Annotated in this window: 42 protein-coding genes and 1 tRNA gene; 25 read left to right on the top strand and 18 right to left on the bottom strand. The window is 42.6% G+C overall.

Annotation, left to right across the window (positions count from 1 at the left end):
• Together IH598_01785 and IH598_01790 are read right to left on the bottom strand one after the other, a co-directional pair.
• Positions 1-2,997, bottom strand: a 2,997-nt coding sequence (locus tag IH598_01785) for a hypothetical protein (GenBank protein MBE0637234.1), incomplete at its 3' end; no start/stop codon positions are given.
• Positions 2,998-3,217: 220 nt separating this feature from the next.
• On the bottom strand, positions 3,218-3,883 hold the full coding sequence (locus IH598_01790; GenBank protein MBE0637235.1) for a response regulator transcription factor: 666 nt from the start codon (positions 3,881-3,883) through the stop codon (positions 3,218-3,220).
• Between the two features lie 1,198 nt (positions 3,884-5,081).
• On the opposite strand from IH598_01790, the gene IH598_01795 reads away from it, so the two are divergent.
• Both IH598_01795 and IH598_01800 read left to right on the top strand, forming a co-directional pair.
• Positions 5,082-8,111, top strand: a complete 3,030-nt coding sequence (locus tag IH598_01795; protein MBE0637236.1) for a pyruvate, phosphate dikinase — start codon at positions 5,082-5,084, stop codon at positions 8,109-8,111.
• Positions 8,112-8,885: 774 nt separating this feature from the next.
• Positions 8,886-11,480, top strand: a complete 2,595-nt coding sequence (locus IH598_01800; protein MBE0637237.1) for a T9SS type A sorting domain-containing protein — start codon at positions 8,886-8,888, stop codon at positions 11,478-11,480.
• Between the two features lie 127 nt (positions 11,481-11,607).
• Here IH598_01800 and IH598_01805 read toward each other — a convergent pair whose 3' ends face one another.
• Entirely contained in the window at positions 11,608-12,603 is a 996-nt protein-coding gene (locus tag IH598_01805; GenBank protein MBE0637238.1) for a c-type cytochrome, read from the bottom strand.
• 268 nt (positions 12,604-12,871) lie between these two features.
• Here IH598_01805 and IH598_01810 point away from each other — a divergent pair, with 268 nt between their 5' ends.
• The 3 genes from IH598_01810 to IH598_01820 all read left to right on the top strand — a co-directional run bounded on the left by IH598_01810 (position 12,872) and on the right by IH598_01820 (position 17,035).
• Positions 12,872-14,062 (top strand): amidohydrolase, encoded by a 1,191-nt coding sequence (locus tag IH598_01810; GenBank protein MBE0637239.1) that lies wholly within the window; start codon positions 12,872-12,874, stop codon positions 14,060-14,062.
• A gap of 136 nt (positions 14,063-14,198) precedes the next feature.
• On the top strand, positions 14,199-16,148 hold the full coding sequence (locus tag IH598_01815; GenBank protein ID MBE0637240.1) for a sulfatase-like hydrolase/transferase: 1,950 nt from the start codon (positions 14,199-14,201) through the stop codon (positions 16,146-16,148).
• Positions 16,148-17,035 carry a diacylglycerol kinase family lipid kinase gene (locus IH598_01820; GenBank protein MBE0637241.1) on the top strand — a complete coding sequence of 296 codons (888 nt, stop codon included), beginning with the start codon at positions 16,148-16,150 and terminating at the stop codon, positions 17,033-17,035. Before IH598_01815 ends, IH598_01820 begins: the two co-directional genes overlap by 1 nt.
• A 35-nt stretch (positions 17,036-17,070) precedes the next feature.
• On the opposite strand, the gene IH598_01825 is transcribed toward IH598_01820, so the two are convergent.
• Both IH598_01825 and IH598_01830 read right to left on the bottom strand, forming a co-directional pair.
• The gene (locus tag IH598_01825; GenBank protein ID MBE0637242.1) at positions 17,071-17,685 is read right to left on the bottom strand and encodes an HD domain-containing protein; all 615 of its coding nucleotides are present in this window, start codon (positions 17,683-17,685) and stop codon (positions 17,071-17,073) included.
• Positions 17,686-17,818: 133 nt separating this feature from the next.
• A complete protein-coding gene (locus IH598_01830; GenBank protein ID MBE0637243.1) occupies positions 17,819-18,817 on the bottom strand; it encodes a hypothetical protein in 999 nt (332 codons plus the stop codon).
• A gap of 120 nt (positions 18,818-18,937) precedes the next feature.
• Between IH598_01830 and IH598_01835 the strand changes: the two genes are divergently transcribed.
• From IH598_01835 to IH598_01885, 11 genes are all read left to right on the top strand, one after another.
• A complete protein-coding gene (locus IH598_01835) occupies positions 18,938-20,104 on the top strand; it encodes a galactokinase (GenBank protein MBE0637244.1) in 1,167 nt (388 codons plus the stop codon).
• Positions 20,105-20,124: 20 nt separating this feature from the next.
• Positions 20,125-20,949: a polyphosphate kinase 2 gene (gene ppk2 / locus IH598_01840; GenBank protein MBE0637245.1), complete on the top strand. Its 825-nt coding sequence runs from the start codon at positions 20,125-20,127 to the stop codon at positions 20,947-20,949.
• A 139-nt stretch (positions 20,950-21,088) separates the two neighbouring features.
• On the top strand, positions 21,089-23,485 hold the full coding sequence (locus IH598_01845; protein ID MBE0637246.1) for a heavy metal translocating P-type ATPase metal-binding domain-containing protein: 2,397 nt from the start codon (positions 21,089-21,091) through the stop codon (positions 23,483-23,485).
• 152 nt (positions 23,486-23,637) lie between these two features.
• Positions 23,638-23,835: a cbb3-type cytochrome oxidase assembly protein CcoS gene (ccoS, locus tag IH598_01850; protein ID MBE0637247.1), complete on the top strand. Its 198-nt coding sequence runs from the start codon at positions 23,638-23,640 to the stop codon at positions 23,833-23,835.
• Between the two features lie 7 nt (positions 23,836-23,842).
• A complete protein-coding gene (gene ccoN, locus IH598_01855; GenBank protein MBE0637248.1) occupies positions 23,843-25,990 on the top strand; it encodes a cytochrome-c oxidase, cbb3-type subunit I in 2,148 nt (715 codons plus the stop codon).
• 14 nt (positions 25,991-26,004) lie between these two features.
• Complete coding sequence (locus tag IH598_01860; protein MBE0637249.1) at positions 26,005-26,199, top strand: CcoQ/FixQ family Cbb3-type cytochrome c oxidase assembly chaperone; 195 nt, start codon at positions 26,005-26,007, stop codon at positions 26,197-26,199.
• Between the two features lie 26 nt (positions 26,200-26,225).
• Complete coding sequence (locus IH598_01865; GenBank protein MBE0637250.1) at positions 26,226-26,831, top strand: c-type cytochrome; 606 nt, start codon at positions 26,226-26,228, stop codon at positions 26,829-26,831.
• 151 nt (positions 26,832-26,982) lie between these two features.
• Positions 26,983-27,657, top strand: a complete 675-nt coding sequence (gene aqpZ / locus IH598_01870; protein MBE0637251.1) for an aquaporin Z — start codon at positions 26,983-26,985, stop codon at positions 27,655-27,657.
• 9 nt (positions 27,658-27,666) lie between these two features.
• Positions 27,667-29,097 carry a cytochrome c oxidase accessory protein CcoG gene (ccoG, locus tag IH598_01875; GenBank protein ID MBE0637252.1) on the top strand — a complete coding sequence of 477 codons (1,431 nt, stop codon included), beginning with the start codon at positions 27,667-27,669 and terminating at the stop codon, positions 29,095-29,097.
• 45 nt (positions 29,098-29,142) lie between these two features.
• Entirely contained in the window at positions 29,143-29,583 is a 441-nt protein-coding gene (locus IH598_01880) for a FixH family protein (GenBank protein MBE0637253.1), read from the top strand.
• Complete coding sequence (locus IH598_01885) at positions 29,580-30,344, top strand: sulfite exporter TauE/SafE family protein (GenBank protein MBE0637254.1); 765 nt, start codon at positions 29,580-29,582, stop codon at positions 30,342-30,344. Before IH598_01880 ends, IH598_01885 begins: the two co-directional genes overlap by 4 nt.
• Before the next feature lie 141 nt (positions 30,345-30,485).
• On the opposite strand, the gene IH598_01890 is transcribed toward IH598_01885, so the two are convergent.
• Entirely contained in the window at positions 30,486-30,881 is a 396-nt protein-coding gene (locus IH598_01890) for a hypothetical protein (GenBank protein ID MBE0637255.1), read from the bottom strand.
• 588 nt (positions 30,882-31,469) lie between these two features.
• On the opposite strand from IH598_01890, the gene IH598_01895 reads away from it, so the two are divergent.
• Complete coding sequence (locus tag IH598_01895; protein ID MBE0637256.1) at positions 31,470-32,174, top strand: hypothetical protein; 705 nt, start codon at positions 31,470-31,472, stop codon at positions 32,172-32,174.
• Between the two features lie 258 nt (positions 32,175-32,432).
• On the opposite strand, the gene IH598_01900 is transcribed toward IH598_01895, so the two are convergent.
• Positions 32,433-33,575 carry a galactose mutarotase gene (locus IH598_01900; GenBank protein MBE0637257.1) on the bottom strand — a complete coding sequence of 381 codons (1,143 nt, stop codon included), beginning with the start codon at positions 33,573-33,575 and terminating at the stop codon, positions 32,433-32,435.
• Between the two features lie 166 nt (positions 33,576-33,741).
• Here IH598_01900 and IH598_01905 point away from each other — a divergent pair, with 166 nt between their 5' ends.
• Positions 33,742-34,977: a hypothetical protein gene (locus IH598_01905; GenBank protein ID MBE0637258.1), complete on the top strand. Its 1,236-nt coding sequence runs from the start codon at positions 33,742-33,744 to the stop codon at positions 34,975-34,977.
• Between the two features lie 136 nt (positions 34,978-35,113).
• Positions 35,114-35,971: an SAM-dependent methyltransferase gene (locus IH598_01910; protein MBE0637259.1), complete on the top strand. Its 858-nt coding sequence runs from the start codon at positions 35,114-35,116 to the stop codon at positions 35,969-35,971.
• Positions 35,972-35,997: 26 nt separating this feature from the next.
• On the opposite strand, the gene IH598_01915 is transcribed toward IH598_01910, so the two are convergent.
• The 7 genes from IH598_01915 to IH598_01945 all read right to left on the bottom strand — a co-directional run bounded on the left by IH598_01915 (position 35,998) and on the right by IH598_01945 (position 46,117).
• A complete protein-coding gene (locus IH598_01915) occupies positions 35,998-36,888 on the bottom strand; it encodes a cation transporter (GenBank protein MBE0637260.1) in 891 nt (296 codons plus the stop codon).
• Positions 36,889-37,346: 458 nt separating this feature from the next.
• Entirely contained in the window at positions 37,347-38,564 is a 1,218-nt protein-coding gene (locus IH598_01920) for a hypothetical protein (protein MBE0637261.1), read from the bottom strand.
• 115 nt (positions 38,565-38,679) lie between these two features.
• Positions 38,680-39,837 (bottom strand): molybdenum cofactor guanylyltransferase, encoded by a 1,158-nt coding sequence (locus IH598_01925; protein ID MBE0637262.1) that lies wholly within the window; start codon positions 39,835-39,837, stop codon positions 38,680-38,682.
• A gap of 85 nt (positions 39,838-39,922) precedes the next feature.
• Positions 39,923-41,185 carry an OFA family MFS transporter gene (locus tag IH598_01930; protein MBE0637263.1) on the bottom strand — a complete coding sequence of 421 codons (1,263 nt, stop codon included), beginning with the start codon at positions 41,183-41,185 and terminating at the stop codon, positions 39,923-39,925.
• 28 nt (positions 41,186-41,213) lie between these two features.
• Positions 41,214-42,944 carry an NADH-quinone oxidoreductase subunit NuoF gene (nuoF, locus tag IH598_01935; GenBank protein ID MBE0637264.1) on the bottom strand — a complete coding sequence of 577 codons (1,731 nt, stop codon included), beginning with the start codon at positions 42,942-42,944 and terminating at the stop codon, positions 41,214-41,216.
• Positions 42,945-42,978: 34 nt separating this feature from the next.
• Complete coding sequence (gene fdhF / locus IH598_01940; protein MBE0637265.1) at positions 42,979-45,690, bottom strand: formate dehydrogenase subunit alpha; 2,712 nt, start codon at positions 45,688-45,690, stop codon at positions 42,979-42,981.
• A gap of 19 nt (positions 45,691-45,709) precedes the next feature.
• The gene (locus tag IH598_01945; GenBank protein ID MBE0637266.1) at positions 45,710-46,117 is read right to left on the bottom strand and encodes a hypothetical protein; all 408 of its coding nucleotides are present in this window, start codon (positions 46,115-46,117) and stop codon (positions 45,710-45,712) included.
• A gap of 294 nt (positions 46,118-46,411) precedes the next feature.
• Between IH598_01945 and IH598_01950 the strand changes: the two genes are divergently transcribed.
• The 6 genes from IH598_01950 to selD all read left to right on the top strand — a co-directional run bounded on the left by IH598_01950 (position 46,412) and on the right by selD (position 51,901).
• Positions 46,412-46,506: transfer RNA gene (locus IH598_01950), tRNA-Sec, on the top strand.
• A 286-nt stretch (positions 46,507-46,792) separates the two neighbouring features.
• Complete coding sequence (gene selB, locus IH598_01955) at positions 46,793-48,775, top strand: selenocysteine-specific translation elongation factor (protein MBE0637267.1); 1,983 nt, start codon at positions 46,793-46,795, stop codon at positions 48,773-48,775.
• Positions 48,759-49,916: an aminotransferase class V-fold PLP-dependent enzyme gene (locus tag IH598_01960; protein MBE0637268.1), complete on the top strand. Its 1,158-nt coding sequence runs from the start codon at positions 48,759-48,761 to the stop codon at positions 49,914-49,916. The genes selB and IH598_01960 overlap by 17 nt, the downstream gene beginning before the upstream one ends.
• A gap of 78 nt (positions 49,917-49,994) precedes the next feature.
• Complete coding sequence (gene yedF, locus IH598_01965; GenBank protein MBE0637269.1) at positions 49,995-50,603, top strand: sulfurtransferase-like selenium metabolism protein YedF; 609 nt, start codon at positions 49,995-49,997, stop codon at positions 50,601-50,603.
• Positions 50,604-50,627: 24 nt separating this feature from the next.
• The gene (locus IH598_01970; protein ID MBE0637270.1) at positions 50,628-50,858 is read left to right on the top strand and encodes a DUF3343 domain-containing protein; all 231 of its coding nucleotides are present in this window, start codon (positions 50,628-50,630) and stop codon (positions 50,856-50,858) included.
• The gene (selD, locus tag IH598_01975) at positions 50,855-51,901 is read left to right on the top strand and encodes a selenide, water dikinase SelD (protein ID MBE0637271.1); all 1,047 of its coding nucleotides are present in this window, start codon (positions 50,855-50,857) and stop codon (positions 51,899-51,901) included. Before IH598_01970 ends, selD begins: the two co-directional genes overlap by 4 nt.
• A gap of 117 nt (positions 51,902-52,018) precedes the next feature.
• Here selD and IH598_01980 read toward each other — a convergent pair whose 3' ends face one another.
• The 4 genes from IH598_01980 to IH598_01995 all read right to left on the bottom strand — a co-directional run bounded on the left by IH598_01980 (position 52,019) and on the right by IH598_01995 (position 56,420).
• The gene (locus tag IH598_01980) at positions 52,019-53,245 is read right to left on the bottom strand and encodes an ammonium transporter (protein ID MBE0637272.1); all 1,227 of its coding nucleotides are present in this window, start codon (positions 53,243-53,245) and stop codon (positions 52,019-52,021) included.
• A 17-nt stretch (positions 53,246-53,262) separates the two neighbouring features.
• A complete protein-coding gene (locus tag IH598_01985) occupies positions 53,263-54,087 on the bottom strand; it encodes a hypothetical protein (protein MBE0637273.1) in 825 nt (274 codons plus the stop codon).
• A 307-nt stretch (positions 54,088-54,394) separates the two neighbouring features.
• Positions 54,395-55,057, bottom strand: a complete 663-nt coding sequence (locus IH598_01990; GenBank protein ID MBE0637274.1) for a response regulator transcription factor — start codon at positions 55,055-55,057, stop codon at positions 54,395-54,397.
• Complete coding sequence (locus IH598_01995; protein ID MBE0637275.1) at positions 55,050-56,420, bottom strand: HAMP domain-containing protein; 1,371 nt, start codon at positions 56,418-56,420, stop codon at positions 55,050-55,052. The genes IH598_01990 and IH598_01995 overlap by 8 nt, the downstream gene beginning before the upstream one ends.
• Positions 56,421-56,678: the final 258 nt, after the last annotated feature.

The following is a 56,678-nucleotide window of genomic DNA, read 5'->3' on the forward strand; positions in this document are numbered from 1 at the left end:
TGCGTTCAGTGCATTCTGGTTGTCAAATTCACCGGTTCCAAGCAGGGTGAACCAGAAATAACTTTCAGCGTTTTCGACCGATCCATTAAGTTGGTAGGAACTTCCATCCTGGCAGATGCTTGCGTCATCACCTGCATCCACTGACGGGAGGGCTGTAACAGTGATGCTGAAACTGCAACTCCCGCCGCAGCCATTCATGTCCGAATAATTATAGGTGATGAGGTGAGTTCCAAGCCCGGCTACTTCAGCGTCGAAGATGCCATCAACCACACCATTTCCTGAATACACTCCCCCTTCGGGCAGTGCACCGGTGAGTTGGAATGGATCTGCATTGATACAAACCGGGAAATTTGGCGGGCAGGTCACAACAACTTCAGGATAGAAATAAAGCGTCATACAATCCACCACATCGTCGCTGCATGGAGAAATTGAGGTGGCTTGTAAGCAAAGTTCCACAGAGCCAAGAATGTAGTCTACAGGTCCCGGGGTGTAAACTGCGTTCAGTGCATTCTGGTTGTCAAATTCACCGATTCCAAGCAGGGTGAACCAGAAATAACTTTCAGCGTTTTCGACCGATCCGTTAAGTTGGTAGGAACTTCCATCCTGGCAGATGCTTGCGTCATCACCTGCATCCACTGACGGGAGCGCTGTGACAGTGATGCTGAAACTGCAACTCCCGCCGCAGCCATTTATGTCCGAATAATTATAGGTGATGAGGTGAGTTCCAAGTCCGGCTACTTCAGCGTTGAAGATTCCATCAGCAACACCATTGCCTGAATACACTCCCCCTTCGGGCAGTGCGCCGGTGAGTTGGAATGGATCTGCATTGATACAAACCGGGAAATTTGTCGGGCAGGTCACAACAACTTCAGGATAGAAATAAAGCGTCATACAATCCACCACATCATCGCTGCATGGAGAAACAGAAGTGGCTTGTAAGCACAGTTCCACAGAGCCAAGAATGTAGTCTACAGGTCCCGGGGTATAAACTGCGTTCAGTGCATTCTGGTTGTCAAATTCACCGGTTCCAAGCAGGGTGAACCAGAAATAACTTTCGGCGTTTTCGACCGATCCGTTAAGTTGGTAGGAACTTCCATCCTGGCAGATGCTTGCGTCATCACCTGCATCCACAGATGGGAGCGCTGTGACAGTGATGCTGAAACTGCAACTCCCGCCGCAGCCATTCATGTCCGAATAATTATAGGTGATGAGGTGAGTTCCAAGTCCGGCCATTTCAGCGTTGAAGATTCCATCAGCAACACCATTTCCTGAATACACTCCCCCTTCGGGCAGTGCGCCGGTGAGTTGGAATGGAGAATTATTGATACAAACTTTGAAATCTTCAGGACATGTCACTATAGGCAAAGTGTTCACAACGATGAGTCCGGTGGCTGAATTGGTGCAGTCAAATGAATTGGTGTAAACATACACCACCTCGTAGGTTCCGGCCATAACCGGATCGAACATGGTGGCTTCTACTCCGTCCACAAAGTAAGTCCCGCCTTCAGGCAATCCACCGGAGAGCGTAAAAGCTTCATCACCTTCACAATATTCGGGGAAAGCCTCCAACGTTACAACCGGCAATGCCGAAATAGTTAAAAACATACAGGAAGTGTCATTCAGACAGGGAGCTCCGGTGTATGCGACAAGGCAAAGCTCAACGCCGCCGTTGATAATATCGCCTGATCCTGGTGTATAAATAGGGTTAAGAATAGTTGTACTTGAAAAATTTCCATCCCCTTCGCTTATCCATTTCAATGATTGGTAATTTGAAGCTGAACCACCAAGGGTATATGTTTCATCTTCACAGATAGTTGCGTTACTGCCAGCATTAGCAGTTGCATTCAGACAGTCCGAAATAAAGACATGGCCATTGATTACGTTGTTGAGATAACTTGAACCATTAACACTAAACTGGGTAAAAACCAGTGGGCTTGTACCAAAATTTCCTGCTGTAAATTCTACAGTACCAATTTTTCCGCTACCTGAAAAAGTAAAAAGCGGACTCTTAGCCGTAAAGATAAATTGCACGAGATTGGGTGATAATTGATTAAACTGCCTGTTATACAATCCTGGTGTCAGGACTCCACCGGTAAAATTAAAATTTGTATAGGTGAGTACAGTCGGGTCATAGCTAAAAGTAACAGTAAGACTGGTCACCTGTTGCAATAAATTTGCATTTACGGGAACCGAAACTAAAGTCCCCGGATCGGCAAAAAGTACCGGTAAAACCGCCTGGGGAGGTGCTGCCTGAACTATGGTCAACACCATACAATCGGTATCGTCAATGCAAGGGGCAATACCATAAGCTGTAAGACAGAGATTTACACTACCATTTGCAATATCCTGAGGGCCTGGGGTGTAAAAGGGCTGAAGAATGGCCGGATTATTGAAAAACCCATCACCTTGTGTTTCCCATTGTACTCCTGAGTAATTGGATGCAGATGGCTGTAGCAGGAAAAGTTGTCCGGCTAAAATGGATGCATCCTGCCCGGCATCAGCAAATGCATTTAAACAGTCCGTAATGATTACCTCACCATTGATCGTGTTTGACAAATAAGTGGTTCCATTAACCAGAAACTCTGCAAAGATTAACGGTGAAGTACCAAAAAGACCGGTTTGATAAATAATTGAACCAACAACTCCACTTCCTGTGTACATGAAGAGAGGGCTTTTGGCGGTAAAAACAAATTGAATTTTATTATTTCCAATTTGATTTACCTGCCTGTTGTAAAGCGAACTGGTTAACACCCCTCCACTGAATGAAAAATTAACATAAGTAAGGATGGCTGGATCATAGGTAAAACTGACCGATAAGGTTTGAAGCGCAGCCATGTTATTGACTGTAACCGGCACTACAATCTCGGTATTCGGATCCACCGTGAGCTCTGGAAGAATGGCTGAAGGAGTCAACCTGTTCAAAGATTGTGCATTAAGGTTGTATCCTGATGTGAGGTAAGCACAAACCAATGACATAAACAGTAAAGATCTGATCATGATTTTTATAATTTTAAGTTAATAATTCGGATTTCACATTTAGGGGCAAAAGTAGTTGTAGGATCAATTCATTTCAGTGTAAAAAAACAAAAGTTTTCAACAATGCTACCAATTACTTTACCATCAATCAATTATACTTAAATAATTAATTATCAATTATTTATTTCAATTGATTTTTTAAAAAATGGGAATTGAATTTGCTTTGGTGTAAAAAAAAAGATCAAACTTCAATCAGGTTATTGCGGATGGCAAACTTGACCAGATCAACTGTACTTCGAAGGTTGATCTTCTTCATGATGTTGGTTTTGTGTGACTCCACGGTACGAATCGAGATGTATAGTTTGTCGGCAATTTCCTGGTTAGGCATTCCTTCACAAAATAATTTCAGCACTTCTATCTCCCTGGCTGATAGTTGCGACATATCTTCCTGTGTATTTCCATTTAACCCGGACCGGTTTAAATAACTGTTGAGAATGATGCCTGTGACCGTCTTCCCAAGATATTCATAACCATTGCGAAGCGTGTAAATAGCTTGCACAATTTCGTCGCGGGAAGTTCGGTCGGAGAGTAACCCTTTTGCCCCTGCCTTGATCGACTTTAAAATGAATAACTCATTAAAATACATGGCTATAATCAGAATCGGGATTCTGCCATATGTTTTTCTTATCCGCCGGATGTTTTCGATCTCAAGATCGTTGGGAGAGTATACATTGTAAATTAATACATGAACAAAGGTTGCGGGAAGATGCGTCATTTTTTCCAGAAAAACTTCGACATTGCTCATCGAGTCAATCACTTCAACGTCCTCTGCATCTGAAAGCAGTGATAGAAATGCCGATTTGATCACCGGATGCTCATCAATGACAACAACATTAATCTTGTTCATGCCCTTCTTGTCAGTCTATAGTTTGATAAATTGGCAGCGAAATTACTAAAATTCCGGGCATATAATTTTAACCTGATGAATTTAATCTGTCTTGCAAAGAGTGATTTTACTCTGTTTATCTTTGGCTTAATATGAAGACATTCAAGCAGCGGGTCATAAATTTCTCCGAAGGCAAACATTATGGCTCGAAAACGAACTGAACCAGCTGTTGGTTTCTAATCCAAGGATTAACTTCAGGAAAGATCGCCAATTGATATGAGAAATTTTGATAAGGTTTTAGGAATGAGAAGGGTGAATAAAAAACCAATTTGCGAATTGTTACCAAAATGCGATTTGCAGAAAAATTATTTCCTTTATGGTCATTTTCTCTGATTAAATAACCCATAATTTTATGGAAAAAAAAGTTTTAACTCCGGATGAACTCGAACGACTAAGTTTTGAAAACCGTGAACGGCTAAAGGAACTTGAAACAATAAACAAAACACGCGAAATTCTTAAAGAAGAGGGTATTTCCTGCGAGGAAGCATTGCAGAAAATTGTTGCCATATTGCCAGAAGGCTGGCAATTTCCGGAACACACTGTTGCCCGCATTATTTTTGATGACCACAAATTTCTAAGTCCATACTTCGAGGAGTCAATTTGGGTTCAGAAACAGATTTTTGAAACCCTTGATTATAAGAAAGGTTCAGTGGAGATTTTTTACCTGAAAAAATACCCGGCATCCTATGAAGGACCATTTTTGAAGGAAGAGCGGAATTTGATAAACAACATTGCTGTCCTCATTCAGGGGTACCTCAACAGCATCAAAGGCCGCGAATCGACCTGGCAAACAAGGGAACGCCTCAAAGAATTGGCATGTATCAATCAGACCACAGCCATACTCCGTCAAGGGAAAGATATCGACGAAACCTTACAACAAATTTGCCTGATCCTGCCGCGCGCCTGGCAATACCCGGAATTTGCGGTAGCCAGGATCAGGTGGGGTAACAAACAGTTTATCACCCAGGATTTCAAAGAAACCAACTGGGCAATGAAGCAATCCTTCGAAACGATTGATGCTACCGATGGGGTAATTGAGGTGTACTACACGCAATCATTTCCGAAAATGGACGAAGGGCCTTTTCTAAAGGAGGAAAGACACCTCATCGAAAACCTGGCAGCTATGATTACCGGGCATATCAACAGCGTCAGGGGGAGAATGATCATCGAAAAAACATCTCAAAAAGACAAGTCCTCCAGGCAAAAACCGGAAATCCCAACACCCGGAAGACATCTTTTACAGACATTTCTCAATAAAAATAACTATGCCCGTGATGTTTATCACGACCTAATGATGTTCAAAGTTAAAGAAATCCTGCTTGTAGCCAATCTCTATGATGCATACAGTATCGAAAAGGAAGGCAGGTTTTCAGAACATGTACTCGACGAATACAACCAGCTTAATTTGAGCTCTGTACCACGGATTACAGGAGTTTCGAGCATTGATGAAGTGATGGAAAAGCTCCATGCCAGGCATTTTGATATGGTAATCTTTATGGTGGGAACTGATCCAAAATTCCCCGTACAAACGAGCGATGTGATTAAGAAAGAATTCCCATATATTCCCATTTACCTGTTGCTGAATAATAATCGTGACCTTGAATATTTTGAAAACATCAGGGAGGAAAAAGCCTGTATTGATAAAATCTTTGCATGGAATGGCAATTCAAATATCTTCTTTGCCATGGTAAAGCACCTTGAAGATAAAATTAACCTCGACAATGACACCAGGGTCGGGTTAGTCAGGGTGATCCTGCTTGTAGAAGATGCTCCGAAATATTATTCGCGCTATTTGCCGATACTCTACAATATAGTTATGGCGCAAACCAAGCGGATCATAGATGATGTTTCGACTGACGAGTTATACAAGCTGTTACGGATGCGCGCCAGACCAAAAATCCTCCTGGCTAATTCTTACGAGGAAGCATTGGCCATATTTAATAATTACAAGGATTACCTGCTTTGCCTGATCACTGATGTGAAATTCAGACATGACGGGAAGATGGATGAAGACGCCGGTTTTAAGCTGGCTGGCCTCATCAGGGCGCAGCGAAAGGACTTGCCTATCGTAGTGCAATCCTCAGATGAGGTCAATAGCAACGTAGCTTATAAACTCCAGGCCAGTTTTATCAATAAAAACTCTGAAACACTGGAGCAGGACCTGCGAAGTTTCATCACCCATTTTCTCGGATTTGGGAATTTTATTTACCGGGATATAAAAGGATCGCAAATTGCTGTGGCCAAGTCCCTCAAGGAGTTTGAACGTTACCTTCACACCATACCGGACGAGTCGCTGCTTTACCATGCCAAGCGCGACCACTTCTCGCTATGGCTGATGGCGCGCGGCGAGATACAAACTGCCCGGATCATTAACCCGAGAAAGGTAACTGATTTTAAAAGCCCGGCCGGTTTAAGGGAATATCTCATCAGCGTCATTCAGAAATTCAGAAACGAGCAAAACAAAGGTAAGATCATCCCTTTCGAGAAAAGTGCCATCCTTGACGAAAGTAATGTTGTGTACCTCATGCCCGGATCGTTTGGAGGGAAAGGCAGGGGCCTCGCATTTGTTAATTCGTTGATCTACAATTATGACTTTGAACAACATGTCCCCAACATCAATATAAGAACTCCAAAAACATCAGTCATTGGCACCGAAGAATTTGATTACTTCATGAGTCGCAATAAGCTTTGGGAGAAAATCCGCGATGAAGCAGATGATCTTACGATCAAAAAAATGTTCCTCGAAGGCCACCTGACCGATACGCTGTTGAAAAAGCTGCGTATTGTACTTGAATTGATCACAAAACCAATTGCAATACGTTCTTCAGGGATGTTTGAGGACTCATTGATGCAACCTTTTGCCGGAATTTTTGAAACCTACATTTTACCAAACAATCACCCTCAGATTGATGTGAGGATGAAACAGGCCGCTGATGCCATCAAACTCGTGTTTGCATCGGTATTCACCAAAACAGCACGCGATTATATCAGGGCGGTGAATTACAAGATAGAAGAGGAGAAGATGGCTGTTGTAATACAGGAAGCGGTTGGTAATCAATATGGTGATGTTTTTTATCCTCATATAAGCGGTGTGGCTCAATCCTACAATTTCTATCCATTTTCACACATGAAGCCGGAAGAAGGTTTTGCTGTAATTGCCGTCGGATTGGGAAAACATGTGGTCGAAGGGGAGAAAGCCTATCGTTTTTCGCCGAAATACCCCAACGTAGAGATCAATTCGCCAAAAGATCAGTTTAAAAACTCGCAACTCGACTTTTTTGCGGTTGATTTGAAAAAGAAGGATATTGATCTGCTCGAAGGAGATACTGCCGGATTGATAAAACTGGACATTGACGAAGCTGAACGCCATGGCGCTCTTCGTCATAGTGCTTCGGTTTACAACCCGGAAAACAATACAATTTCGCCGGGGTTAAACCAGTATGGGCCGCGTATCATTAACTTTGCCAATATTCTTAAATACAATTACATACCTTTGGCAAAGACCATCGAAGTGATTCTTGATATTGTCCGGGAGGCTGTAGGATCACCGGTTGAGATTGAGTTTGCTGTAGACTTAAATAAGGACAAGGAATTCAAAGCTTCATTTTATCTTCTGCAAATCAAGCCGCTTTTGGGCGATGCCGGCGATTTCGAAGTGGATATGGATAAAATTGACCAGGAAAAAATCATTTTGTACTCTGATAAAGGAATGGGAAACGGGTTGATTGATCACCTCACCGATGTGATTTATGTTGACCTGGAATCCTTTGATAAATCCAAGACTCCGGAAATGGCCGAGGAAATTGATAAATTGAACAGCCAGATGCTGAAGGAAGGGCGTAATTACATCCTGATCGGTCCCGGACGCTGGGGTACGCGCGACCGGTGGATTGGTATCCCTGTTAACTGGCCACAGATTTCCAGAGCGAAAGTTATTGCAGAAACCAGTCTTGAAGGATTTCCACTCGATGCTTCCTCCGGTTCGCACTTTTTCCATAATGTCACTTCCATGAACGTGGGGTATTTCTCCATCCAACCCGAATACTCGAAAAGCTATATCAATTACGACATGTTCAAAGGGCAGCAGTTGGTACAAAAAACCAAATTTTTCCGGCATGTCCGGTTTGAAAAACCGCTGATGGTGAAAATGGATGGTCGGAAGAGGATTGCTGTGATTACTGCACAATAAGACGGTTCATTCAACCCACTATCTATACTCTTTTACAACTTACAAATTTTCATTAGAATGATTGATAGCATATCATGCCATTGATGGGGTCGAATTTCATTTATGTTATCTCAATTGTTGTTGGATTTCATCTAAAATTAATTCAAAATGTCACCCTTACAGGGTTTTGATGCACTATTGATAAGTTGATGGTTATAATCATACCACCCTTTCAGGGTTGATCTGCGAGAAAACAGTGCTGCTCTACCCTTCAGGCTGTTTCTCCAATATTCAAGATAGCAGAGACGGGATTTTTTTCAATCCCGAAGGGATGAAATGATTCTAACCATTGGATGACTGCTGGATTCGGTAACCCCGAAGGGGTGACATTTTTCAAACCTTGTCAGATTTAACACCCTCAAGATCCTACTTAATCGCTTTATACAACTTACAAATGTTCATTTGAATGATTGACAGCATTTCAGGCCATTGAAAGGGGTTGAATTTCTTTGATTTTATCTCAATTGTTGTTGGATTTACCCCTAAAGCAATTCAAAATGTCACCCTTTCAGGGTTTTGATGAACTATCGATGACCTGATGGTAATAAACATACCACCCTTTCAGGGTTGATCTGCGAGAAAACAATGCTGTCTTTGAATATTGTTAATCATCTAATCCGCATCCCAGTATTATTTAAAAATTCATTAAATTTACACCGAAATTGAAAAGGTTTTTTCTCCTGTCCGAGATTTTAAAGGAAATGACCTTTCAACAATCAAAAAAAAAATTGAGCTATGAAAAAAATTTCCCTCTTTTTGTTGATGCCAATGTTACTGATTATAGCATTGACAGGCTTGCAGGCACAGCAAATTACCAGTGTTCAGCGGGGCGCACCATCCATCGTGATTGACCCCATGGAGGTTACGTTTTTTTGGTCAGGTGGTCAACAGATTCTAACTAAAACGGTTTTGGTTACAAATGAAGGTTCGGAACCTTTAACCTTTGACATTTTTGCTATGCAATTGCCGGGCGCCGGCCCCGATGTGGTTGTTGATCCTGAGTTTGTTGCCGGACAATATGCCCTGCGCGCTGCTCTTCAAAGTGATCCGAATTCCGAACGTGCGCCTGGTTCTTATTTTGGAAATGAGGTAATCAATTCCGATGCTGATTATGATTTACAGTTTGAATATGCCTGCGGCGATGCTTCAGGCGAAGCCGGCATTGAAACCGACGGAAACTTTTTCTATACCACGAAATGGAACGGCAGCGGTTTCTTCAAATACCATATTGACGGAACTTTCCTTGGCGCTTTTCAGGTAGGAACGGTAAACGCTATCCGCGATCTTGCCTACGACGGAACCTATTTTTATGGTGGCGCAGCCGCTACTACTGTTTATATAATGGACTTCAACACTAACACGCTGATTGGTCAGTTCACAGCGCCTGTAGCTGTGCGCGCCATCGCTTATGATTATGGTGAGGAAGGATTCTGGGCTAACAACTGGTCAACCACACTAACCTTATTCAATCAGTCGGGTGTCGTTCTGAACACCATTCCAACCCAGGGCGAAGAGAACTTCTATGGTTTGGCTTTTGATCCGCAGGGACCTTACCTCTGGGGTTACAGCCAGCGTACAGGAACAAGTCAGAACATTCTATACAAGTATGCATTGCCAAGCGGCCAGTTCTTACTTGAATTTGACGTGTTCCCATTATTGTCACTTGTTACAACTGGCGACATAGCCGGAGGTCTGGCTTTTCACATGGGTATCGAATTGGGATTATGCTCTCTGGTGGGGCTTGTACAGAACAAGTGTATCTGGGTGCTTGAAGTTGGAGTATACTCCTATCCTCCAAGTATTGATGTTGGCGTTCAGTCAATCGTTTCTCCGACTTCCGGTGTTAGTCTTGGCAACGAACAGATCGTAATCAAAGTAAGAAATAATTCCTACCCTGCGCAATCTAATATCCCATGGTCAGTAACCTGGTCAGGCCAAGGCAGTGGTTCCATCAGCGGCATTTACACCGATACGCTTGCTCCGTGGACCGAAGTTGAAATCACAGCCGGATCAGTTAACATGTCGGCATACGGTACTTATGTATTTGAAGCTTGCACCAACATGGATGGCGACGAATTTCCACTGAATGACTGCAAAACTAAAGTAATTACCTGCCTCGAACCAGGTCTTTGCGTGGATAATCTTTACACAACCGGTTGTTCACTCGGAGACGGATTGACAAGCTGGAATCTCGGATACATTAACATTGACAACATTCCATGTGCCGGTAATCCACCCTGGTATCAAAACTACATGGATCAGATTCATGAGTTATATGTTGGCGAAACTTATGTGCTTTCAGTAACAGCTGGTTATGCAGACACCTACATCGACGTCTGGATTGATTATGATAATGACCTTGAATTCAACAACAACGAGGAGCTTGTTTTGAACGATGCTGTATGCACTTTTGCCGGGACAGCGTACACTTTTAATATTACAACTTCACCCTATGCCCCTCCCGAAACCTGTGCGATGCGGGTAAGAACAAACTATTGGACTCCGGTTACAGGTCCGTGTGAGACATACACTTATGGCAATTGTATTGATTTCAAAGCCGATTTTGGATGTCATCATAATCATTGGCTTACCGCTGAACCGCCCTATGGCACAATAGCGCCTGGCGCTTCAACAGCAATTGCGGTGACTTTTAATTCTTACTATTATTATGGGGGCGAAGGATTACTTAATTTCAACAGCAATGATCCATTAAATCCACTTGTAGAAGTTCCGGTTTATGTGCTTCCCGATCTTGGTTGTCCTTATCCTTTTCCGGAAAATCTGGACTTATCCATCATTTATGGCGACACAACGTTTGCTACTGTAACCTGGGAATTGAATGCTTTAAAGCAAATCACCCGCTCGACTGATGGCTTGAAGGGCAGGGCAACAACCCGGCATGAGAAGAGCGGCGAATTGCTGGGATTTGATATTATTAGAGATGATACCCTGATCGCCACGCTAATCCAGGAGTTTTCCTACACCGATACTATTTTACCCTACTATCTGGCTTGCTACAAAGTTGCAGCACATTACGACGATTGCACTGTAGTTTCAGAGGAGATGGTATGCATTCCTGTTTCAGTTGCCGAAACTGCAGATGAAACGGAGATCAAGGTCTACCCGAATCCAGCCAGAGACCTGTTACATATCGCTGCCACTGGCATTAAAGAAATTACAATACAAGCGATATTGGGAAAGCTGGTTTACAATCAAATGGCCGATAAGGATAACCTGCAAATCAATACCATAGCTTTCAGTAAAGGAATCTATATCATCACTGTAAGGACTGAACAAACCACCTACACAGAAAAACTGATCATACAATAAAAGCCTGTTCGGATTAGCTTTGCAGCAAATATTTACACAGTATGCAATCAGCATAAACCTGCATCTAATCTTTGTTTAAAGCGACAACTCAAAACCGACGCACATCCAACTGTTAACGCTGGTTGGGTTAAGGCTTTGGTAATTCTTCCCCGGGAGTATAAACGGTTTTCTCAATTTTATGCTCAGCAGGTTCCAACGATTGCAGATAACTATAAAGTGCTTTGAGATCATCGTCATGCATTCTCGAATAGGAACCCCATGGCATTGGGCTGCCTTTGTGAATTCTACCGTGTTTAAAACGGTTAATGAATTGTTCTTCTGTCCAGTTAGTCATTACTCCGGTGGTTGGGTGAGGGGTTAAATTTGGTGACACATAAGCATATCCTTCAGAAAAAGCATTGGGAGGAAATAAAAATCCACCGGCATAATCAGGTCCCTGCTGGTTGCCAAAATCATCCATTTGAATATGACAACCTTTACAGTTACTAATGTCCTGAGCAATGTACCTGCCATATTCCAGCACATCATCAGTAGGTACATTCGTTGGCGGAGCGGTTTTTGGCCCCCTGGGGCTGATCACCCCAAACGCAGATAGTGCCTTTGCAACAAACCCCAAATCACTGCGATCAACCTGGTTGTAAACCGGCTCCTGGCTGCGCAGGAAAGAAATGATGGCAGTAAGGTCTTCATCACTCATTCCCTGGTATTCCATAAATGGGAATAGTGTCGTTCCGTCACTTTTTACCATGTGCCTGATGCTTCTGGTAATCTCAGCATCAGTCAGTTGTCCTATGCCGGTTTCAGGACATGGGGTCAGGTTTGGCGCCCTAAAAACGCCAAAACCTGGAAAGCTTTCTTCCCAACCACCGATGAGTGGCATTTTTAAACCATTGTCCACAGCCAGCATTTTATCAGGTGGAACATGACAGGTGGCGCAATGTGATGGACCGTAAACAAGGTACTCGCCTCGTGCAATCACCGCAGAATCTATGCTCGCCTTGATGTTGGGATAAGGGGCTTCATATTTTTTGTCCCACGAAAGTTGAACAAAGCTGTAGAACCCGGCAACGATCAGAATCAGCACGATAGCGGTCCATTTCAGCAATTTAAGTAGTGTTTTCATGTTGACTGATTTGTTTGAATTGTGGTTTTTAGATTTTGTTTTCGAAAAAAATGACCCATTGTCTCTGCGAAATCTTAGCAAATAATGATGTTCAGATTCTGTAAATAAACTAAGGAGCCATTAATTTCATCACAAAGCTAAACAGTATTAAAATACTAAAATAATATTTTTTAATTATTTAACAAAAATCTAAATGATAAGGACTTAGCTCCATATGTTCAGGCAAGAAATTATTTTGTGTATGTTTGCTCAATAATTTTAACCAATCATGGAAGATATAAAAAGCAGGATTCAGAAACTCAGTACAGACTTTCTGGAGGAGGTGATTTCTTTCAGACGGGAATTGCACCGTTACCCTGAGCTTTCGATGCAGGAATTCAGAACATCGAAGTTTGTGGTAAAACAGTTGGCTTCTTTTGGGATCAGGAATTTTCAGGTTGTGGCCACAACAGGGATCATGGCTTTGATCGAAGGACGAAATCCGGGGAAAAAGACCATTGCCCTGAGGGCGGATATGGATGCATTACCCATACAGGAATTGAATGACGTGGATTACAAATCTCAGCACCCCGGAGTGATGCATGCCTGCGGACATGATGTCCATACGGCTTCTCTGCTGGGAGTGGCAAAGATCCTTCATGAACTCAGCAATCAATTTGAAGGAACGGTTAAGCTTTTCTTTCAGCCATCAGAGGAAAATTACCCTGGTGGCGCTACGATGATGATAGGAGAGGGGGTAATGGAAAATCCACGTCCGGCGCATGTTTTCGGGCAACATGTCTATCCTGAACTTGAAGTTGGAAAAATTGGCATTAAAAGCGGGAAATATATGGCCTCCACCGATGAAATTCATTTGACGGTGAAAGGGAAAGGTGGCCATGCAGCCAATCCATGGAAGAATGTTGACCCCGTGCTGATTGCTGCACACATCATCGTTGCACTCCAACAGATAGTTAGCCGCAATGCCTCCCCTGAAATCCCGACAGTCCTTTCTTTCGGCCGGATTATAGGAAATGGGCAAACCAATATTATTCCTGATGAAGTGACCCTTGCAGGAACCATCAGGACTTTTGATGAGCGCTGGAGAAAGGAAGTCCATCAAAGAATTACACTAATGGCAAGGTCAATCGCTGAAGGCATGGGAGGCAGTTGCGAGGTTCAGGTACATGCTGGTTATCCTTTTGTCTACAATGATCCTGAAATCACTGCAAAAGCATGGGATTGGGCTGTTGACTACCTGGGGCCGGAAAATGTTGTAGAGCTCCCGCTGCGCATGACCGCTGAAGATTTTTCTTATTTTGCCAACGAAGTGCCATCCTGTTTCTATCGCCTTGGAACAGCCAACTTTGAGCAAGGTACAGTCTCCGGACTGCATTCTGCTACATTTAATGTGGACGAAAAATCACTCCAAACCGGCATGGGACTTATGTCTTGGTTCGCAATGAATGCATTGAAATGATTCAATCATAGCATTTTTCCGAAAAACACAATAACCTGATAACCGGACGACCACTTCAACACACTAACACTCAACACAATTACTTTGTCTATTTTTGCCCTCTGGATTAACAACAAATCAGCTTGCATTCAAATTCATGGATGGTATCGAAAAGAGCAAAGGGTACATTAGAGGGAATTATTATACGATTGTCGTTTACCGGCTGTGTATTGCATTCCTGTTCCTGTGGTTGAGCAGGGTAATGTTTTATTTTTTTAATTTGCATTACTTTGAGCACCTTCTCACCAATGATGTGTTAAAACTCTTTTTTTTCGGAATTCGTTTCGACCTTTCCACACTTTTTACCCTCAATACGGTTTTCATCGTCATGATGACCATACCGTTGCCGTTCAGACGTTTAAGGGTCTACCGAACGGTTGCCGATCTGTTTTTTTTTATTCCGAATCTTGCGGGAATTTCGCTTAACCTCGCTGACATCGTTTACTTCCGTTTTACGCAAAAACGAATGACAGGAGACATCTTTGACTTCGTTGTAAATGATGTGCCCATGGACACCCTCCTTCCTCAGTTCATCAGGGATTTTTGGCCCTATTTCCTGATTACACTTTTTTTGGCCATTGTATGTATTGTTTTGGTGAAAATGGTTTCTTTCAGTAAAAGAAGATTTACGGACGGTTTACTCACATATTACCAGATGCAGGTGATTTCTTTCATCCTTTCATTGGCAGTAACAATCATCGGAATCAGAGGTGGGTTTCAGCTTAAACCAATTAAGGTGATTACTGCCGCTAAATATACCCAGTCGCGTAACGTACCCATTCTTCTGAATACTCCGTTTACCATCATAAAGACAATTGACCAGCAATCTGTGAATTTCGTTCAGCATTTTGATGAAAACGAAATTGATGAGATCTATTCCCCGGAGCATAATAGTGATAAATTGCATACGTTGGGAAACGATTCACTCTTTCAACAAAAAAACATCGTCTTGATTATCATGGAAAGCCTTTCGAGTGAGCACATTGGAGCATTCAATCGTCATTTAGAACATTACCAGGGTTTTACACCATTTCTTGATTCACTGATGCAGCATAGTTTGGTTTTTAATGGTTTTGCCAACGCCAAACAATCTATCGAAGGAATACCGGCTATTGTTGCCTCCTTGCCCGGACTAATGGATCGTAGTTTTATCAACTCACCTTATTCGGGAAATGCGATGAACAGCCTGGCCAGTTTACTTGGGGAAAAAGGTTATCATACCTCTTTTTACCACGGAGGAACAAATGGCACGATGGATTTTGACCGGTTTGCAGATCTTGTCGGTTTTGATAATTATTTCGGCAGGGAAGAATACAACAACGATGACGATTTTGATGGCAGGTGGGGAATCTTTGACGAACCATTTTTTCAATATTTCGCACGCCATCTTGCGAAGACCCCACAACCTTTCCTGTCCGTTTTGTTTTCATTGTCTGCTCATCATCCCTACACTATTCCTCAAGAGCATACCGGTAAATTTATGAAAGGAAACCTTGAAATACAGGAGGCCATCATGTACTCCGATTTTGCCTTAAGGCGCTTTTTTAAAACCGCTTCAAAAATGCCCTGGTTCAAAAATACATTATTTGTGATCACAGCCGATCACACCTCTGAAGCTGACCTGCCGGAATATAAAACGCGTTTCGGTATGTTCAGGATTCCAATTCTCTTTTTTGACCCAAATAAAAACCTTCCTGCAACAATCAACAAAGTAACCAGCCAGGTGGACATTATGCCCTCGTTATTGAGTTTGCTTAATTTTGATGCCCCTTTCATTTCTTTTGGCCAAAACCTTTTCGACGAAAGTCAACAATCATTTGCAGTGACTCATTTGAATGGTATTTACCAGATCATTCAGGAAGATTATGTACTTGAGTTTGATGGAGTAGAAAGCCTGGCACTTTACAATGTAAACGAGGATATTTTTATGAAAAATAACCTGCTTTTCACCGAATCAGAAAAGGTGAATACTATGGAACGCCTGCTAAAAGCGTACATTCAGCAATATTATACCCGGTTGAAGTTAAACAGGATGACTGCAGAATAATGGAACAAGTTGTCAATAAAATCCCTATCCTCTTCATTGTCAATCCCTTTTCGGGTGTTGGGCGAAAGAAACAGATCGAATATCAATTAGAGAAAAAGCTCGATTTACAAAAATTCGATTATCGCGTGAGCTACACTGAATATCCTTTGCATGCCACAAAATTAAGCGAAGAAGCTGTAAAAACCGGAGTAAAAGTTATTGTTGCCGTGGGAGGCGATGGGACAGTGAACGAAACAGCCCGACCGATGATCGGAACAGAGGTTACACTCGGGATAATCCCTTCAGGTTCAGGTAACGGATTGGCCAGACATCTGCAAATACCAGGCGACCTCGACAGAGCCATCAGAATTATAAACCTTTGCCAAACACGAAAGATTGACACAGTTGAAATCAATGACCAGGTATTTTTAAGCATTGCCGGAGTGGGGTTCGATGCCCATGTGGCGGCAAAATTTGCACAGCAGTCACAACGTGGATTTTTTGGCTATGCAAAAGTGGCTCTCCGTGAATACTTCCGGTATCGACCAAAAAAGTTTAAACTTATCATTGATGGTAAAAGGTACTACCGGGAGGCACTTTTTATCAGTTTTGCCAACTCTGACCAGTTTGGTTACAACACTTCCATTTCACCTAATGCAAGCATCGATGATGGAATGATTGATGTTTGTATTGCAAAAAAAACAGCTTTGTGGAAAACAATACTTTGGGCGCCATTTCTGGTTGCACGCAAAATCCATAGAACACCTTACGTGGAGATAATTCGAGCCCGCGAGCTGGACATTCGCCAGAAGAAGAAAACCATCAACCTTGACGGCGAACCCGTGAAGGTTGGAAAAAGGCTCCATATTCACGTGATTCCGGCTTCGCTGAACGTGATAGTGCCCTGATCAATTAATTTTCGGTGGTTAAGCTGCAGCCTGAATCATACCTCCGGACTTCTTTTACCGAACTCTATATCAACATCTTCCTCCACCCAATCGTAAACATAATAGATCCCAAACATCCCGATAAATTCATCAAAGCGCCTGATCTTATCCTCACCATACCGGATGAGGTTTTGGTAAATCCTCTTCAGTTTTTTCGGATGGGTCAGGTTTTTTCCTGATTTCGAAAAAAACTTGTCGGCGTAGCAGAGGATTTTTTCCTCGATGGTTACCGGCATCATCTCACGATTTGGAATCGGCAGGGTGTGTTTAATGATCTCTTCTACAGTAATTCCGGTTCCTGTGTGTCTTTCGCAGAAAGGAGCTATGTCGTGTAATCCTTCTGCTTCTAAGATCTCCCGGCCTAAATAGCCATGACAGATGTAGGGAAATTCACCAAAACAGCCAAGATCGGGAGCGTTGGTTTTCACAATACCGATGTCGTGAAGCATCGCAGCCTGTTCGAGAAGTTTGGTGTTCACATTAAACTGAGGATTCTTTTGTGCAATTTTGAGCGAAAGTTCTTTTACTGCACTTGAATGAAGGGTAACTACATAGAGTGCTTCACTTCCGGGTTTGAAATACTTCTCAAGTAATTGGATAGGTTTAATCATAGGAGGTGATTTTTGTGGTAAGATAGTGAACGTATCGAATTTGATGAGCGGGATAAATTATCTTTCATCCGTTAGATCATGTCTGAATATTCATTCAAAGAAAAAAATCCAAAGTTCATGCTAACCATTGTTTTTACATTTCTCCAAATAAACTGAAGATCATACGTATGTAAGTGTAGTAGCTCATACCAAAGTCTTCGTAGCCTGTAAGGTTGATCTTTTTCCAGTAAAGCTGGACACCGGGATCGATAGAAATGCTTTCTGTCAGAATAAACTTCAATCCGCCGTTAAAGAATATCCCATAACCCATTCCACCCTGGTAAACCGAATATTCTGTCTGGTTTGAGTTGGGTACATAATTCTGATTAAGATAGTTATTTACGATGCTGTACTCTTTATTCCCAATCTGAATTCTGTTTTCGAGCACTTCGGTACTGTTGAAGTGAAAGCCGGTTTCTATAAAGACACTGGTCATCTGGCCGGTTCTGTAAAATTTGCTGATGCCGAGGTCAATATTAATCCTCTCTTCTTCGCCCCTGATATAGGCCTGACGGAGTGCCGGTTCGGAAAAACCGGTGATTGAATCAATTACCAATTGAAATGCTCCACTGGTTTTGAGTTTCACATAATTTGACTGGATAAAAATTCCTGTGGTATTGTTGAAATTGTATTTCACATAAAAGCCGGGCGATATGGCAGCGTCATATTTCATACTCTCGGGATAATAAATCCACCATTGAGCAGTATCCCCTGAAGGTACATTGTAGATTGCTCTCCACTGGTCGTAAGCGCCATTCCATGAAGGAGGAACCTCGTCAAAGCCTTTGATGATGTCGCGGCTGTTGAGCTCCTGCCTGATTTCCTGGTACCAGTAATAGTTATTGAGAACCCAGGCAATATTGTTTTCATTTTGTGGCAGCCCGCTGTAAAACTGGGCTGAGCCTTTATTGGCAAAGTACATCCCCATATTGATACCAAAACGCCAACCGGTAAGATTGTACTCACTCCAGTTTTTTTCATCCTCAGTAAATTTTGGTTCCCTAACCTGGGCATTCAATGTTGATGTCGCTAAAATAAGCATGATCGCAAGAAAAGCCTTTAGCACATGCAGATCAAATTTGGGAGTTATCATCTTTTAAAGTTAATTTATGAAATCACTGACAAAAATAATCAAAACCGTTTGCAAAAAATGAAAAGAACCTGTTTGTAAAAAATAAATTAGTTTAGTGCTTTCAAAACTATGATCGACCTGATGAATTTAAATCAATTGAAAAGTGCCTTTCACGATCGCTATCCGGGTGGTGTAGATCAATTACTTATCGCATTTGCTCCCGGCAGGGTTAATTTGATTGGCGAACACACCGATTATAACGGAGGTTTTGTGTTACCGTGTGCCATCTCTTTTGGTACGTGGCTTTTGATGAGAAAGAACAATGACAATCTGCTCAGGTTGGCCTCTGGAAATTTTGACTTATCTGCCGAAATTCCTATAGAAAAAGTGAACCAAAAAAATGAAGTTAGCTGGGTAAATTATCCTTTGGGCGTCATCAATGAGCTGATAGAGTTAGGTTTAAATCTATCCGGCCTTGATTTGTTTTTTTATGGCAACATTCCTTCTGGAGCTGGATTATCATCATCAGCATCAATCGAAGTAGTAACAGCAGCTGCCTTAAATCAGCTTTATGGCCTGAATCTCAATTTGGTTGATCTGGTCGTCCTGTCGCAGCGGGCTGAAAACCGGTTTGTTGGGGTTAATTGTGGTATCATGGATCAATTTGCTGTGGGTTTGAGTAAGAAAGGTCATGCCTTATTCCTAAATTGTCATTCACTTAATTATGAATTACCCCCTCTAAATCTTGGTACTTACCGCATTGCTATAGCAAATACAGGTAAAAAGCGTCAGCTGGCTGAATCAAAATATAATGAGCGGGTTTCGGAGTGTGACAAAGCTGTTGAATATATTTCCAAGGTCAAGCCAATTGGTTCACTTGGGGAGTTAAGTTACCAGGAGTTTGTTGACCTGAGCCATATTATTCCAGATATCATTATTCGTAAAAGAGCCAAGTATGTGGTATCGGAAAACCAGCGTGTGATGGATGCTGTGAATGCCCTTGCAAAAGGAAACCTTCGCCTCTTTGGCAGCCTGATGAACGCTTCGCATAACTCACTCCGCTTTGACTATGAAGTGACAGGTGAAGAACTGGATGTCATCGTTGAAGAAGCGCGAAATGTTGAGGGGGTTTTGGGTGCTCGTATGACCGGCGCCGGATTTGGCGGATGTTCAGTCAATATTGTAGCCGGAAGTCAATTAGAAAATTTTATCAGCCAGGTTGGAGAGAATTACTTTAAAAAAACCGAACTTCACGCGGAGTTTTACATTTCGGAAACAGGTGACGGGGTTAAAATTGTTGAATATTAATCATTTCACATAAAAAACCAATGGGAAAATCAGACAAAAACAGCAAAGAAAAAGAAGAAGAAAAACCAAAGAAGCTTTCGACCGAATTTTACGAAAAAGAGCTGGGTAAACTGCAGATCGAACTGGTAAAACTGCAGGAATGGGTTAAGCTGAAAGGGCTGAAGGTAGTAGTGGTCTTCGAAGGGCGCGATGCTGCAGGAAAAGGGGGAACAATTAAAAGAATTATACAAAGCCTAAACCCCAGGATTTGTCGTGTGGCTGCTCTTGGTACGCCTACCGAACGGGAAAAAACACAATGGTATTTTCAGCGCTACGTGCCCCACCTGCCATCTGGTGGTGAAATCGTCCTGTTTGACCGGAGCTGGTACAATCGTGCTGGTGTGGAGCGTGTAATGGGATACTGCTCTGACGATGAATATTGGGAATTTCTTCGTTCGTGTCCAAACTTCGAGCGAATGTTGATCCGTTCCGGGATCATTCTTATAAAATACTGGTTCTCAGTAAGCATTGAAGAACAGGAAAGACGGTTTCAGGCACGGATATTAGATCCTACAAAACGATGGAAACTCAGCCCCATGGATTTGAAATCGAGGGAATTATGGGTTGAGTATTCAAAGGCTAAAGACGAAATGTTTGCTTACACCGACACCAAGGTATCGCCGTGGTATGTTGTTCCGTCCGATGACAAAAAACGCGCACGGCTCAATTGTATTCATCACCTGCTGCGTATGGTTCCTTACGAAGACCTGACGCCTGGAGAGTTTGAACTTCCTGAACGTCCAAACGGAAAAGGGTATGTCAGACCACCCTTCGATGAGCAGACCTTTGTTCCGGATGTTTATTAGCCGATTTGTTATTTTAATTCAATTTTCACATTTACTTGAATACTTTTCTGACTTGTATTTCCAGAAATTGAATTCAGTCAATTCCTGATTTCTGATCCCAAAACGGCACATTCAATTTGAAATAGAGCAACCCGTAAAAATGAATCAAAATGCATGTATACACTGTGGCGCCGATTGCGGAAATAGCCCTGTGGTATGGAACGAAAAAATGTTCTGCTGCCATGGCTGTAAGGCAGTTTACGAAATCCTTCACGAAAAAGAACTTGGCCAGTATTACGAAATCCAACCCATGTCTGGAATCCGGATCGAGACCCCACAGCAGCTAAAAAAATTTGAATTTCTTGATAACCCTGAGATAGCGGCAAAACTTCCGGATTTTATGGATGGAAATGCGACCAGGGTTACTTTTTTTATCCCGACAATCCATTGTGCCTCCTGCATCTGGCTGCTTGAGCATTTGAACACCCTTCACCCGGGCATTTCCTTTTCTGATGTGAATTTCCCGAAAAAAGAGGTTCATATCTCCTTCAAAAACGATCAGATCACTTTGAGGCAGTTGGCTGAGCTTCTGGCGGCCATTCACTATGTACCCGAAATCACCCTGGATCGTCTGGAACCAGGAAAAAAACCAAAAATAGACCGTAGCCTGCTGATCAGGATTGGGATCGCTTCGTTCAGTTTCCTGAATATTATGATGTACAGTTTTCCTGAGTATCTGCCGGGTGGCGATTTGCTTGAACAGGAGTTTAAACATATTTTTGGATGGCTCAGCTTTTTACTGATCCTCCCTGTGGTTTTTTACAGTGCCAGCGATTATTACCTATCAGCCTGGAAAGGGCTCAGGCACAAAATTATCAGCATCGACCTTCCGATAAGTTTGGGTATTATCGCTTTGTTTTTGCAAAGCAGCTGGGAAGTATTTAACGGAAATGGAATCGGGTACATGGATTCATTGGCCGGTCTGATCTTTTTCCTGTTAATTGGAAAATGGTACCAGGGAAAAACCTACCAGGCGCTTTCATTCGAGCGGGATTATAAGTCGTATTTTCCGGTTGCAGTAACCCAAATCATTGTTGGAAAAGAAACAATAACACCCATCAAAGACCTTAGAAAAGGAGACCGGATTTTAATTCGCAATCAGGAATTGATCCCGGCAGATGCACGCATAATCAAAGGTAAAGGCAATATTGACTACTCGTTCGTCACCGGTGAAGCGCTGCCGGTTCCAAAATCTGAAGGCGATTTTATTTATGCCGGAGGCCGCCAGATCGGCAGTTCGTTTGAGCTGATCGTAGAAAAGGAAGTGGAACAAAGTTACCTGACCCGGCTCTGGGATCAAAAAAGTACGAAAGATGAGGCTTCATCACTCAGAAACCATGTGAACAACATTAGTCACTATTTCACGATCGTAATTCTAATCATAGCTTTCACCTCGTTCTTTTACTGGTTAGGTGAAGGCATTTCGGTTGCAGTGTATGTATTCAGTTCTGTGCTAATCATCGCATGTCCCTGTGCACTGGCACTCACTGTACCTTTCACTTTTGGAAGCACTATGCGGGTTTTCGGTCGCAGAGGTTTTTATCTCAAAAAGACTGATGTTGTCGAACAGCTTTATCGCACCGATACCATTGTTTTTGATAAAACCGGCACCATAACAATCAACCGGGAAGTTGATGTTGAATTTTATGGGGAACTGATTACCAGTGAAGAAAAAAGTATGATTCGATCCCTGGTCAGGCATTCATCACATCCATTAAGTAAAACCGTTTATGACCATTTAAACTTGTTTGATACTTCCGAACCACAGACTTTTGAGGAAATTCCCGGGATGGGAATAACGGGTAGTATCCATGGAATAAGGCTGAACATTGGTTCCCGGCAATTTGTAGCCGGAACATCTGATCACTCAGAGATTAAAGAAAGCCGTGTTTATGTGAGTTTCAATAATGAACTTAAAGGTTATTTTGCCATTGGAAATGCTTACAGAAAAGGGTTGCAGGAAGTGATGACACAATTGGGCGGCAGGTATGATCTCCATTTGATTTCCGGTGATAATGAAGCGGAACGAGAAAAACTCGCTGTGATCTTTGGTAAGGATGCAACATTACTTTTTAACCAAAGTCCCGCAGATAAAAAGGAATATATTCAAAAATTGAAAAAGCAGGGTAAAAAAGTTTTGATGGTCGGAGACGGGCTAAATGATGCCGGCGCCCTCCTCGAAAGCGATACTGGTGTGACAATCGCTGATGATGTTTTCAGTTTTTCGCCTGCTTGTGATGCCATTATGACTTCCTCCAGATTTGAAATAATTGATCGTTTTATTGCTTTTACAAGGTCAAGTTTTCATGTGATCAGGGTGAGTTTTCTGATTTCACTGATTTATAATGTTATTGGGCTTTCATTTGCAGTCGCGGCTTTGCTTTCGCCTCTTGTTGCTGCCATTCTTATGCCCGCTAGTTCTATCTCTGTAGTCGCATTTGCAACACTTTCCATCAATCTGATTGCAAAATATAAACTCCCTGTTTCGGAGCGATGATTTTTTAAAATTTCAGAAAATTTTTTTAATCTTCATTCATAATCAGCGCGTTTCTATTTAGATGAATTTTAAATTAACTGATCGATGATGAAATATTATTTCATTTCATACTTTTGTCTCAGTTTTTCTCAAATAAGAACTGTTTTATTGAAATGTCAGCAATCATCTTCCTCATCATCATTGGAATAATAGTCGCAGCGGGATTTCTTGCAGCCTTTATCTGGGCAGTCAGAAGTGGGCAATATGATGATGATTATTCACCGTCGGTAAGGATGCTTTTTGACAACAAAACAAAGGTTGGTGAGGAACAAACAAAAGAGAAACAGAACAACAACATTGATAATCAATAATACGACTATGGATCTACAGAAGTTTACTTACGACAACAAGATCTCGCGTTTATTTATGAATGCAACAATACTTTGGGGTATTGTGGGTATGCTTGTTGGGTTGATCATCGCATTCGAACTTTTTTTGCCAAATCTGAGCCAGGGTATTCCCTGGTTATCATTCGGAAGGCTGCGACCTTTACATACAAATGCTGTAATTTTTGCTTTTGTTGGTAATGGTATGTTTACAGGGATTTACTATTCGACTCCCCGCCTTTTAAAAACTCCCATGTACAGTGAGCTATTGGGTAAGATTCATTTTTGGGGATGGCAGTTGATTATCGTTGCCGCAGCCATCACATTACCTTTGGGATATACGGTTGGTAAAGAGTATGCCGAGTTGGAATGGCCGATTGATATTGCAATAGCCCTTGTTTGGGTAGTTTTTGGGATTAACCTGATTATGACCACGGTTAAGCGGAGAGTAAAACATATTTATGTAGCCATTTGGTTTTATATTGCCACTTTTGTTACTGTTGCCGTGCTTCACATTGTCAACTCGGTCGCTATACCGGTTTCCCTTTTTAAAAGCTATCCGGTGTATGCAGGTATTCAGGATGCTTTGGTGCAGTGGTGGTATGGGCATAATGCGGTGGCTTTTTTCCTTACGACGCCATACCTTGGCCTGATGTACTATTTTGTGCCGAAGGCAGCCAACCGTCCGATTTATTCCTATAAGCTTTCCATTATCCACTTTTGGGCACTCATTTTCCTTTATATCTGGGCAGGTCCGCACCATTTGCTTTATTCCGCCTTACCCGACTGGGCTCAGGCACTCGGAGTGGTGTTCTCGGTCATGCTTATTGCACCATCATGGGGAGGCATGCTGAATGGATTATTGACTCTCAGAGGAGCCTGGGATAAGGTACGTGAGAGCCCCGTGTTAAAAATGTTCGTGGTTGGTGTTACAGCTTATGGTATGTCAACTTTCGAGGGTCCGATGTTATCGCTTAAAACCGTTAACGCCCTTACCCATTTTACCGATTGGACCATAGCCCACGTGCATATAGGCGCCCTGGGTTGGAACGGCATGCTTACTTTTGGTATGCTTTACTGGTTGCTGCCTAAATTGTATAATACCAAGCTGCACAGTGTTAAAATGGCCAATGCTCATTTTTGGCTGGCAACCACAGGGATGCTTTTCTTTGCTATCCCGCTCTATTTTGCCGGGGTAACGCAAAGTTTGATGTGGAAGCAATTCACTGCTGAAGGTTACCTCACCTATCCCAATTTTATCGAAACGGTTGTTCAAATTTTGCCCATGTATCATTTCCGCGCTTTTGGCGGAATCCTTTACATAACGGGAGTGATTCTGATGATTATCAACCTGGTAAAAACTGCAGGCCATGGAAATTTCAAACCTGTTGAACATGATGAGGCCCCATCACTGCATACTCACGATCTTAAAAAAGACAAAGGACACCGTGTTATTGAAGGCAAACCTGTAATATTCACTATTTTAGCCACAGTAGCCATTTTGATTGGCGGAATTGTGGAATTTGTACCCATGTTTATGGTTCAATCCAATGTTCCGACAATTGCAAATGTTCAGCCCTACACACCTCTCGAATTGCAAGGACGCGATATTTATGTCAGGGAAGGATGTTACAATTGCCACAGCCAGATGATACGACCGTTCCGTTCTGAGGTTGAACGGTATGGCGAGTACACTAAAGCGGGTGAAACAGTGTATGATCATCCCTTCCAGTTTGGGTCAAAACGGACAGGGCCGGATTTGGCGAGGGAGGGCGTCAAAGGTGGTGCGATTTACAAACCGGATTCATGGCATTTCAATCACTTCCTGGAACCACAGAAACTGGTTGCTCAATCCATTATGCCACCTTATCCCTGGCTCATTTCACGTGACCTGGATATCAGTACTACTCCAAAGAAAATAAAAGTGATGCAAACATTTGGAGTCCCTTACCCGGATGGCTATGCTGAAAAAGCAAACGATGACCTGATGAAACAGGCTGGTCAAATAGCCCAGGGGTTGCGCGATGGAGGCATTGAGGTGGCGGATAATAAAGAAGTGATTGCCCTGATTGCGTACATTCAGCGATTGGGAACGGATATTAAAAAAACAGAACCTGCTGCTAAACCCCGCAAACGTTAATATTTTTGATTCCCATGAAGATCGTTACTAATATCCTCGAAAATATTGCAGACATCCAATGGTTTCCAATCATCGGCCTGATCATCTTCTTTTTGTTCTTTTCCGTATTGTTGTTCAGGGTGTTCAGGATGAAGAGCAGTGAAGTTGATGCTGCAAGCCATCTGCCGCTTGAGGATGATGACGATGTGTCAATAGGTGACTTTAGGTAAAACATCAGCAAAAAAAAGTAAAAATTATGATTACTACAGACAATACTCCGGAAAAGAAACAGGAAGAATACGAAATTGATACACTGACCAATAAACGCCTGTTGAGCGACCATGATTATGATGGCATACGCGAACTGGATAATGATTTGCCTTCATGGTGGATTTGGCTCTTTATTATCACTATTGTTTTTTCAATCGTCTATCTGGAAAGAATTTGGATTTTCAAGGCCAAAGACCTGATTCAGGAGAAAGAATATGCCCATGAAATGGCTATCGTTCAAAAGGAAAAAGAAGCATTGGCAGAAGCAAATTTCGAAGTCGCTCTACTTACCGATCCTGCCTCGATAGCTTCAGGCAAAGAAACATGGTTAAAAATCTGTGCAGTCTGTCACCTTGCCGATGGCGGTGGTTTGGTTGGACCTAATATGACTGATAATTACTGGATTCATGGCAACACTGTTGCGGACCTTTATAAAACTGTCGAAGAGGGGGTGATTGAAAAAGGAATGATTCCTTATAAAGATCAGATGTCACCCCGTAAACGGCTTGAAGTAGTGAGTTTTATCCTAAATGAACTTGTCGGCTCAACACCGGCCAATCCAAAAGCATCAGAAGGGGAACTTTACCAATAACAGATAATTATTTTTGAACAGATTCATTGTTAGTGGTTTTCAGAGCATATTACCGAATGATACGATATAACGTGGAGTCTTGTAACCACGATAAAAACGGGGCGTAAACGAAAAGCCATACGAGTAGTAAAAATTCAAAACAATAATCATCATGAAAAAGAACATTGCTGAATTTATTGGAACATTCTGGTTAGTCCTGGGAGGCTGTGGAAGTGCCGTTTTAGCAGCCGCTTTTCCTGAAGTCGGTATTGGGCTGGTCGGAGTTTCATTTGCATTTGGTTTAACCGTGTTGACCATTGCGTATTCCTTAGGTCACATTTCAGGTGCTCACCTAAATCCTGCCGTAACTATTGGTCTCTGGGCAGGCGGCCGGGTTGGTGGTAAAGACATTCTTCCTTATGTCATCTCACAGATACTGGGTGGAATTGCGGCGGCTGCAGTTCTTTATATTATTGCAACCGGAAATGGTTCTGAAATTGGAAATTTTGCAGCCAATGGGTATGGAGAACATTCACCCGGACAATACGGCCTTCTGGCCGCATTGGTTACTGAGTTTGTCATGACTTTTATGTTTCTGATCATCATCCTGGGAGCAACAGACGAAAAAGCACCTAAGGGATTTGCCGGACTTGCCATTGGGCTGGCATTGACTTTAATTCATTTGATCAGTATCCCTGTTACGAATACCTCAGTTAATCCAGCAAGAAGTATCAGTCAGGCTGTTTTTGTCGGAGATTGGGCTATATCCCAACTCTGGCTGTTTATCCTCATTCCGGTTCTTGGTGCTATTGCTGCAGGAGCTGTGTACAAATTTCTGAAAAAATAGTTTCATCAAATGATTGAAAGCGAACAAGCATCAACAGCGGAGGAGAAAACTTTTTTCCGCGACCGCATTTCAACAATCAACGAAGAGGGTAAGCGAAGGTGGATTTACCCAAAAAGACCTAAAGGACGTTTAACAAATTTCCGGTGGCTTGTTGCCGGATTTTTGTTAACTTTCTTTTTTGCCGGACCCTGGATTTCATATAAGGGTGAGCCCTTTATGCTTTTCAATTTTTTTGAAAGGAAATTTATTCTTTTCGGACAAATTTTCTGGCCTCAGGATTTTCACCTGATTGTTCTTTCGATTATTACTTTTATTGTTTTTATCATCCTTTTTACCGTCATCTTTGGACGGCTTTTTTGCGGCTGGGCCTGTCCTCAAACGATTTTCATGGAATTTGTATTCAGGCAAATTGAATACCTGATCGAAGGCGATTTCAGCAAGCAGAAAAAGTTGGCAAGGATGCCCTGGAACGTTGAAAAAGTATCGAAAAAAACGCTGAAACACATTATCTTTTATGGTATTGCATTCCTGGTTGCAAACACTTTCCTTTCGTACATCGTTGGAATTGACCAGTTGAAGGAACTGATTTCCGAAGGCCCCTCAGCTAATATGGGAACACTCGTTGCCCTGATGATTTTTTCCGGTGCTTTTTATTTCATTTTTGCTTTCTTCCGCGAGCAGGTTTGTATCCTTGTTTGCCCATACGGCAGATTACAGGGCACTTTGCTCGATTCGCGCACTATCGTTGTTGCTTACGATTACAAACGTGGTGAACCAAAAGGTAAGCACAACCCTCTGGAAGATAGGTCATCATCAGGTAAAGGTGATTGTATCGACTGCCGGAGTTGTGTAACCGTTTGTCCCACCGGAATTGACATCAGGAATGGGACACAACTCGAGTGTATCAATTGCACAGCTTGTATTGACGCCTGCAATGCGATTATGGATAAAGTGAAACTAAAGCGGGGATTGATCCGGTATGACGCTGAAAAAGGAATATCTGACGGGAATCGAAAGATTTTCAATGCCCGGTCAATAGCTTATTCCGTTGCTTTGACCGTATTGCTGATTGTGGTAGGCAGCCTTTTTTCGTTCAGAAGCCTGGTCGAAGTAACGATAATCAGAATGCCGGGAACCATGTTCCAGGAATATGGTCCTAACCATTTTTCAAACATTTACAAAGTGCAAATGGTAAACAAAACAAGGGAGGATTTGCCCATTGAAATTAAACTGCTCGCGCCTGAGGGGGAGATTAAATTTGTAACAGGGGATATTTTTTTGAAAAAGGAAACTATGGGTGAAGCTAACTTCATGGTCATTCTTCCTGCGCAACAGCTCAATTCAAGCAATACTCCGGTTGAGTTTGGTATTTTTAGCCTTGATCAACCGATCACCCGATATAAGCTTAACTTTGTTGGACCAAATTCATTGGATAAATGATGAATAACCGGATTTTAATTGCGTTACAAATAATGATTATTAACGATGAAGTGGAATTGGGGAAGTAAACTTGCAGTAGCCATGGCAGCCTTCATGATCATGGTGATCATCTTTGGTGTGGTAATGTTCAGAGAAGGGGTCGATCTGGTCGAAAGCGACTATTATCCAAAAGGGCAGGCCCACCAGGAATTAATCAATAAGCGTAACAATGCCGCCGGGTTTGCTGACCAGATCAGCCTGAATGTTGACCAGGGTATTATCAGAATAGGATTTCCCGAGCTATTTGATCCATCAAAAATGGAAGGGACAGTGCTGTTTTATCAACGTACATCAGATCAATATGACAAATTAGTAAAACTCGCAGTTGACACAAGTCACTTTTTCAGTTTTCCAACCAAAGGCCTGACGGGACGTTACATTGTTAAAATTGACTGGACTTATGAAGGTGAAGGATTTTATCTCGAAAAAACCATGAATTTACCATGATGTTCCATATTTACACTGCGCTAACGATTGGATTAATAGGAAGCCTGCACTGCATTGGAATGTGCGGGCCTATTGCTGTCTCCCTTCCGCTTGGCAGTCGTAGTTTCGTCGATCGGGCATATGGGGGACTGCTCTATAACTTTGGCCGTACCATTACTTACGGTATCATGGGCGCTATTTTCGGGTTGCTTGGAAAAGGAATTGAAATGGCCGGTTTCCAGCAATGGGCTTCCATTTTGCTTGGCGTAGTGATGATCCTGAGTGTATTGTTTCCATTTCTTTTTAAAAACCGTTTAAATACCAATAGCTTTGGCCAGGGCGTCACCACAAAATTGGTAGCCAAATTAAAGGCTTTGTTCAGCAACCACACCAAGAACAACCTGCTCTTTATCGGGCTGTTGAATGGATTACTTCCCTGCGGGTTGGTTTATGTGGCTATTGCAGGAGCTATCAATACCAATGATGTAGTAGCCGGAATACTTTTTATGGTCGCTTTTGGATTGGGAACAATTCCCTTGCTGCTCACAGTTTCGTTGGTCGGTCATATGATAGGAAGTGCAATGAAAAGAAAGTTGAACCGGATTATTCCGGTGTTTATCATTATTCTTGGAATTATTTTCATTTTAAGGGGAATGTCGCTCGGCATTCCATTCATCAGTCCGAAAGACAAAATGCTTACACCCAACAAAGAAATGAGTGGTGGAGGTTGCTGTAGCAAAGGTGAAACAAAGTTGATGGACAGTCAATTTCAGGAAAATTAGACCAGGCTTGAGCCTTGTTAGATTTACAGCTCCCTGAGGCAATACAAAAAAAATCCGGTCATTGTTTTAGATGATGACCGGATTTTTTATGAAAATCAACCAGTTCAAATGGTATCAGTTAATTATAGATACTAAATTAATCTACTTCCCTTTATTAATCACCATCACATCATAAGACCCGATAAAAGTCTCCCCATTTGCTTTGGTTCCTTCAAGCGTAAGGGTGTTCAATTGGTTGATGTTTAAAGGTAGATTTTTAATCTCCTCAATGAGGAATTTAGCCACAAAATTTCCCTGGTTGTCAGCTTTCCAATGGTCAATGGCAATACCATTGAGAGTCACAGTGGTGGCAGCAACTGCACCATAAGCCAGATCAGTATGAACTGTTACAACCTGTCCGTTATTTTTCAGGTTCAGCACATTGGGTGCAACCTGAATTTCGATAACAGTCTGACAGAAGCCGGTCAGGGGCAATAAAGCCAACATAATCAGCATTGAAACTACCAGTGCTTGTTTGTTTTTCGAGAAAAGAATCATTTTTACCTCCTTTGTTTTAAACGATCATATGTATCAAAATTGATAGGTACAAATGTACATCCTAAACTGAGGCGGATGCAAGTAAAAACGGTTGATATAAATCAACTTTTCTCGTTGCGATTTACAAATGATTGTCGCAGTAGAAGTTATCAATATTAAGTTTTCACAGGACCATCCGTATGGTAACAAAAAAAGATGAGAATGAATAAAATACCTTTCAAGAATGATGTTAATCAGTCGCTTCAAACCGGTAAATAGTGGTTGTCTATTATTTTTTTTCTGGTCGAAGGAGGGAAGGAAGGAAAGAAGGGCTGCCACAGCACCAAAAATCAGACGTGTAGCAAATGATTGCAGGTCAGTAAGGAATGATCTCAAGGGTGATGATGAACCAAACAATGTGATGATGGCAGCGGAGGGGTACAATTTCCTCAGGTTACTCAGTAAATTCAAGGTGAAAGTTATTTTTTCTTATTTTAAAGTTAAAATTAAAGGAATTATGTTAACACCATTTCGTTTTTGAATATTTTTGCTGTCATCAACGCTTTTGACGTTGAACCGTCCATCTAGTTTAAACAAAAAATTATTTTTATGAAAAAATTTGTCTTTTTAGCACTATGCGTGCTGGCGATTGGAGCTTCCCAACAAGTTCATGCAGAAGAACCTCCGGGTATCCTTGTTTTTGATCAGTTTGAAGGTACATCGAGTGGGGGGGTGCGGTCCTACTATGCTCCTAACTACAGTCAGAACAGGCTTGCGGCAGGCGACTTCTATTTTGATCAACTGCCTGGTGATCTCTCTTTTGTAAAATGGTCGTGGACATATCCTACGAAATCTAAAGGCAAGATTTGGTCAGAGGGTTTTTATGTCAGGATTTATACCGATCAGAGTTGCTCACCGGGGAACATGGTCTATGAGACTTACATTGATGCTAAAAATGATCTTTTCCAGATCGATGAGAGCCTGGGAAATGTTGAATCGATGTGGGCATACTTAGACCCAGTTTTTAAACCAGCTATCGGTACTACCTATTGGTTAAGCATTCAATCCTGGGAAGGACAGGGTTATGGGTATGGTTCAAATTGGATTACAATTGATGATGAAAAGGGATGTCCTGAAAGCATGGAGCAATTAGACCCACCTAACGGTGACTGGACAGCATTACAACAAAACAGAGCGCCAAGATTTGCACTTTATGCTTCTGAGCCAGTTCCGGTTCCAATTCCGAACTGGGCACTGTTTTTAGCCATTGGCTTGATTGCCGGATTCTTGCTATTGAGGCTGTTTTACAGGTAAAGGCAAATTCAAATTGAGATGAGGCTCGTATTTGATGCACTAAAATGCATGATTTACGGGCTTTTTCTATTATGAATTATGCTGACATTGTTTTGCAGGAAGGCAAAGATTGATGTTGCTTATTCTTAAAAACACGCTTAGAGGTCGTCTGATTAGTGACTGCCGGAAAACTCTTAATGTTGAAAATCATATTCGGGGTGTTTTCTGGCAGTTACTAATTAAAATGTATTGCAAAGTTAATTTCATTGCCGGGGACTATTAGTCAAATACTTCAAACCGGTAAATGGTAGTAGTCTGGTATTTTTCTCCGGGTCGAAGAAGGGTAGGGGGGAAAGCAGGCTGGTTGGGGGAATCGGGAAAATGCTGCGTTTCAAGGCAAAACCCATAGTGCTGCATGTAAACTTTGCTTTCTTTACCTGTGATTGATCCATCCAGGAAATTGCCGGAGTAGAACTGCATACCCGGTTGATCTGTAAAAACCTTCATCAGGCGACCACTTTGATTTTCGATGACCCGGGCTACCTCCCGCACGTTGCCATCGAAATTATTCAGCACAAATGTATGGTCATAGCCGCCATCCACCTGATGAATACCCTTTCCAATTTCCATTGGTGCAGTAAAGTCCATCAAAGTGCCTTCTACAGGGTTTAGTTCCCCGGTTGGGATAAGGGTTTCGTCCACCGGAATGTAATGATCTGCAAAAATCTGCAACTGATGGTTGTAGATATTGCCATTTCCCTGACCTTTAAGATTAAAATAGCTATGGTGGGTCAGGTTGAGCACAGTGGGTTGATCGGTTTCTGCCTGGTAATCAATTCGTAGTTCATTGTTATTATTGAGCGTGTAAATAACTTTTGTTAACAGGTTTCCCGGGTATCCTTCTTCACCATCAGGACTATGGTAAGTTAAGACAACACCCGCACTGTCAGGGAAAATAAAATCTTCAACATCCCAGACCACTTTGTCAAATCCTTTAAGGCCACCGTGCAGGTGGTTGGTTCCATTGTTGGTAGCCAGCTGATATTCAGTTCCATCAATACTGAATTTCCCGCGTGCGATTCTGTTGGCGTATCTTCCGGCGATTGCCCCAAAATAGGGTGAATTATTATCAAGGTATTGCTGCAGGTTGTCATAACCCAGTACCACATCCTGAAGGTTTCCTTCCCTGTCGGGAACAATCAGATGCGTGACAATCCCGCCATAATTGATGATCGAAACCGACATGCTGTTGATGTTGGTGAAGGTGTACTGGTAAATCTGGTTTCCATCAGTCTCCCCGAAAAGTGTGCGTTTCATGTTCATTTTTTCTTGTGTTTTTTGTTTTTTCTGCTCAATATTGCAGCCTGTAAAAATTAAGGAGCTCAACAGAAAGATGATTGTTAATCCGGCGAATTGTCTCATTTCAATAAGTTTTGTTTGGAGCAAAAGTAAGCATTTTCATCATTTCTAAACTGTGAGGTCTGAAGATTAAGACAATGCAGATGATTAAAAACCTCGGGAAAATCCTTTTGTTTTCGGCGATAATAGTACTTTTGAACTTCGATTAACCCTTTAAATTTGACTTAAGATGAAAAAGTTGTTTTTCCTTTTACCAATGATTGCTTCATGTTTTGGCAATCCGGTGCATACTCAAACAGCCAGCATCACACTTTCTCATGTTAAATCCTGCAACAATACAACTACCCTGGTCCCCGCCAATGTGGTCAATTTTCTTAATGTCGGCGCGATGTCCCTTGATATTGCTTTCGACACGTTGGTTTGTAAATTCCAGTCATTAAAAAATATTCATCCCCAGTTTTCAGGGTTACTTTACAATGTGATTCCAGGACCGCAAACCAAACTCAGGATTTTATATTCAAACCTGGCGGGCGCTAATCTGGCAGCAGGGAAAATTTTTGATATTGAATTTCTTTATGTGGATGGACAAACGAACCTTCAGTTTCTTCTCAATGGTTGTGAACTGACCACCCCCAATTTTCAGATCATTCCAACTACATTTATCAACGGCAGCGTCAAACACCTTGTGACTATCGACCAGCAGCCTGTCAATCAATCTGTGCATCAACCCAATACTGCTACGTTTTCTGTAGTTGTCCAGGAGAATCCAACTTTTCAATGGCAGCAAAGCTTCAACAATGGTAATTCATGGGCAAATGTAACCAACTCATCTACTTTCCAGGGAGCAACCACTTCGCAATTGTCGATCTTCAATACTTCCACTTTCTTTAACGGGCGTCTTTTCCGATGCCTGGTTACAAACGAGGGTTGCCCCAAACTGTCAAACCAGGCTATCCTCACCGTCCTTCCCCCGCTTTATGATCAGACAATCAGCCTTCCTGCCGGATGGAGCAGCCTTTCAACATACCTCGACCCTTTAGAATCTGAATTGGATGATTTGTTTTCGCAAATCGATGATGAACTGGTTATCCTTATCACCGGCAGCCTGATGTATTATCCTGCCGAAGGGATCAATACAATTGGCACATTTGACCCGCAGGCCGGGTATTCAATTAAACTCTCTGAAGCAGCCGACCTGACGATCACCGGAACAATGCAAACGGATAAAACGATCGAAATTCCGGCCGGATGGAGCTACCTCCCGGTGATTAACAACTGTGAAACGTCCATCCTGACACTGTTCGGTGCAGCCATCAGCCAGGTTATGATCATCAAAGAGATTGCCGGCTCGAGTGTGTTTTGGCCGGGATTAAACATCACAACTTTGACCGACCTGATACCAGGCCGGGCCTATATGGTCAATCTAACGGCGCCCGCACAGGTCACGTTCCCAGGTTGCAAATAACCACTTCATTGACCACTTTCCAAACAATACACCAATGGGTTTGATGCAACAGTTTCCAGTCAGCCGATCAACGATATCAATTCCTTTTATCGGTAAGGTTCATAGTAAATTTTTTGAAAACACAAACCCCGGCATTATGCGGGCTGAAGAAAGCCTCATCGAAGTATTTGAACCTTACAGTGAAGGGCTACTAAAAATCGAATACAACGACTACCTTGAGGTTTATTTTTATTTTAATAAGGCCGAAACGGCAAAATTAACTACGCATAGCTACAGCGGGGAATTCAAAGGTATTTTTGCCACTCGAAGCTCCGATCGACCGTCAGCGATTGGAAGCACCATTGTAAAATTGATCGAACGCAAGGGAAATGTTTTAAAGGTACTTGGCTTAGATGCTCTTGACGGTACTCCGGTGATTGATCTCAAACCTATTCATATACCATTTACTGAAGAAAAACTGAATGAAGTTGCCATCAGCAGCCGTAAAATGAGTCCGAGAAAAGGCGTTCTTTCCAATGTATGGACAGGCAGGACTGATTTATTGCTTCTGGATGCAGCAGAACTTCACGGACATTTCTGCACCGGGCTGGCTCTGGGCATCATGATGGCAACAAAAGCAATGCAGATGATCAGGAACACATGCGAAGGGCTTGATAGCCTTTCTGTTATTGTTGAAAAAAATGACTGCAGCCTGGATGGAATTCAATTTGTTACAGGCTGTACATTTGGAAATAATAAACTGACCCTGAATGAAACCGGAAGTCTTGTCATGATCCTCACCAAAGGGAATGATAAAGCAATCAAAATATCACTTCGTCCGGATGCCATCGATTATATGAAGCAGGAAAGTCCTCAAATTAAAGAATTTATTTATAGCCCGGGTATAATGCAATCAGCGAATTCGCAATTTGCCAGGTTGAAAATTGACCAGGTTTTTGGGTTGCTAACACTCGACTTTGACCGGATTTTTGAGGTCATGGAATGGCCGGTTTAATTACCGGAACTATAAAAAAGTGGAATTCACCCTCTCTCCCTCGGCTCCACGTGTATTGTAGCTTCGATGGAGAGGGCAGAGCGGATGCTTGTCTGTATGGCGGTGACGAGGGTGTGCGAATCTTCAACGCTCATGGTGTTGGGCAGGCGGATGTGGAAGGTGATTTCCTGGTGTTCACCGTAACTGTGAACGTGTATATGATGGATTTGCATATCGTGTTCTGATTGTGTGCCGGCGATCTCTTTGATTTGCTTTACCAGTGCAGGATCGGGGGCTTCGCCAAGGAGTTTGCTGATGGTGTCTTTAAGGATTTCGTATCCGGCGTAAGCAATCATCACGGCAACAATGATTCCGAGCACTCCGTCCATCCACCAGAAATATCTTCCAAGGAAAATGCCTACAAGGATGATAAGCGAGGAGATGGCGTCGGTTCGATGATGCCATGCATCGGCTTTTAAGGAAAGGTAGCCGGTCTTTTTCCAAGCCCAGAATGCATATTGTGAAAGCGCCTCTTTGAGGACAATAGATATGATGGTTGCGATGATGGCGATTTTCCCGAAAACGACAATTTCGCGATTGTTTAGTTTCAGGATGGATTCTTTAAGAAACTCGAACGCTACGAAACCGAGGAAGGCCGCGATAAGTACAGAGGCGATCAGTTCGGCGCGGCCATGACCAAAAGGATGCTCGCGGTCGGGTGGCTTGGATGATACTTTTGCGCCTATCAGCACGATGAGCGAGCTGAGGGAGTCGGAGAGCGTGTGCCAGGCGTCTGCAATGATAGCCACAGAACCAGTTACCATTCCAGCCCAGTATTTCAGAATAAAGAGTAATGTATTTACAACAATTGAAATCCACCCTTCGTCCCGGGCTAATTTGCTTTTTGAGGTCGTTCGGGTTTTGTTATCTGATTCCATTTTTCATTTTATGTTCGGCAAAAGTACATACTCATACTTTTACCGCCAAGCCAAAGTGAAAGAATTAATTAATAATTATGTGCTTGCCAAAAAACTCTGTTGAAAATCATTGATTGCCCCAACCCTCCCGAAGTCTCGGGATAAATTCCGGGAGCAATGATATTCAACGATTTACTCCCTTTTCCCGAAGGTATCCCTGTGGGAAGGGCGGGGTAATTAAATCGTTGAAAATCAAATTCAGGGTGTTTTATGGCAATCACTATTTATATAAAAAAGGCTGCCCGTGTTGAGCAGCCTTGTGAATATTTATCGAATACCGATTGCACTTTCAATATAGTCCAATTTCGACTTCGTCTCATTGTACTATTTTCAAGTAGCATCGGCATTTACTCCCGAATATTCGGGATAAAATTATAAAATGGTTTGGACCATTTTATAATTACAATTGGTATAAGTTCTTAGAAAGTAACCCTACCGGAAAGTCCAATAACGGTCGCCTTGTTATCCTGACTTGTGGTTATTTTGTTGCTTGCGTCAACTCCTGTAACCACTGTGGTAGCAAGGTTTTCAACTTCCAGTGCAACAGAGAAACCGTGCTTTAGTGGGAAGATGAAATCGCCGTAAAGCATTGAATTCTTTTCTACTGCACCAAGATTGAAATCATCGCTGCTGTTGTTGTCCATGCCGTAACCAATCACAACGGTCATCCAGTCGGTTACCTGTGAGGTAGCATTGAGCCAGAAACCGGTGCTTTTACGATCATATTCAGTGGGTTTTCCGGCAGCATCCAGGGTATAGTAATAATTACCGGCAGCGCTGAAAAGGTTGCCATTGTTTAGGTTTGTCCCTGTATTGAACTCACCGAGCAGAGAAAAGTATTTATCAAACGGAAGATTAAAATCCAAACCAATTCCGGTTGTGTTAAAAGTGAAATCTTCAGCAAGTACATTTGGTCCTACAGTTGTGCCTTTCAACTCTTTGAATGCAGCAGTAGCAAAAGAAACCCCGACGACATATTTCTTGTCGAATTTACCGGAGAGTCTGGCCTGGATCATTGGCGACCCGGAGCGGTTGTCTTTCCCAAGGCCGGCTTCTTCTCTTGCGCCTTCACCGAATGAAACCTGGATCATTGGATCAACAAAGTCGGTTGTCGTGGTATAGCTCAATTGGATTTGCGCCCTGCGGAATCCCATATTGCCTGCAAACCACATGTTACCATTGGTATTCACGGTGTTTGCGTTGTTGGGCGAAAACAGATCCCATTGCTGGCCAAACCGTGCTTCGAAACCATCCTTGGCGATGGAAGCATAGCCTAAACGAATACGTGGTTTGAGGTTGGCGTCGCTGGGTCCATTGTAAAAATCAATTTCTACCAACCCGCCAACTTTCACTTTTTCTCCGGTTACCCCTTTAAGCCCGAGACGCGTGTGCTGAGCCGTAAAACTAATAGCTGACTCTTCCACGCCACTGGCAAACTGCGGCGTTGTAATGTAATTGTTTGCCTGGTTTCCCCAGGAATAAACACCGTCAGTAGCATAAAACATGTCGCCTTTGATAAACCCGTAGGGTGTCAGTTGCAGTTTCTTGTTTTCTTCTTTTTGTGTCTCCTGAGCGATGGATACCTGCATTGATACAAAAAGCCCCAATGCGACGAATGCTAAAACTTTACGTAACATAATGATTTTGTTTGATTTGGTTAATAAAATTCTTTGATTAAAACTTTTGCAAAACTAAATTGATTTTGTTGATGATAACTGGTTTTTGATTGAAATAGGATACTTACATTTCATTTCAGGATTTGTCAATTTCCCTATAACAGTCGCGGGTTTCAACCACTTTAATAAAATTAAGATAATCAGCTTTTTGATTCAGATTTTCGTACCAGTTGCTATTTTCAAAATTGATGAAGCGTACTTTGGCAAAATTCAACAACCCGATAATGCGGCGGCAGTTATTGTTGAGAACAGTTTCGGCACTTGGAATCACACTTTTGTTGTAAACCGCAAAGAGTGGTTCGTAATGATTTTCTTCTCCAACAGGTAATACCATATCTACATCATCAGCCAGCTGGATCATATCGCTGATCAGCTTTGTGTTCATCACAGGAATATCGCAGGCTGTAATGAAATTCACTGCATTGTTTGATGCTTGCAGGCAGGAATAAATTCCCATCAATGGGCCTTTGTCTTTCTCGACATCAGTGACGACACGCAAATTCAAAAAAGCATATTTCTCCGGCTCATTTGCCCCAATGATGATTTCATCAAACCTGTCCCTTAACTGGTCAACAATATGAGCGATGAGCGGCTTACCATTTACCGGAAGCAAACTTTTGTCTTCACCCATCCGGGAGCTTTTACCTCCGGCAAGGACAATGGCGGTTGCTTTTTCTCTGACCATCCAGGCGTTATTTTTGAGAATAACTCTTTCCGGCGGGAAGTTCCAACTCATGTTGTCAAACTCGATGATCTTGCTGGCATAGCGAATCACCCTGGCGCAATTGGGTTTGATGGTTTTATCTTTCAAATTCTTAATTACCAGGAAAATGGACGGTTCCAGAACGTTTCTAACGCCGTTGGATTCGCAAACTACTGCCACATCATCAGGAATTAGTTTCAGCAAAGCATCAATTCCTTTGTCCAGCGCTGTGGAGGAAACTTTGAGCCAGTAAACCTTTTTTGCGCCAGAAACCAACATTCGCGAAGTGTCCTTTTCCCCGTCCAGCCCTGTTTCTTCGATGATTTCAAAATCGCCGACCAGCGAACTGCAAACCCCGCATCCTTCGCCTCCGCGTGGGCATTTGCCCTCTTTTTTATTGATTGTTGTGACCTTCAACCCATAGACCTCTTGCTGTACCGACCAGGTTTTAATCAGTCGGCAGGCAAATTCTGTTTTACCGGTATTCCTTCCGGTAGAACCTATGATGATGAAGCTGGGTTTAGGAATCATTCTGCGCTTTTGAGTGTTGAAAAAAGCGAATATCCGGAGGTTCCGGACATTCGCTTTTTTATTGTGAACTATTGATGAGTAAAAATTAATCAGTAATCGGCTTGTTATTTACAAAGAATGAGAAAAGTAAACCGATCGCAAGTAAGATTGCACCAGCGATGAATGAGTATGTGGAAGCATCGGCTGAAAAATTGTCTTTCATATAAGCCACGATTTGTGGTCCAAGAACACCACCGGCTGACCATGCAGTGAGGATGGTTCCGTAAACAACCGGCATAAGACGAGGAGTGAAAACATCACCGACAAATGAAGGCATTGTACCGAAACCGCCGCCGTAGCAAAGCAGGATGTAACAAACCAATAAACCAAAGAGGTACGGATTGCCAACAAATAGCAGAATGATGAAAACGATGATTTGAGAAGCGAGAATCCATCTGAACGTTTGAACACGACCAAGCTTGTCGGACATACCACCCCAGAAGAAACGGCCAATACCGTTAAATAATGAACTGATAGCAATCAAAGTAGCACCAATGGATGCGAGTGCAACGGGATCAGTGCCGGGTTTGAATTTAGCCCAGATGTCCTGCATCAATGGCGACTGGAAACTGATAAACATGATACCGGCGGTAACATTTATAAATAAAAGCATCCACATAAAGAAAAACTTGCTGGTGCGGATTGCCTGACCGGCTGTAATCGGAACAACGGTTGTTGATGATGCTTTAACCACTGGTGGTTTGTAGCCTTCCGGTACAAAATCAGCGGGAGGAAAAACTACGAAATAGGCCGAAATGACTCCAATGACCAGAAGTGTTAGGCCGATGTACAAAAATCCACTGATCAGGTTCTGGTCTGCGATCCCCATCATAACGGGAGCTATCACTTTGGACATCAGCAATGCGCCAAATCCAAATCCCATAACAACCATACCTGTAACCAGGCCTTTCTTGTCGGGGAACCATTTTGCCGCCGAAACAACAGGGGTTACATAACCAAGGCCAAGACCGATACCGCCAATCAATCCAAACCCGATATAAAGTACAGGCAAACTGTGCATACTGAAGGCCAGAGCAGCTAACAAATAACCGATAGCATGGAGAGATACTCCAATGATAGCAAGTTTTCTCGGGCCATATTTTGGAAGGTTGATCCCTCCCCATGCGGCTGCAAAACCAATAAAGGCAATACTTAAACTAAAAGCCCAGGCTACAGCTGTATTGCTCCAGCCATACTCATTTACTATCAGTTTCTGAAAGAAACTCCATGAATAAATTGTACCCAGTACAATCATTAACAATGTGCACATGATGGCAATCAGCCATCGATTTTGTTTTTTTGTCTCCATTTGTAATTTGATTAATTTTTAATGATTACTAATTATTTATATAAAGCTCAAATTCGTTTCTGTACTTCTGAATCATGGTTTTGATAGGGTAGGAGTAGGCTTCTCCTGTTGGGCAGAGGGTATTCCCTTTAATGTTATCGCAGAACCAGATCACTTTCTCCAGGTCGCCGGGTTCACCTTGTTTGTTGGCCACTTTTTTTAGCAGGCTGGCAATCATTCCTGATCCCATCCGGCATGGTGTGCATTGGCCGCAGGATTCATGATTGTAAAACTGGATGGTGCGTGCTGCAATGTCGGGCATCGAAAATTCTTCGCCAATCACCATTACTCCGCCTGAACCGAGTGATGTCCCGTAATCGAAGCATGATTCATAATCCATTCTTAACCCGGCGCCTTTTTCTAATTCTTCTGGTTTTAAAATCGGAACGGATAAGCCACCAACAATAACCCCCTTCACTTTACCTTTATAGCCGCCGGCCATTTTGATCAGATCGGCATAGGATACACCCATTGGGCATTCATATACGCCCGGCTTGTTTACGGCGCCTGAAACGCCAAAAAGTTTGAAACCATAACCAGCCTGAGAGCCCCATTGCTTAAATGAGATACCTCCTTTATCTACAATGTAGGGGATACTTGCTAATGTTTCAACGTTGTTTACGATAGTCGGGCAACCATATAATCCTTCAATAGCCGGGAATGGCGGTTTCATGCGCGGAAGTCCTCTCTTACCTTCGAGTGATTCAATCAGGGCTGTTTCTTCTCCGCAAATGTAAGATCCTGCCCCCTGATGAACAATGATGTTTAAATCGCCAAGTTGCCCGTCCTTTTTAGCCTCTTCAATAGCTTTTTCCAAAATCTCGGCTATCCAGCTAAATTCACCCCGAATGTAAATGAATGCCAGCTTGCAACCGAGAGCATAGGCTGAGATGGCCATCCCTTCGATGAGCAGATGCGGGTCATAAGCGAGTATTTGTCTGTCCTTAAAAGTCCCGGGTTCACCTTCGTCAGCATTGCAGATCAGGTAAATGGGTTTTCCTGTATTTTTTGGAGCAAATCCCCATTTAATGCCGGTTGGGAAGCCGGCTCCTCCGCGCCCCCTCAATTCCGATGTTTTGACTTCCTGAATGATCTCCTCTGGCTTCATCTTTAAAGCTTTTTTCAAAATCTGGTAACCACCATGTTTCTTGTAAACCTCAATCGATTTTGCATTTTCAACTCCCCTGTTTTTCAGCAACACATTGCACATCGATCCCCAGTTGTATTCAACAGGCAACTCAGGTATGACGCCTTTTCTTAACGAGTCGATGAGCATGTCCACCTTCTCTTTGGTCATCAGCTCATAATACTTATCATTGACCTGGATAACAGGACAAGTACCACACGAAGCCAGGCATTCCACTTTTGAAAGGGTAAAAAGTCCGTCGGGTGTGGTTTCGCCGTGTTTGATCCCGAGCTTTTTGCTCAGATAGTCAAAAATTTCTTCAGCTCCCATAAGAGTGGCCGGTATGTTAGTGTCAACCTGAAGGTGGTATTTTCCAACCTGATGGTCCACGTTGAACATCGAATAATATGTAGCTACACCATAAGCCCTTGAATCGGTCACACCAATAATCTGAGCGACCTCCTTAACCAACTCTTTAGTCAGGTTATTTTCGTGGGCCTTTTGAACCATTGTAAGCGATGGAAGTAAGGCTGATTCCTTTTTGGGATATTTGGCCATTAATTCCTCTATTTTGTTTTTAAGTTCTATTTTCATCTAAAATCCAATTAAGTAGTAGGATTAAAAATTATCAATTCAATTTCTCAAGTTTGATGGAACAAACCTTGTATTCAGGTATTTTGGCTACTGGATCGAGCGCGTCGTTTGTTAATACGTTGGCGGCTGATTCGGCAAAGTGGAAAGGAATAAAGACCAGGCCTTCCATAATTTTAGGTGTTACCTGGGCAGCGATCTCAATTGAACCTCTTCGGGTAGAAACTTTTACCATTTCGCCATCCTGAATATTCAGCCTTTCTGCATCCATCGTATTGATTTCGATTGCGCCGTGAGGTCTGAGACCGTTCAGTACCTTCGAACGTCTTGTCATAGAGCCTGTGTGATAATGCTGCAGTAACCTTCCGGTTGTAAGTATAAATGGATATTCCTCATCGGTCATCTCATTCGGCGGACGGTAATCAATGGCTTTAAGCAATCCTTTACCGCGGGCAAATTTACCGATGTGCAGAATTGGTGTTCCCGGATGCTCTTCCGTTGGACATGGCCATCTTAAACCGGCGCCTTTTTTTAATCTCTCGTAGCTGATCCCTTTATAAGAAGGCGTCAGGTTTCTGATTTCAGCATAAAGGGTTTCGACAGTATCCGGGAAATTCTCGCATCCAAGTCGTTTGGCTATTTCGGCAATGATTTCATGATCCCATTTTGCGCCAACAGGGGGGTTTAATGCCTGCTCCGAAAGTTGAACACGACGTTCGGTATTGGTGAAGGTACCTGTCTTTTCCGCAAATGCGCAGGCAGGTAGGACAACGTCAGCAATCTGTGCAGTTTCGGTTAAAAAGATGTCCTGAACAACCACAAAATCAAATTTTTCGAACTGCTTGCGTGCATGACGCAGGTTAGGGTCGGAGATCATCGGGTTTTCACCCATAATGTATACAGCCTTGATGCTTTCACCGGCATTTTTCACCATCATAGTGATGGTCTGACCGACTTTGTCATCCATATCTTCAAGTTTCAATCCCCATGCATCAGCAAATTTCTTACGGGCATCCTCATTTACAACCGGTTGATAAGCGGTGAAAACGTTTGGTAAGCCTCCCATATCACAGGCGCCCTGTACATTGTTTTGTCCGCGCAAAGGATTTACACCTGTGCCTTCGAGTCCGTAATTTCCAAGGATCATCTGAAGGTTGGCCACAGCCATCACATTGTCAACGCCGTGTGAGTGCTGGGTTATCCCCATTGCATAGAAAAAAGCACCCCGGCCGGAAGTGGCATAAAGGCGTGCTGCTTCTGTCAATTGCTCTTTTGGGATTCCACTGATTTGTTCCACTTTTTCGGGAGTGTAAAACTCAAGGCTTTTTACATACTCGTCCCACCCTTCTGTCCGCTCTTCAATGAATTCCTTGTTGTGCCAGTTGTTTTTTATGATAATGTGCTGCATCCCCATCAGCCAGGCATTGTCTGAGCCTGGATTTTGTTTCATGTGAATGTCTGCTATACTTGCCAGACCAATATCACGCGGGTCAACAACAATCAGTTTCACCCCTTTTTGTTTAACGGCTTTCTTAATCATACCGCCAAATACCGGGTGATTCCACGTGGTATTGGTTCCTGTTACGATGATTACATCAGATTTTTCGGTTTCCTGCATGCTATTGGTCATAGCGCCTGAACCTAACGTGGTTGCCAGTCCCGCAACCGTAGAGCTGTGTCACAATCGGGCGCAGTGATCGATGTTATTGGTTCCAATAACACCTCTCGCCAGCCTCATTAATGCGTAGTTTTCCTCGTTTGATACACGGGCAGAGGTGAAAAACCCGATGGCACCGGGGCCATATTCTGCCTTTATCGATCCCAATTTTTCAGCGACCAGATCGAGCGCTTCCTCCCATGTAGCTTCTTCCAGTTGACCGTTTTTACGGATCAATGGAGTTTTTAACCTGTCGTCACGGTTTAAAAAGTCAAAACCAAAGCGGCCTTTTACGCAAAGCATTCCTTTATTGGTCTGCTCCTGCCAGTTCTCTTCGGTTCCCATTGAATATACCCACTTATTATCCTTGATATACATATCGATGGAGCAACCAACCCCGCAATACGTACAGATGGTTTTTTTCTTTTCCAGTTCCCAGAAAGGGCCTTTTCCTTTTGCGTTTTTAAACGTCAATGCGCCAACCGGGCACACCTGAACGCACTCTCCGCATTGAACGCAACTTGATTCCCCCATTGGTTTATCATCGTCGCAAATAACCCTTGTGTTTCCCGATCGCCAGCCAAAGTCAAGTACCTCGTGCATAACATTGTTATTACAGGCTACGATACACCTGCCGCATTGAATACATTTATTTGCATCCCTGAGTATGCCTTCTGATGAATCATCAATGGAAATGTGATCGTGTGCAATTGGAAATGATGGCCTTTCGATGCCAAGATGGTAGGCCATATCCTGTAATTCGCAGTGACCATTACGCTCGCAGGCTATGCAGTTATGCTCTCCGTTGGAAAGGTGCAACTCAACGATCATTTTTCGAACCTGCTTAATTGCATCAGTATTGGTTTGCACTGTCATCCCATCCTTAACCTGGAGGGCACAACTCTCCTTCAGGTTTGCAATTCCTTCAACTTTTACCAAACAGGCCCGGCATTTCCCCGCTTTTCCTGTTCTGGCGTGGTAACACAAAGTTGGGATATAAAGGCCGTTTTCACGGGCTACCTCTAAAACTGTTTTTCCAGGAACAGTTTCATAGAACTTCCCATCAATGCTTACTTTCAATGTATTTTCCATGTTCTTATAAATTTAAGAATTAATATGTTGTACCGAACTTCTCATAAAACAAATTGAGAAGTTCCTCTGAGTCATCAAAAACGATGTAATGGTTCTTACAACCAACTCGTGAGCAAATACTTACTTTTCCACCAACATTGATATGAAAACCGATCATGGGCGCTTTGCATACCTTACAAATCGCTTCCCTCATCAAGGATTCATTGCAGTGCGGACAGGTAAGTTTTACGATTTCATCTTCCTGCATCACTATAGTGCTTTTGTGCTGGTAGCAGCCGTATTTGGAACAAAGCCAAATCGTCCCTTTTTCGCGGGGTGTTTCAATATTAACCTTAATTCCGGGCTTGCCATTCACTGTATTGGTCTCATCCATAAAGGACTGATTGCAGTGTGGACATTTTAAGGATAGGGTGATAAATTTTTCCATCAGTTTATATTTTTAGTTTTGACTTATTAGTTTTTAAATAATCAACTGCTTATTTATCAATTTTTTGCATTATCAGATTCATTTCTTGTGATTGGATTCAAAACCTGTTAATTGCTTAACAGTGCAAAACTAAACTTAAATGGCAATTTGGCCAAATCCTACTGAAATTTAGAAGCATTATAAACAGATTTTCAATCATAAAGACATTTCGAACTGTATTGGCTTAATTGCGTATTAGGTACATTTGGCTACTCAAAAACAAATATTAGTTTTGCAGGATAAATTTTCATAAAAAGAGAGGACGGGACTGGTGTCTCAGTTGGTCTTCAAAACCAATAGCAGACGGATAACACCGGCTGTGGCAGGTTCGATTCCTGCTCTCTCTGCCAATTTTTATTATGGTTCACATTTTCAATAAGATATGAATTCGATATTGGAGGTTCTCAAAAACCTTCGATTTTTTTTCTGCTTTTGCCTGGAACGGCGAGGCGCCCTGCTATTGCTGGCGCTAACCGTAAGAAATCAATACTTCCGGCTTACTTACTTTTTGAACTTTTCTCACGTGTCTCATCTTATGTTCAACCTGCACTGCCCAACTTTAAATGCACTTTCTGACATAAACACGGACAAATTCTCTCCCTGTCAGTTCATTTTTTCACAAAAATTTATCCGTATATGAAGCACCTCATCCTTGGCACAGCAGGACATATTGACCACGGAAAAACGGCTTTGATCAAAGCTTTGACCAATATTGACTGCGATACACACAAAGAGGAGAAAATACGTGGAATTACAATTAACCTTGGTTTTTCCTACCTCAATCTGCCAAATGGTGAATCGCTTGGGATCATTGATGTGCCGGGACATCGGGATTTTATCAATACCATGGTGAGCGGCGCTTGTGGGATTGATCTGGTTTTGCTGGTGATTTCTGCCGACAGTGGCATCATGCCGCAAACCGTTGAACATGTGAATATCATCACTGCCTTAGGCATAAAAAAAGGAATTGTAGCCCTTGCAAAGACCGACCTTGTGGATGATGAACTGATAGAAATGGCCAGGTATGAGATTTCTGATTTTCTGGATAAAACAACGCTCAAAAACTCACCGGTTGTAGCTGTTTCAGCAATGACAGGCCGGGGACTGGATGAATTGGTAACAACGATCCAGCAAACTATGATTGATATAGAGGAACCCGAAAAAAGCAACCTCTTCAGACTATATATTGACCGACTCTTTACCGTGAAGGGATTCGGCAGCGTTGTCACCGGATCGGTGCTTGGCGGAAGTATCGAAACGGGAATGGAGGTGTACCTGCTGCCAGGCATCAATCAAAAATTCAGGGTGCGGTCAATTGAACGTCATGGTCAGCCTGTTGACAAAGTGTTTGCTGGCGACCGTGCCGCTATTAACCTGATTGGAATGAAAAGCGAGGATTTTGAGCGGGGAATGATCATTTCGGACAAGCAACTGGCTTCCACAGAAATGGTAGATGCTTGTATTACGCTGTTTCAGCATATGGCAGGGATTGCGATATGGAGCCAGGTCAGCTTTATCTCGGGAACTTTTGAATGCCAGGCGCGACTACATCTGCTTAATAAGGATGAAGTGCTGCCGGGCGAGGATGCCATCGTGCAGATTCACCTGAATAGACCTGCAGTGCTGATGAACAAGGATAAATTTATATTAAGGAACTCATCAGCTGACACCACGATTGGCGGCGGTTTTATTATTGATGCGACACCTTTGCACCACAAACGCAGAACTCCGAAACTTACAGAATACCTCACCAGGCTTTCCACCAACATACTGGGAAAAAACAGTTTGAAAGAGCTGGCGGCCATCGAGTTAAAAAAAGAATTCAGACCATTCACAACGCTTGAAATTGCAGAAAAGCTCAATATCAAGTTGATAGAGTTGCAGGATGATATGAATGAAGGCGAATTGGGATTTCAACGTTACCAGTCCGGAGAAGCTGACATTTTGTGTGATACCAGTTATGACCAGGCATTCAAAGAAAATATCCTGAAAAGTATAAAAGACTACCATGTGAAGAATTTTTTACTCCCGGGTGGTCTGGACACTGGTGAAATAGCCGGTAAACTGGGTTTTGGAAAAATGAAACCAGGTAAAGCCTATCTTGAGTTCCTGCTCTCCGAGCTGAAAGCCAACAATATCATTGAATTGCATCGGGGTACATGGATTCTTAAAGGGCATAAACCTTTGTTGGATAAACAGACCAGTGACGAAATCAGCTGGCTTGAAAACCTGATTCTGAAATGTGAGGATGAGAAGCCAGTTTTAGCGGATATTGAAGAGCAATGCACTAAACGAAAAATTCATCCTTATAAACTAAAGACTTATCTTGGGTTATTGGCAGATGAGGATAAGATACGGTTTTATCAGAGCGATTTCATTCATACCGCGGTACTGGCAAAATGCAGAAAGAAGCTGATGGCTGAATTGGTTAAATACAATGAAGGGATTGACATACAAGCATATAAAGCCATATTAGGCGGCACGAAGCGCTTTCGTTCATTGGTAGGCGACTTGCTCGAAGCTGAAAAAAGCATCACCATGCAGCGCGGCGCTGATTTTGAAACAAGAATTTTTATAACCGAAACCGGAAAACAAATTATTGATGGCGATCTATCTTGATAATTCCGCAACTTCTTGGCCTAAACCACAATCGGTCATCAAAGCGATGATTGATTATATGGAAAACTATGGTGGTAGTCCGGGAAGGTCAGGACATACATTTGCCCTGAAAGCCGCCAGAAAGGTTTTCGAAACACGGGAGTTGATCGCCCGGTTTTTCAATGTTCCCAGTTCTGACAGGGTGATTTTTACCGCAAACGGAACCCATGCCATCAATCTTGGATTGAAGGGGTTGCTCAAAAAAGGCGACCATGTGATCATCAGCCACATGGAACATAATTCGGTTTTCAGGCCGTTGAAGCATATGGAAAATTCAGGCCTCATTGATCTTTCAACCACTGATGTTGACCAAAACGGAGCTATTGATCCAAATGATATAAAAAAAGCCATCAAACCCAATACGCGGATGGTTGCAATGCTGCACGGTTCAAATGTGAGCGGCACTGTTTTTCCGATCAAAGAAATCGGCGCAATCTGCAAATCGCACGGCATTTTGTTCATGGTTGATGCTGCACAGACTGCCGGGCTTATTCCAATTGACGTACAGCGGGATAATATTGACCTGCTCGCATTTACAGGTCATAAAAAACTTAATGGGCCACCGGGAATTGGCGGATTGTGTTTAAAAGATGAACTGCATCTTGAAGGATTGGTACTGGGAGGATCGGGCAGCCGGTCAGAGATGGCAGAGCACCCTCAATTTTATCCCGATCGACTCGAAGCCGGAACCTTGAATACTGTCGGTATCATCGGCCTGAAAGCGGGAATGGAATACATCCTGGCAAAAGGAATGGACAAAATGTATCAGCACCAGATTCAGCTTACTGAATTGCTGATTAACGGGTTGAATGAAGTTGACCAGATAAAAATAATTGCTTCTGAAATCAGCAAGCAAATGTTGCCCGTTGTGCCCCTGATAATAAAAGATTTACCCTCCAGCGAAGCAGCTTTACAACTGGATCGGGAATTCGGTATCATGACCCGTGCTGGTTTGCATTGCTCTCCTCTGGCTCACAAAGCTTTGGGAACTTTTCCACAAGGAACTGTCCGACTGAGCCTCGGAAACTTTACGACTCAAAAAGAAATAGAGATTACCATTAATGCCCTTAAAAAAATTTGTCAAACCCAAACCCAAAACTAAAACACAATATAAATGTCCACCAATGCCAACAAATGCCCATCAATGCCCAAAATAATAAATCAAACAACTTAATACCACATGAAAACAATAGATGCAAAAGGGAAACTCTGCCCTACACCTTTAATCATGACTAAAAAAGCGCTAAACGAAATCGCCGGCGATGAAAGCCTCGAAGTGTTGATTGACAACGAAACTTCGATGAAAAATGTAACCCGCTTCCTTGAAGACAATGGAATGAAAGTGCTAGCGGAAAAGAAGGAAAATGTCTTTCATCTTTTCGTTAACAAAACAGGAGTTATTCCAGATAGTGCGAAGGTTGAAGACTACTGCGAAGTGGATTTGTCCAAAACCTCCAATCTTGTTATTGGCATTCAGCGCAACAGGCTTGGCGATGGCGCCGAAGAGCTGGGAACACTTTTGATTAAGGCATTCATCAACACTTTGCCGGAGACAACAGTAAAACCGAAAACACTGGTTTTTCTTAATTCAGGTATTTTTCTGGCAATAAGCGACTCCCCGGTTCTGGATTCGTTGCGAAAGTTGGAAAACACTGGAACAGAAATTCTTGTATGCGGAACCTGCCTCGATTATTACCAAAAGAAAGCCGAGCTTTCCGTTGGCAAGATTTCTAACATGTACGATATTCTCGAGCGACTTGGCCAGGCTTCGCATGTAATCTATCCTTAATTATTAAGTGCTCAGGTCAAATTCATGATGTACTACATATTGATCTTCGAATCAACGCATAAAGTGCTAAAATCGGAAATGCTCCTCCTGGCAAACGGGGTTAATTTTGACATCATTCCCACACCAAAAGAGTTGTCATCCGACTGTGGAATGTCCATCAGAATTAATCCAAAAAGAGCTGATTTTCCAAAAGTTAAGTGGATACTTGAAGCCCAGGGGATTAAATTTGTCATACACGAAAAACTTCAAAAATGAAACAGTTCGATTTATTAACCACTATTGAATATGGCGGGTGTTCGGCCAAGTTGCCTGCGAAAGAGTTGGATAAAACCCTGGCCGGACTTCCCAAAACCCCTCATTCAAACCTGCTGGTGGGAACCGAAACCCATGATGATGCAGGGGTTTTTAAAATCAGTGATGAAATTGCCCTTATTCAGACTACCGATTTTTTCCCGCCGGTATGCTCCGATCCTTACGAGTTTGGTCAGATTGCTGCAGCCAATGCTTTGAGCGATGTTTATGCGATGGGAGGCGAGGCGCTCACTGCATTGAATCTTGTTTGCTTTCCGGCTAATATTCCTTTGGAGGTATTGAAAGAAATATTGCGGGGCGGCATTGACAAAGTGAAAGAATCGGGTGGAGTGATTGCAGGCGGACACACTATAGTTGACGACACGCCGAAATATGGACTCGCAGTGACCGGAAAGGTTCATCCCGACAAGATCATTACCAATGCTGCCGCGCAGCCCGGCGATGTGCTCATTCTGACCAAGCCCATCGGCGCCGGAACCATCATGGCCGGTCATCGGATTGGTGAAGTGGATGAAAAGCGTTACCAGGCTGTGCTGGAAAGCATGATGCAACTCAATAAAAAAGGGGCTGAAATCATGCAGCAATTTGGTGTAAGGTGTGCGACAGACATCACCGGATTCGGTCTGGCCGGCCATGCACTTAAAATGGCGATGGGCAGCAAAGTAACCATCGAAATTGAAGCTGAAAAAGTTCCATTATTTGATGGAGCTTACGACCTGATTGATCTGGGTTGCATACCTGGCGCTTGTTTCCGGAATTTGGAGTATGTGGAAGATCATTGCGTTTTTAATGAATCATTGGACTACAACCTCAAAATGCTCATGCTCGACGCACAGACTTCGGGTGGTTTGCTGATTTGTTGTCAGGAAAAAAAAGCGATGAAAATGATGCACGAACTGAAACAGGTCGGTTTCAGTAAATCCGCTGTGATCGGTACTGTAAAGACAAACACGGCAACATATAATAGCACCTTGGAATTTGTATGAAAACTTTGCAATTTGAGGCTCAACGATTAGAAATTTTGGGCAGGACCTAAAAGAGTAAAAACGGCCTGCAACTTTCGGATTCGCTGCAGGCCGATTAAATCTTATTTACCTTGTTTATCAGAGCGCCCCTTCGTCGTAAGCTTTTTCACCATGGAGGCTGCCATCAAGCCCTAATGCTTCATCTTCTTGTTTAACCCTGACCGGAGTAATCATATTGATAATGACGAGCATCAGGTAAGTGAAAATAAAGGCATAAATTGATGCTCCCACAACAGCCACTATCTGTTTAAAGAAAAAAGAGGAATTTCCAAAAATGAGACCATCAGCGCCAAAACCATTAATAGCTTTACTGGCAAAAACACCAAGCAAAATTGTGCCCAGAACGCCCCCGACTCCATGCACACCCCAAACATCTAGTGCATCATCCCAACCCCGTTTGTTTTTATACTTCACTGCATAGTAGCAAACAATACCGGCAGCAGCCCCGATGATGGGAGATGCCCATAAAGGAACGAAACCGGCACAGGGAGTAATGGTGGCCAGACCGGCAATGGACCCCGTGAGTAGCCCTACAAATTTGGGTTTCTTTTCTTTCGACCATTCAAGAACAACCCAGGCGATGGTAGCAAAAGATGCAGCGATGTCAGTATTTAAAAATGCCAGGGATGTAATGAAGTCAACCTGAACTTCACTGCCGGCATTAAATCCATACCATCCAAACCATAAAAGCCCGCTTCCGATGGCTACCAGAGGGATACTGTTAGGTGTTGAATTTTTATCATTTCTTGCTCCTACATAAAATACTGACGCCAACGCTGCAAAACCGGCTGTTGCGTGGACAACAATCCCTCCTGCAAAGTCGAGCACACCCCATTGCGCCAATAATCCCCCTCCCCAAATCATGTGGACAAAAGGATAATATACAAGTATTTGCCAGAATGTAAGGAAAATGAGGTAGGCTTTGAATGAAACACGATTGACAAATGCTCCGGTTATCAATGCTGGTGTAATGATGGCAAACATCATCTGGTAGGCAATGAATACGATCTCAGGTATTTTGCCATTCGAATACATCGAATCTATACCAACGCCAAATAAAAAGGCTTTGTCCAGATTGCCAATAAGCCCGCCTTCACCACCACTAAAACAAAGTGAATATCCGAAAAATATCCACATAACCGTTGTCCATCCGAGAGATACAAAACTTTGTATCATGATGCCCAGGATGTTCCTTTTTGTAGCTAAGCCGCCATAGAAAAAAGCCAGTCCGGGGGTCATGAGCATAACCAGACTGCTGGCAAGCAGCATAAAACCAGTTGAACCGGTGTCAATTTGCAATAACATAATATTCCCTCCTAATTTTAAAGTGTTATACCAAAGACAAAGAAAATTGTCGAAGCTTGCGGGTTGAAAATAAGGCTGGCTTTCAGCGGTAAATCAAATTCATCGGTTATTTTTAGGGCACGATAACCGGTGATGCCGGCATTAACCAATGCGAAATCACCTTCGTAGAGCGGAGTGCTGTAAACACTGGCTGAGGGTGTAAAACCCAAAAAGAGATCAATGTCATTTTCCTGAATGGAAAACTTATAGCCCAACTCGATATAGGTGGAATATTGATTTTCAAAATTTACCTGCTCAATTGTGCCTGTGTTTGATGTAATGGTGTCAGTTGGCAATTTATCATTCCCAAAAATCATGGTTCCAACAAGCAACCTGACTGGAAATTTTTTCGTTCCATTAAATTGAACTGCTGCTTCGATGAGGTGTGTGGTAAACTTGTCTTCAGGATTCCCGGTAAGAGGGTCATAGCGGATCTCATTTTTGTTTGACCAGGCAAAATAGCGGCTGTCATTAATATCTGATGACGAGTTAGGGACGAAATAGTCCGTTAAAATGACAGAAAAACTTTTCACATTGGCTTTCAAATAGAAATCTGTTTCGGTAAAATCGGAATTGGTAGCATACGCGCCCCAAAACCCGGCTTCAAAGGCGCCTTTTGATAATGAAAAGGTTGGCTGGATACTCGGAGAACCGCCAAAATCATAACCTCTCCAAACATAGCGGCTGAAAATGTCGGCGCCAACGTTCAGTTTTAATGGTTGTGGATTCTGTGCCAACAAGGATGATGTCAGCAGCAATAAAATTACACTTAAAAGTTGCGTAGATTTTTTTACTTTGCCCATAGTTTTGTGTGTTTGTTTTACGCAGCAAAAGTAAAATCAGAAACCTTGCGCCCTGATCCGTTTTTTGACTGAATTTTATTTCCGAAAAATGCGGATAAGTAAGTAAATTACCGATAAGAATCTAAATTTCTGTTTGTGAGAGAAAAGCCCTTCGGGGATGAGTTGGCAGTAAGAAGTCGGCAGTATGCAGTACCATCACTCCATTCCTCCATTCCTCAATCAAATTCAAACTAACAATCCTGTATGAACTGAAGTTATTTTTGCCAACCAAGCGACTAATGGATTTTTATTTGAAAACAAACCGGAATCATTCGATCTCGATGATTTTGTTTTTGATGGCATAGATAATAATCTCAGCAGTGCTGCGCAGCTTCAGCTTTTGCATCATATGATTTTTATGGCTATCCACAGTGCGCACGCTAATGAAGAGTTTATCGGCAATTTCCTTGTTAGATAAGCCCTTGCCAATTTGCTGAATGATTTCTATTTCACGGGAGGTCAGTTGGTTTTCTTTATCAACGGGCAGAAATTTTTTCTGTGTTTTTTTGATAAAACTTTTCATCATATTACTTGTGATGAGTTTGCCGAAGTATTCATCCCCATCGGCAATATCATAAATGGCTTCGAGCAATTCTTTACGCCCGGTATCTTTCGGAAGGTAACCCTTGGCTCCATTAATTACCGAGTTGATCACAAAATCTTCGTTGGAATGCATCGAAAGAATCAAAACGGCAATTTGGGGATACAACTCGCTGATTTTTCGGGTAAGCTCGATGCCGGAGATTCCTGGCATCGAAATATCCATAATGATGATATCCGGCTCGGATGTTTCAAGCATGCGAAGCAATTCGTCCCCATTTGAAGCTTCGGCAACTACTTTAAAATCATCAATGTCCGATAGCAAAGCTTTAATCCCATCTCTGAAAATCTGGTGATCATCAGCAAGGACAATATGAATCTTTTTATTCATAAAAATCTGGTATGATAATGTTTATTTTTGTTCCATTTTGATCTGAATGAATCGTGAAGTTGCCTCCCAGTATTTCCACCCGGTCTTTCATATTGGTTAACCCATTTCCCTTTGAATGATTTTTGGAAGTACTGAACCCATGCCCATTGTCAGCAATGATCAGTTGAAGCGCTTGTTGAGCAATCCCGATAGAAATATTGACTTCACTTGCGCCGGAATGTTTTGCAATATTGGTTAAAGCTTCCTGAATAATTCGATACAGGTAAATCTGCAACTGCGCATCACATTGTTTTTCGATTTCGGGAAATGAAAAATCAACTTTAATCCCGACATTTTTCTCAATTTCAATACACAGATTTTCGATGGCCGGGATCAGACCAAACTCGCTTAATACCGGAGGAATCAGGTTTTCAGACATTGATCGGATTTCTTTAGCTGTTATTCCCAACAAATGCTTGGCTTCTTCGACAACTGTCGAAATCTTGCCCGGGGTTATTCCCTGTAATCGCTCAAGCTTCATTTTAATGGCCAGGATGTATTGGCCCAGGCCATCATGAAGCTCGCGTGCAATGCGGATTCTTTCGCTTTCCTGTCCGTCAATCATGCTTCGGATTCGCATTGCCCGTTCTTTAACAATCTGAATATTTTTTTGCTCAAGTTGAGCTACCATGCTGTTGAAGGCTTTGATCAGCTCGCCCATTTCATCTTCCGTATGATTTTGTTCGATAATCCGATACTTTCCTTGTGCAATCTGATTTGCTGCATTTTTAAGCTGAATGATGGGACGTGAAATCTGCATTGAAATAATATAGGCCAGGGCGAAAATAAAGGCTGATACTACCACGCTGATGAGCAGAACACTGTTTCTGATGGTGTAAATCGGGATCATGGCTTCATCCAGATCAATCTCGGCCATGATAATCCAATTCAACCCCTGAATTTGCATTCGGTTGTGTGATCCCAGTACCTCTATCCCCCGGTAATCATTGTAATGCGATGATCCTGACAAACCCTCAAACGCTGATTTTACACCATCAGTTTCCACTCGTGTTTTCAAAATGGAGTTTTGATCAAACCTTGAACTAGAGCGCATCAGGAAATCATCTCCAACAAGGTAAGCTTCCCCCGTATTTCCTAAGCCATTCATCGGATTGGTTTTATACATGATCGAATTGATGACGTCAATACTAATTTCCAAACAAATCATACCGATCAAAACAGAATTTTCAAAGACCGGATTTGCAAGATAAATCACCGGTTTCATCAACTGATCATCAAAATAGTAATCACTCACAAATGTTTCATGCCTGTTTTTAACTTTTTCCCAAAGCCAGGAAAGGTTCAAAGAATCTAAGTCGGTCATTGTGCTTGAAGTACCATTCGACTCAGGATGAAAAAGTTGACTAACACTTTTTCCATATGCAGTGGATATCAAGATGCCTTCATAATGACTGCAATTAGCAAGATACTTTTTAGGTAGATTTTGGATTTTAACCTCAAACTCAGATAAGTTTTTTGTTTTCGTAGAATTGAGATCATTGATAATTTCCAGTAATTCTGGTTGCCTAGTCAAATTTTTATGTTCCAGGATACGCTCGTTGAAAAAACTCTCCAGCGTATT

The organism is Bacteroidales bacterium, assembly GCA_014860585.1.
GTDB lineage: Bacteria > Bacteroidota > Bacteroidia > Bacteroidales > 4484-276 > RZYY01.

Bases quoted from the DNA above. Each gene is read 5' to 3' on its own strand.
- IH598_01830 (MBE0637243.1), bottom strand. From the start codon at position 18,817: ATGATAACTCCCAAATTTGATCTGCATGTGCTAAAGGCTTTTCTTGCG.
- selB (MBE0637267.1), top strand. From the start codon at position 46,793: ATGAAGCACCTCATCCTTGGCACAGCAGGACATATTGACCACGGAAAA.
- IH598_01985 (MBE0637273.1), bottom strand. From the start codon at position 54,087: ATGGGCAAAGTAAAAAAATCTACGCAACTTTTAAGTGTAATTTTATTG.
- nuoF (MBE0637264.1), bottom strand. From the start codon at position 42,944: ATGAAAATAGAACTTAAAAACAAAATAGAGGAATTAATGGCCAAATAT.
- IH598_01930 (MBE0637263.1), bottom strand. From the start codon at position 41,185: ATGGAGACAAAAAAACAAAATCGATGGCTGATTGCCATCATGTGCACA.
- IH598_01960 (MBE0637268.1), top strand. From the start codon at position 48,759: ATGGCGATCTATCTTGATAATTCCGCAACTTCTTGGCCTAAACCACAA.
- IH598_01990 (MBE0637274.1), bottom strand. From the start codon at position 55,057: ATGAATAAAAAGATTCATATTGTCCTTGCTGATGATCACCAGATTTTC.
- IH598_01815 (MBE0637240.1), top strand. From the start codon at position 14,199: ATGGATGGTATCGAAAAGAGCAAAGGGTACATTAGAGGGAATTATTAT.
- IH598_01805 (MBE0637238.1), bottom strand. From the start codon at position 12,603: ATGAAAACACTACTTAAATTGCTGAAATGGACCGCTATCGTGCTGATT.
- IH598_01895 (MBE0637256.1), top strand. From the start codon at position 31,470: ATGAAAAAATTTGTCTTTTTAGCACTATGCGTGCTGGCGATTGGAGCT.
- IH598_01980 (MBE0637272.1), bottom strand. From the start codon at position 53,245: ATGTTATTGCAAATTGACACCGGTTCAACTGGTTTTATGCTGCTTGCC.
- ccoN (MBE0637248.1), top strand. From the start codon at position 23,843: ATGGATCTACAGAAGTTTACTTACGACAACAAGATCTCGCGTTTATTT.
- ppk2 (MBE0637245.1), top strand. From the start codon at position 20,125: ATGGGAAAATCAGACAAAAACAGCAAAGAAAAAGAAGAAGAAAAACCA.
- IH598_01890 (MBE0637255.1), bottom strand. From the start codon at position 30,881: ATGATTCTTTTCTCGAAAAACAAACAAGCACTGGTAGTTTCAATGCTG.
- IH598_01795 (MBE0637236.1), top strand. From the start codon at position 5,082: ATGATCATCGAAAAAACATCTCAAAAAGACAAGTCCTCCAGGCAAAAA.
- IH598_01925 (MBE0637262.1), bottom strand. From the start codon at position 39,837: ATGATTCCTAAACCCAGCTTCATCATCATAGGTTCTACCGGAAGGAAT.
- IH598_01880 (MBE0637253.1), top strand. From the start codon at position 29,143: ATGAAGTGGAATTGGGGAAGTAAACTTGCAGTAGCCATGGCAGCCTTC.
- selD (MBE0637271.1), top strand. From the start codon at position 50,855: ATGAAACAGTTCGATTTATTAACCACTATTGAATATGGCGGGTGTTCG.
- IH598_01900 (MBE0637257.1), bottom strand. From the start codon at position 33,575: ATGAGACAATTCGCCGGATTAACAATCATCTTTCTGTTGAGCTCCTTA.
- IH598_01915 (MBE0637260.1), bottom strand. From the start codon at position 36,888: ATGGAATCAGATAACAAAACCCGAACGACCTCAAAAAGCAAATTAGCC.
- IH598_01995 (MBE0637275.1), bottom strand. From the start codon at position 56,420: ATGACCGACTTAGATTCTTTGAACCTTTCCTGGCTTTGGGAAAAAGTT.
- ccoS (MBE0637247.1), top strand. From the start codon at position 23,638: ATGTCAGCAATCATCTTCCTCATCATCATTGGAATAATAGTCGCAGCG.
- IH598_01885 (MBE0637254.1), top strand. From the start codon at position 29,580: ATGATGTTCCATATTTACACTGCGCTAACGATTGGATTAATAGGAAGC.
- IH598_01820 (MBE0637241.1), top strand. From the start codon at position 16,148: ATGGAACAAGTTGTCAATAAAATCCCTATCCTCTTCATTGTCAATCCC.
- IH598_01970 (MBE0637270.1), top strand. From the start codon at position 50,628: ATGATGTACTACATATTGATCTTCGAATCAACGCATAAAGTGCTAAAA.
- IH598_01910 (MBE0637259.1), top strand. From the start codon at position 35,114: ATGCGGGCTGAAGAAAGCCTCATCGAAGTATTTGAACCTTACAGTGAA.
- IH598_01845 (MBE0637246.1), top strand. From the start codon at position 21,089: ATGAATCAAAATGCATGTATACACTGTGGCGCCGATTGCGGAAATAGC.
- IH598_01790 (MBE0637235.1), bottom strand. From the start codon at position 3,883: ATGAACAAGATTAATGTTGTTGTCATTGATGAGCATCCGGTGATCAAA.
- IH598_01810 (MBE0637239.1), top strand. From the start codon at position 12,872: ATGGAAGATATAAAAAGCAGGATTCAGAAACTCAGTACAGACTTTCTG.
- IH598_01825 (MBE0637242.1), bottom strand. From the start codon at position 17,685: ATGATTAAACCTATCCAATTACTTGAGAAGTATTTCAAACCCGGAAGT.
- aqpZ (MBE0637251.1), top strand. From the start codon at position 26,983: ATGAAAAAGAACATTGCTGAATTTATTGGAACATTCTGGTTAGTCCTG.
- IH598_01865 (MBE0637250.1), top strand. From the start codon at position 26,226: ATGATTACTACAGACAATACTCCGGAAAAGAAACAGGAAGAATACGAA.
- IH598_01920 (MBE0637261.1), bottom strand. From the start codon at position 38,564: ATGTTACGTAAAGTTTTAGCATTCGTCGCATTGGGGCTTTTTGTATCA.
- IH598_01800 (MBE0637237.1), top strand. From the start codon at position 8,886: ATGAAAAAAATTTCCCTCTTTTTGTTGATGCCAATGTTACTGATTATA.
- ccoG (MBE0637252.1), top strand. From the start codon at position 27,667: ATGATTGAAAGCGAACAAGCATCAACAGCGGAGGAGAAAACTTTTTTC.
- IH598_01835 (MBE0637244.1), top strand. From the start codon at position 18,938: ATGAATTTAAATCAATTGAAAAGTGCCTTTCACGATCGCTATCCGGGT.
- IH598_01860 (MBE0637249.1), top strand. From the start codon at position 26,005: ATGAAGATCGTTACTAATATCCTCGAAAATATTGCAGACATCCAATGG.
- IH598_01905 (MBE0637258.1), top strand. From the start codon at position 33,742: ATGAAAAAGTTGTTTTTCCTTTTACCAATGATTGCTTCATGTTTTGGC.
- yedF (MBE0637269.1), top strand. From the start codon at position 49,995: ATGAAAACAATAGATGCAAAAGGGAAACTCTGCCCTACACCTTTAATC.
- IH598_01945 (MBE0637266.1), bottom strand. From the start codon at position 46,117: ATGGAAAAATTTATCACCCTATCCTTAAAATGTCCACACTGCAATCAG.